Below are 52002 nucleotides of genomic sequence, written 5' to 3' on the forward strand. Positions count from 1 at the left end.
TGGTGATGGCTGCCAGGGCAAGCAGCGCGACGAGTGCCGTGGCTACCACGACGAACGGCAGGACAAACCCGGCGCGACGCGGGACGCGACGCGCGCGTTCAGCGCTTGCGTTGCGCACTTTCAGCTCTCAGCACGATATCAAAGGCGGCGGTATCACGTCGAACGGCAGCCTGTCCGTCGGGGGCGCGATCGGCTCGCAACTCGAAGCGGAGAGCGGCGGCATTCCATGACGCAAGCGTGACGGCGCCCGCTCCATCCAGAATACGAACCGTCATCCCGCGCTGTGCGGCCGACAGCAATGGGCCGGCAATGGGCTGCACGATATCCCACGCGCCGCCGGACCGGGTGCGTTTGCCCAAGTACCACAACGCGCCGCTGCGATACAGCGACAGTCGCGTGCGCCGTCGGACGGCGACCGCCGCACCAACCACGAGGGGCGAGGGACTCCCGTCGGCGAGCGTGAGTCGCACGGTGCGCCGATCCGCCCAGCCGGCCATCCATGGGGAGTCAGCGCAGGCGGATCCCCAGGAGATGTCGCGCACCGTGGTGGCCAGTGCGATCAGCGACCCGAGCGTATCGGGGTTCATGCGCCAGAGCGACAGCGCGTCGCCGACCTGCACGCTGCTCGCCCATGACACGCCGCGCGGATCGACGGGATCCGCCGCCACCATGTCCACGCGATTGCCAACGCCTTCGGCGGAGCCGGGAGTGGCGCAGACCACGCCGACACCAAGAAGCGCCTCGAATTCCACCGCCGTGTCGCTGACGATCTGGAGATCACGCGCGCGCAGCGGACGCAGCTCCGCCTCCAATGCGGCCTGTGCGTGCCGCAGTTCGCGGGTGCTGCGCTGCGACGACTCCGCCCGTCGCACGAGTCGCCAGCTACCGATCAAGGTGGCCGCTGCAGCGACGGCCAACAGCGCGGCGATCGGGAGTGCAATTATCAACTCCACGAGTGTTCCACCGCGGCGACGGAAGATGCGGTGGCTCATCGGCACCGTCCGGCAGTGCTCACCTGTAGCTCGCGCGCGGCGGCGTTCGCGAGCGCCGAGGCCGACCAGCGCACATCGACACGCGCGCGGTGCAGCGTACTCGCGGCCGTATGCGCTTCATCGACCCTGAGTCGCGACGTCGACCAACGTGTCGTAGCGACGCCGCGCGTGACCGTATCGCACGGCGCCAGCAGCGCGCGGCCGACCGCATTTCCCTGTTCTCGCTGCGCGCGAGCCACTTGGAGTGCGTCGTCGCCCAGCGTCGCCATAGAGACCGACGTGGACGCCAGCACCAGACTCGCGACGGCGACGAGAACGAGTGCCATGAGGCACTCGACGAGCAGCTGACCACGGCGCAGCCGCGAGCGCCAGCGCCAGCGCGGGCTCGCTGCGGCGACTGACGGTGAACGGAACGGTGAACGGGGAGGCATGATCGCACGGTACGGCGATGCATGCTCCCCCGTGTCACCAGAATCGTGCGCGCAGGATCATGACAACGCGGGCCGCTCGCCCGATGTCAGCGCCGGGAGACCACTCGATCCCGAATGGAGCGGCAAGAGGATCACGAATGCGGCGCCGCCCTCACGCGCGCGTTGCACCCAGATCGTCCCGCCCAGATTCTCAATCGTGCTCGCCACAATCGCGAGTCCGAGCCCAGTGCCCTTACCCGGTTGCTTCGTGGAAAAGAATGGTTCGAAAATGCGCTCGGCGTCTTCCGGTGCGACGCCGGTGCCTGAATCGGCCATCACGATCTGAAGGAATCGCGAAGGAGACTCCGGACGGGCTAACCACGCCAGCGCGCGCCTGCTGGGCCGATGCGTCCAGCGCTGCGGCGTCGGATCGGATCGGCGCCTATCGATCGCGTCCGTGATCGACTCGGCGTCGTTGATGCGGCTGCTGATTACGACCTCACCCTCACGATCCATGGCATCGACTGCGTTCAGCAAGAGGTTCACAAACACCTGCTCAAGGTCATGGCGCTCGGCGTATACGATACCAGCGGGCGCCTCGAGACCGCGCGTGACACGAAAACGGCGCACGATCCCCTGATCGTCGAGCAGCCGGACCACGTCTTCAATCACGTCGTCGACGACAATGGGCTTGGGCGTGAGTCGGCGCGGCCGCGCGTAATCGAGCAAGCCGCGCATAATACGATCGATGCGTGTGATTTCGCGCTCGAGGGCATCGAGCGGCTCCGTGGTGCTTGGCACGTCGCTCGTGCGCATACGCAGAAGGTGTGCATAGTTCGCGATCGCCGACAACGGATTGCCGATTTCGTGCGAAATGCCCGCCGCGATCCGTCCCATCGTCGCGAGCTTCTCGATACGCATCCGCGACTGCGTGGCGGCGAGCATCTGCTCCGTCATGCGATTGATGCTGGTCGCGAGTTGCGCGAACTCGTGCGTGTCCGCCACCGGCACCCGGCGGCTGTTGTCGCCGGCGGCGATCGCCTCCGCCGCTTCAACACACTGCGCCAGGGGGACCTCGACCAGCGCCATGACTTGTCGTCGCAGCACGCTCACCCATACGATCGACACCAACACCACCAGCAGCGCCACCAGCGGCCAGCGCAGGTAGGGGGGGAGGTATTCCGTGACCCACATGGTCAGGATAATCGCCGCCAGCGCACTGCCGCTGGCACGGACGAGCACCTGCTTGAGTCGTTGGTGGATGCGGGGAGTCGGGATGGCGAGCACCTGCGGAGGATGCGTGTCGCAGCCTCCTGAAGCAACAGGGCACGGCCACGTCAGGGTAGCCTCCCGAAATAGCGACGAGGGGCCAAGCGTTTGCTCAGCCCCTCGTGCGATGCCTGCGGTGACCAGCCGGCCATCGATGCTACAACGTCGGCGCGACCACGCGCACCTCCGACAACATCACGCCTGCCCTACTTGCAGGCTGCTCCGCCCGGCTGGCCTTCCGCGAGGCCGGCCGGCGTGTCCGTGCCCGTACCGATCAAGCAGCTGGCGCCAGCCGCATTCGCATGAGATGCCGTGCCCGACCACCCCGTCGACGAACCCACGAACGTCAGCGAGACACCCGATGAACCCACCGGTGCGGCGTAGCCAGCGTAGGTGTTGTTGTCCGAGAAGAATGCTTCGGCCGACGACACCATGTTCTTCAGGTCCGACTTCATGGCCGTCACGTACGCCTTGCGCTTGGTGTCGGCGAACTTCGGAATCGCGATCGCGGCGAGAATGCCGATAATCACGACAACGATCAGAAGTTCGATGAGGGTAAAACCCTTGCGAGTGCGCTGCATAGTCCGTCTCCGTTCGGGGGGTGCGACCGGGCCTCAATGCCCGTTTCGTTGCCAACGAACAAGGCAACGCGCGTACCACCCCGTACGACATTCGCAAGTCTATGCCTATGAACGCTTTGCGCATTTCGCACGAGGCCTGGCGACGCCAGCACGATGTCATTTCGCCATTTTGTGGCAATGTGCAATACGGTCCATTTGCCCTTCGTCACATTCGCCTGGCGACGAACGACAGAAGGGGTCGAGCACGACCTCGACCCCTTTGCCTCCTGGTTGGCCCTACGTGCGGTGGAGCAGTGCTCCGTCCGCGGGGGACCCTACTTGCAAGCCGCGCCGCCCGGCTGGCCTTCCGCGAGTGTCGCCGGAGTGCTCGTGCCAGTACCAATCAAGCAAGTGGCGCCGGCCGCATTCGCATGAGTTGCCGTGCCCGACCAACCGGTGGCCGCCCCAACGAACGTCAGCGAGACGCCAGACGAACCTGTCGGAGCCGCGTACCCAGCGTACGTGTTGTTGTCCGAGAAATACGCCTCGGCCGAGGACACCATGTTTTTCAAGTCCGACTTCATGGCCGTCACGTAGGCCTTGCGCTTCGTGTCCGCAAACTTGGGGATCGCGATCGCGGCAAGGATGCCAATGATGACGACCACGATCAGGAGTTCGATGAGGGTAAAACCCTTGCGAGTGCGCTGCATGAGGAGCTCCATAGAAGAAGGCGCGCGAACCTGATGCCCGCGTCGTCGACTACTCTGCAGGCACGGCGCGTACCACTCCGCGGAACTCTCGCAAATCGTTCACGGCACACGCGTTACGAACGCGTCCCCGACTTGGTCCAATCGCGATGCTCTCTCATAACGCCATTATTCTGCAGAATGCCCCGATCGGCAGAGCAGGAACGGCGAAAGGGCCGAGCACGTGCTCGACCCCTTCCCCCCTTACATCGCCCTACGCGTGATGAAACAGTGCTGCGCCCGCGTGTGACCTTACTTGCAAGCCGCGCCGCCAGGCTGGCCTTCGGCGAGCGTGGCCGGCGTGTCCGTGCCCGTTCCGATCAAACAGGTGGCGCCGGCCGCATTCGCGTGCGTCGCCGTGCCCGACCAACCCGTCGACGAACCCACGAACGTCAGCGAGACACCTGACGAACCGGTTGGCGCGGCGTAGCCGGCGTAGGTGTTGTTGTCCGAGAAGAACGCTTCGGCTGAGGACACCATGTTCTTCAGGTCCGATTTCATCGCTGTCACGTACGCCTTGCGCTTCGTATCGGCAAACTTCGGGATCGCGATCGCGGCGAGGATGCCGATGATCACGACGACGATCAGGAGTTCGATAAGGGTGAAGCCCTTGCGAGTGCGCTGCATGTGAATTCTCCAGTGGGGGTCTAGCGACGCTGGTCACCCGTGGTGGTGTCCGACGCGACACCATGCGTTATGGCAACTGCCTTGCCACGCTGATGACACCACGGTAACCCGCTGCACTTCAAACACTTGCATCATTTCAACGCGAGTCTGCTCGGCGCATCGCGCCTTGCCTTTCGCAAGGATCCTTGCAGCGTGCAAGAGCCCTCGAAACGCGCGTATTTCTCGCGCCTTCCGGCGGCGTGACGACCGTGCACGGGGCGTGATAATCGTGCCGTTCCATGGTACGCGCACGTCGAAAACAATAAAGTGGCACGGGCATTGGCCCGTGCCACTCTTTAGTACACGGCGCATCGACAGCAGGCAGCTACTGACAGACCGGCTCACCCGGCGCGTTCGCCGCCAGCGACGATCCAGCCGCCATTGTACACTCGACCCCGGGCACACCGACGTGCGTCGCGGTGGCGGACCACCCCGACGTCGTGCCGGTGAACCTCAGCGTGACCCCGTCCGAACCTTGTGGTGCCGACACGCCCGCATACGTACTTTCCGACGTGAAGTGGGATTCGGCCATGGTCGCCAAGCCGCGTAGATCCGACTTCATCGCGGTGAGATACGCCCGACGTTTCGATTCGCCGAATTTCGAGATCGCCACCGACGCCAGAATTCCGATGATGAGTACCACGATCAACAGTTCGATGATCGTGAAACCGGTGCGACGTCGCATCAGTGCGGACATGATCAGGCTTCTCCGTAGCGGGCGAGTTTGCGATACAGCGTAGATGGATCAATGCCGAGCATGTCGGCCGCACGACTCTTGTTGCCACCTTCGTTCTGCAGGACCCAGTGGATGTAGGCGCGCTCGATCGCTTCGAGCGTCGGCGACACCGGCGTGCGTTCACTCACCAGCGGCTCGGCTCGACGGGCCGTCACGCGCTCCGGCAGGGCATCGGGATCGATCACCGGGCCGGAAGACAGGATGACGGCGCGCTCGAGTGCATTCTCGAGCTCACGCACGTTACCCGGCCACGCATACGCCATCAGCGCGTCTAGGGCGTCGTCACGCAGCATCTTCACGCCCTCGTTCCGCAGCGTCGCGCTGCGCGCCAGGAACGACTCCGCCAACAGCGGGATATCCTCCTGACGGTGACGCAGCGGCGGCAGGTGCACCGCGATCACATTCAGTCGATAGAACAGATCGGCGCGGAAGCTGCCACGCTTGATTTCTTCTTCGAGGTCGCGATTTGTTGCCGCCAGCACACGCGTGTCCACCTTGAGCGCTTCGGTGGCGCCCACCGGAATCACTTCACGCTGCTGCAGTACGCGCAGGAGCTTCACCTGAATCGAAGCGGTCGTCTCACCGATTTCATCGAGAAAGAACGTGCCCTGGTTGGCCGCCGTAAACAGGCCCGACTTGTCCCTCACCGCACCAGTGAACGAACCCTTCACATGTCCGAAAAGCTCACTCTCGAGCAGTGACTCGGGAAGCGCACCGCAATTGATCGAGAGAAAGCTGTTGTCCGATCGGGTGCTCAGTTCGTGGATATAGCGCGCGATCACTTCCTTACCCGTTCCAGACTCTCCGGTGAGCAGCACCGTCGAATCGGTGGGCGCGACGGTCTCGGCGAGTCGCAGCACATCGAGCCAGGGCTTGCTGCGCCCAATTGGACGTCCAGTGGTCGTGCGCTCGCGCCGCTTGATCTCCTGCTTGAGCGTCGTGTTCTCGGCGCGCAGTTTCCGATGTTCGGCCGCGCGGCGGAGAATGGCCAACAGCTCGTCGTTGCGGAACGGCTTTTGGATGTAGTAGAACGCGCCTTCGTTCACCGCCTGCATCGCGGATTGCAACGTGGCCTGCGCCGTCATCAGGATCACTGGCACATCGGGATCGACTTGGCGTGCCATGCTCAGCACCTGCACGCCACTCACATCGGGCATCCGCACGTCCGTGAGCACAATATCCGGACGGAGTTCCGGAAGGCGCTCCACCCCGGCACGGCCACCCTGTGCCGTGAACGGAATGAAGCCTTCGTTTTTGAGCAGAATACGTAACGACTCGAGAATGCCCGGTTCGTCATCCACAATGAGCACGCGTGGAGCGTCACCGGCGAGCGCGGGAGGGGTCACGGTGCAACTCCAATCAGGCAAGGAAGCAAGGCGTTGGCCGACTCGTCGTGAGTTGGCTCGAAGGGGACAGCAGTATGCACCGGCGTTTGACCACGGCGTGACGAATCGTTCTCGCTGGCGATCGGGAGCAGCATCGTGAAGCGTGTGCCGCGCGCGAGCGAGTCGACCAGCACCACCCCGCGATGCGCTTCGACGGCGCGATGGACAACAGGCAGTCCGAGTCCGGTCCCGCCCGCCTTCCCGGTCACGAACGGCTCGAACAGCCGGTCCTTCAGCTCCAAGGGAATGCCCGGGCCGTCGTCCGTGACACTCACGGTCAGCAGCTCGCCAGTCAGCACCGCGGACGCGGCGCCGTGCTCACCGGTTGGGCGATACCGATCGACTTCGATGAATACGTGCCCGTCGGGCCCGACGACCTGAACGGCATTCAGGACGAGATTGAACACGGCGCGATGCAACAGATCTTCGTCGCCCTCTACCGGCGGCAGGTCCGGCGCCACGTGTACCTGCACCTGCACGCCGTCGCGGCGGTCGGGATGCGAGGCCGCGATCGTTGACGCGGCGTTCACGATCGAGCCGAGGTCGATGCGGCTCACACGTGTTACGCGCGCTCGAGCGAAGTCCAGGAAATCGGCTAACAGCCGGCTGAGCCGATCGGCCTCGCGCACCACGAGATCGTGCAGGATGCGCTCGTCGTCATCGTCCGCGGTCGGTTCCAGCGAGCGGGCGCGACGACGGGCCAGCTGCTCGGTCGCGCTGCGAATCGACGCCAGCGGATTTCTGATCTCGTGCGCGAGCGACGCACTTAGCTCGGCCACAGCCTGCAAACGCTCGGCACGAATGTGCAGCGCCTGAATGCGCTTGCTGTCCGAGATGTCCTGAAAGATCGCGGTTGCGGTCACGCCGCCGTCCGGGCGTGTTCCGTTGGCGATGGTGGTGGTCACACCGATCTCCAGTGTCTCGCCGGCGCGATGGATCACCCCTTCGGCGCGCGTGGTGCGCACGCCGTCGCGTGACGACTGTTCAAGGAGCGTCGCGAGTTGCGGCGACACGCCGAGCAGCGTGTGCAACACCGGCCGTCCGACCAGCGCGCGGAGATCGAGGCCGAGCAGATCGGACGCCGCGGGATTCGCGTACAGCAGCCGTCCTTGGGCGTCGACCGTCATGATGCCGGACCGGATCGTTCGCAAAATGTCGGCGGCCTCGAGCTGCACCTTCACCAGCTGCGCGGCAAGGGCCTCGCGTCCCATACCCGCCTGACGCAGTCGTGACGACACATAGCCGGAACCGATCGCTACCACGACAAACACGGCGATCTGTACAGTGATGCCGACATACGGCGTTCCCGGCCGAAGCAGCAGCACATCGGCGGCGTACAGCAGGCAGGCGCCACCGGCCACGGCAAGCCCGCCCCGGAAGGGTAACAACAGGGCCGCGCTGGCGATGACCAGGATATAGAGAGCGGCGAACTGGGAGCTCCAGCCGCCCGTGATGTGCACGACCGCAGTCACGAGCGCCAAGTCGATGGCACACTGTACTCCATAGAAGCCCAGACCGAGCGCGCGGCGCTCGAACTCGCCATACAGCGCTGAGCCGATCGTCGCCAGCGTGGCACAGGCGAACGCCAGCGTAGCGATCAGGGTATCGCTCGGGGCCGCCTCGCTCCAGACGAACACCGCGGCCACCAGGATCGCACAGGAAAGCACAACGCGGCCCAGCCAGACCCAGCGCAGCACGCGGCGCGGGTCGAGCATCTCCTGAATCGGGACCTGAGGGATCGCGGGGGTATAGCGCACGGAAGTCGTGAGTCTTGCAGAATGCCGCAGAAGCGGAATGCCCGGCACTCTTGCAGATTGCACTACCCTGACGAATCACCCGCTTGTCCGTTTCCTTTCAGTATGCTTGCTGACCCTTCTTTACCCGTCGTCCAAGAGATCACCTTCGGTTCGGCTTCGGGACGATTGCTGATGGTGCTGTTGCTGGTGTTGCTCAACGCGTTCTTCGTGGCCGCCGAGTTTGCGCTGGTGGCGGTGCGGAGGAGCCGCATTGACCAGATGGCGGCCGAGGGGGACAGCAGCGCGAAGGCGGTGCAGCGGGCCCTCAGCCAGCTGGACCGGTATATCTCGGGGACGCAGCTCGGCATTACCCTTGCCTCTCTCGCCCTCGGTTGGATCGGTGAGCCCGCCATCGCCGTGCTGGTGGATCGCGCGCTGCACGTGGTTGGGATCGAGCCGGCGGCGGACGCCGTTCACACCGGCGCCGGGATCGCGGTCGCGTTCCTTGTGATCACGTTCCTCCACATCGTGCTCGGCGAGTTGGCGCCGAAGTCGATCGCCCTTGCGCGCCCCGAAACCGTGAGTCGGTGGGTGGTCCGCCCGTTGATGCTTTTTTCGCGGGTCATGTCGCCCTTCATTGGCTTTCTCAATGGCACCGCCAACCGCCTGCTCAAGTTGCTCGGGGTCGAGCCCGTGTCCGAAGGGGGACACGTGCACAGCCCGGAAGAGCTGCGTCTGCTCGTGATGCAGGCTCGGGCACACGGCACGCTCGACGAATCCGACTCGGCGATGCTCGCCGGCGTGTTCGACTTCCACAACAAGAAGGCGCTGGACGTGATGCGCCCGCGCACCGACATGATCGCCATCGCTGAAGACGTTGAACTCGACGAACTGATTGTCACGTTGCGTCGCGAGCGGTACTCGCGCTATCCGGTGTACCGCGAAACCCCCGACGACATTGTCGGTGTGTTTCTCGCGAAGGACTTCTGGCTCCATGAGCATCCGGAGTCGTTCTCGCTTCGCGATCACTTGCGCGAGCCGATGTTCGTACCGGCCACGCGCGCGGCCGAACGCGTACTCGATGATCTGCGACGTACGCGGGCACATCTCGCCGTGGTGCTCGATGAATACGGCGGAACGGCCGGCATTGTGACGATGGAAGATCTCGTCGAGGAAGTCATCGGTGACATCGCCGATGAGTATGATCCGCTGTCGCGCGATGCCCTGCTCTTCGACGGCGTGCTGGAACTCGCCGGCTCCATGTCGCTCGTCGACGTGCGCTCGGATCACAAGCTTCCGATTCCCGAAGGCGACTGGTCGACGCTGGGCGGATACGCTTTCGCGATGTTGGGTAAACTGCCGAAGGTCGGCGATCGCGTGACGTATCCCGGGGGAGAACTTGAGATCGTCGCGATGGACGGCCGGCGGGTGGCCGCGCTGCGCGTGCACTTGCGGACCGACTTGACGAGCACCGTATGAGCCGGACATGGTGGTCGCTCCTTGTCGTCGCAGTGGCAGTCGCGTGCGGCGCGTCGGCCGACCGACGCGATGAAACGGCCGCTGGCATTGAGGGCGCAGGACAGGACACGATCGGTGCGGCGGCCCCTCCGGGCGCGCCGGCCACTGCCTTTCCGAACCCGATGCGCCCGGTGGCGGACATCGTCGCGCCACGATGGAGCGATGAAGATGACCGCGACGACGCAGGCGAGTTTGCGCGCGTCGTGCAGCTGGCGAAGATCGGCCAAGGCCATCAGGTCGCTGATCTCGGCGCCGGCGACGGCTACTATGTGACCCGTCTCTCGCCGCTCGTCGGTGCAACCGGACGGGTGTTTGGAGAGGACATCGTTCCCGACTACCTCACGCTGCTGCAGCGACGCGTACGACGTGAGGGGCTGCGCAATGTCCAAGTGGTGCGTGGTGACAGCCACGACCCGCGCTTGCCCACCGCAAGCGTCGACGTGGCCATCATGATTCACATGTATCACGAGATCGGGCAGCCGTACGCGTTGCTATGGAATCTTGCCACCGCCATGCGTCCTGGTGGACGTCTGGTGATTCTCGACCTGAAGCGTCCCACGTCCGGACACGGTACACCGCCGGCGTTGCTGCGCTGTGAGTTGGCCGCCGTGGGCTACCGGCAGCTGTCGTTCACGAACACCGCCCCCTCGGAGTACGTGGCGATTTTCTCAGCTCCCGACTCGGCGTCGCGCCCCTCACCCGCCACGATATCGAACGCGCTGCGCGGGTCGCCCTGTCGCACGCCGGGAGACCCGTGAGATGACAGCGTCATCGCAAGACGATGTCGAGGTCGTACCCGGGGTGCGCATTCCGGCGAACGAGCTCGATGTGACCGCGATCTCCGGCAGCGGGCCCGGCGGGCAGCATGTAAACCGGAGTGCCACGCGTATCGCGCTACAGTGGAACGTGCGCTACTCTCGCGCGCTCCGAGATGAACAGCGCGCGCTCGTTCTGGCGCGCCTCGCGTCGCGCTTGGATAGCGACGGTGCATTGCGCATCGTGGCCGGCGAGTTCCGCAGTCAGCAACAGAACCGCCGCGCGGCGATCGAGCGGCTGGTACAGCTCGTGTCGCGGGCGCTGGTCGTGCAGAAGCCCCGCCAAGCGACGCGGCCGACACGGGGCTCGGTGGAACGGCGACTGACCGAGAAGCGTCAGCGCGGCGAAACCAAGCGCCGACGACGTCCGGACGACGAATGAACATTGCCGCCCATCGGCTCAGAAGACGATCGCGTTGATGCCCAGGTAGTAGGTCACGAAGTCGGCGCGTCCGCGAATGGGTACCGGCGGTCGGTCGTTATTGTACGCTTCGCGAACGCGATCGGCGTTGAGATAGCGCACATCGTCGTGGCGCAGGAAGCGAGCGCCGAGATCGATGCGCACCGGGTTCTTGCCATTGCTTACACGGATGTAGCTACCCACCGCGCCGCCGTAGGCCCACCCCGCGTCGCTCGCGTTGGTCGTGGTCGCGAACGGATCCTGCTCGTTGCTCGATCCTTCGATCGAGCTCGACGTCCAAAACACCGAGAATCCGCCCAGCGCCGTGGCGTAGGGTGTGAACGTACCATTGGGGCCCAGCAGTTGCGGTCCGGTCACAAATGACACGATGTTGCTGGTGGTGCGCAGGTTGAGTTGAATCAGCCCACCGGTTCCACTCAACGAAATGCGCCGTGTGGCATTCCCGTACGTCAGAAACGACACGTCGCCGCGAAGGTTCGCGATCGAGTTGGGATCGAGCCGCGCGAGGACATAACCACCGAAGCCGAAGCCGTTGCCCGTATTCTGGCCGAATTCGCCCTTGGGCTCCGAGAGCTGTAGATGGAGGCCGATCGATCCGCGACCGGACGGCGCTCCGCCTTCGGCGATGCGCTGGGCGCCGACTGGACCGGTGGCGAGGACGGCGACGACGACCGCGACGAGCGCTGAAATGACCGCCGTCTCGGCAGTTGAACGACGAACGGAAACGCGTGACATATATTGGGCGCGCCGATCGCGCAGTTGAGGCGTTCCTGCGGACCGCCGAATGCGACCCGCCCGGAGGATCAGTACGCAGCCGCAGGCCGAAAGTGTCACGCTTCGATCTCGGCACCTGCGTATCGGCAGTCTTAGCGCGGCCGCCGCTTGAATCCCGACAAGAAATTTCGTATTTGTTCAGGTTATGATCGTCTCCACCCGTCCCTTCTGGCTGCTGCACGTCGTCTTGGTCTTCGCGGCCACGGTGGCGGTGTTGCGCGCCGATGCGTCGGTGGCCGCTGCGACGGAGCCATCGATTCGGGTGACGACTGTCATTCAGCGCTCCCCGTTGCGTTCAACGCCGGCGCTGGCGGCGCTGGCGGCGCTGGCGACCGACGACGCGCCGCTCGCCCGCGCATCATCGCGACTGGCCTCGTGGACACACGCGACGTGGCAGCGCGGCAGCCGCCGTCCCCATCGTACGGCGACCTCGCAGCTCACCGGCGCCGAACGTGCTCCGGGCACCGCGTTCGGCGCGACACCGGCGCGTCGGGTCGACGCACCGGTGTCGGCGCGACTCCACCATGATCGACGCGACGATCGACGGCGCGGCGCGCCGCCTCGGGCGCCACCGAACGACTGCTGATCTCTCGCGGTACCTGCTGGCCCACCAGCGGCGGTACCCGTTGCAATTCCAGCTACAGGAGTACGCGCACTCAGGCCCGTCTCCAATCGCGTTCGCCCGCGTCACGCCTGTCGATGCGGGAACGCTCTTGCTCATAGATCCCTCGATTGCGCCATGCCGGCTCAAGCAACCCGTGTCAATCAATTGGTCACCGCCGCGCTCGGACTCGACGTCGAGCAGGCACGCTGGCGCGCGCTGACGCGCCAGATCTCCCCCACGGATGCATTGCCGAACCGCCTCCGCTCCATCGGCGGCGCGGTGGACGTCGGCTATCTCGACCGTCAGCTCTCCCACGACACGCTGCGCCTCGCGATCGCCCAGCGCACCGTTCCCATCATTCTGATCGACCCGCGCAACGACGACGCGATCGTGCTGTGCCGGAACGACGACGATAGGGTGCAGGCGCTGGTCGTACCGCGCGATGGGAGCGAGGTCACGATCGAGGGACAGGGCGACGCACTCGCCGACGCCTTGATCGCGCGTCTCGGTGCGGGCACGCTGCTGACCGCGCTGGCGCCGATGGCACTGCGGCCGGCCAATAGCGCAACCTCCAGCGCCTCCCCGCACAGCCCCCTCGGCCACGCGATCCACGAGGAGGAGGAGTACGAGCCGCGAACTCCGATCGATCGCACGCTGGCGCTCTTTGCGCGGGAGCGGCGCGAGATCCTCACGGTGTTCTTCTATGCGACCCTGTCCGGTGGCTTGAGCCTGATCCTTCCGCTCGCCGTTGGCGGCATTGTGCAGATCGTGCAGGGGCGACTGTACCTGCAGCCCGTGATCGTGCTCATCTCCTTCGTCGTGCTCGGTACGATCGTGGCCGGGGTGTTGCAGATCGGCATTCTGAAGGTCGTGGAGCGTATCCAGCAGCGCGTCTTCGCGCGCATGGCGTTGGAGTTCGCCTTTCGCATTCCACGGCTGCGCTACGCGGCGTCGCTGGAGTCGAACCTCCCCGAGCAGATGAACCGTCTGTTCGAAGCGATCGCGATTCAAAAGGGCGTGCAGAAGCTGCTGCTCGATGTGCCGACCGCGCTGCTCACCATCGTGTTCAGCCTGATCCTGCTCACGGTGTACAGCCCCTGGTTCTCCGGCTTCGCGCTCGGTGTCACGGCGGCCCTCTGGCTCATCATCCGCTGGTCCGGCCCCGAAGGTCTCGAGACCTCCATCGTGGAGTCGAAGTACAAGTACAAGGCGGTGCACTGGCTCACGGAAATCGCTCGCGCCTTTCACGCGTTCAAGTACGCCGGCGATTCCACGCTGCCCGTGGAACGCATGGACGATGTCGTGACCGGGTATCTCAAGTATCGGCGCAAGCACTTCGCGGTGCTCGTGAAGCAGACCATCGCCCTGATCGGTTTCAAGACGTTTATCACAGCCGCCGTGCTGATCATCGGCGCCACGCTGGTGCAATCCAACCGGCTCCTGCTTGGCCAGTTCGTGGCGGCGGAAGTGGTGATCGTAACCGTCCTCGCCGGTGTCGAGAAGCTGATTACCAGCCTCGCCACGGTGTACGATGTGCTCACCAGCGTCGACAAGTCGGGCCATGTGGCGGATCTGCCACTCGAAGCCCGCGGTGGACTCGCGCCGTTGCACGTGCCTGGGGTCGGCGTGTCGATCGTCACGAAAGATCTCCGCTATCGCTACCCATCCGCACGGTCGGCCACCGTCGACGGTATCACGGTAGCGATCGAGCCGGGCGAACGCGTGGCGATCATGGGGTCCGACGGGTCCGGTCAGTCCACGCTGCTCAAGCTGCTCGGCGGCCTGATCGACGACTACGATGGCACCATACGGTTCGACGGCGTCACGTTGCGCGATCTCGACCGGCCCGCCCTGCGCGCGCGCATCGGGCAGATGCTCTCGTGGACCGATCTCTTCGACGGAACGGTCGAGGAGAACGTAAGCGTGGGCCGTACGCACATCACGCCGCGCGATGTGCGTGAAGCGCTCGACGACCTCGCGCTCACCGACGAGATCCAACAGCTGCCGCAGGGCATTCAGACGAAGCTGACGAACGGCGGACGGACATTGCCGGCACACCTCGCGAGAAAGCTGCTCGTGGCGCAAGGCATGGTGGGTCGCCCTCGACTGATCGTGCTCGACGACTACTTTCAGAATCTCGACGCCGCGTCGCGCACGCTCATCATCAAGCTACTCACTGATCGGAGCCGACCCTGGACAGTGATTGCCGTCTCGCACGATCCGCAGCTACTCGCGGCGTTCGACCGCGTGCTCCTCGTGGAGCGGGGCCAGATCGTGCGCGAAGGACCGTTCAGCGTTCTGCGTGAAGATGCAATGTGCCGCAATCTGCTGCACGAGACGCCAACGACCACGGGAGCCTGAACAGCATGGCCTTGTCCGATCTCGATATCGAACGCGAACTCAAGCATTTGCCGCTGGAGACCACGGCACTCTTGGGAGAAGCGAACATTAGCCGCATCGTGTCGCGATGGCTGCTGGGCATTCTCATCACGCTGTTCCTGGTGCTCTTCCTTCCCTGGCAGCAGAGCGTACGCGGCGAGGGCACCATCACGGCACTCGATCCATCCGATCGTCCGCAGGAGCTGCCCACGCGAATCGATGGCCGCATCGAACAGTGGTACGTACAGGAAGGTCAATATGTGAACAAGGGAGACAGCATCGTCCGCATCTCCGAAATCAAGGAGGAGTACCTCAATCCGAACATGCTGCCGCTCACGGCGCAGCAACAGTCGGCGAAGGAATCGGCGATCGGCGAAAAACAGAATAAGGCGGCCGCGCTCACCACGCAGATCTCGCAGCTCGGAGCGCAACGCGACTTCAAACTGCAGCAGGCGGCCAACAAGATCGCGCAGTATCGCGCGGAAGTCCGTCAGGCGGCGCTTGAAGACTCGGTGGCGCACGACCAACTGCGTCGTCGAGAGCGGCTATTTCGCGATACGTTGGGCTTGGTGTCAGTGAACGAGCTGCAGGCGTTTCAGCTTCGCGTGCAATCGGCATCGGCCAAGCTCGTGGAAAAACAGCAAGTGCTACTCAGCGCGCAAACGGATCTGTCGAGCATTCCCGCCGAATACGGCGAGAAGATCTCGAAGACGCGTTCCGATCGCGCATCGACACTGGCCGAAGTGAGCGAGGGCCGCTCGGAGGTCGCAAAGCTGAAGGACAAGGTTGGCTCCCTGACGATTCGCAACGGATTCTACCTCATCGAGGCGCCGCAGGATGGCTATATCGTGCGCGCCACGAAGGCCGGTCAGGGCGAAATCGTGAAGGCGGGCGAACCGATCGTCACCATTCAGCCGGCGCGGCCCAGCAAGGCGGTTGAACTGTTTGTGAAGCCGATGGACATCGCCCTGCTCAAGCCGGGACGGCATGTGCGCATCTTCTTCGATGGCTGGCCCGCGCTGCAGATCTCGGGATGGCCGCAGGTGGCGTCAGGCACCTTCGGCGCACAGGTGGCGGTGATCGACCAGTTCCCAAATCGCACGGGACTCTTTCGCGTGCTGCTCGTGCCCGACACCACACACGACGCACAGTGGCCGGCGCAGCTGCGTCTGGGCACGGGGGTGCAAGGCTGGGCCATGCTCGACAACGTCACCGTGGGCTGGGAAATCTGGCGCCAGCTCAACGGCTTTCCGCTCTCGATCAATCCGAACGAAGCGTTGCCGGCCGACGCGGTCGCCGGTGAGAAGAGCGCGGGCAGGAGCGTTTCCAAGGACGGAGGCAAGAAGTGATCGGGCACCTGCGTACCGCGCTTGCCCTCGCGCTCGGCATCTCCTGGACCATGTCGGCGTCGGCGTCGGCACGAGCGCAGGTGGCGCCGTCGCGGGTCGACACGCTCGGCACGCCGTTCGCATTTCCTGCCTTCGTGGACGGCATTCTCGCCAATCATCCGGTTGCCGCGCAGGCGCGCTTGGTGGCCGATCAGGCACGCTCTGACCTGCGCACCGCGTGGGGCGCCTTCGATCCAACCTTGACGGCCTCGTGGGATCAGAAGAAGTTCGGCGGCGAGCAGTACTACAACTACTTCGACGCCGAACTCAAGATTCCGCTGCCGATTGGCGCCGATGTCACAATCGCCTTCGATCGTTCGATGGGCCGGTACTTCAATCCGGACCGACGTACCGCCGCCAACGGCACGTTCGAAGCGGGCATCTCGATTCCCCTCGGACAACGCATTCTCACCGATGAACGGCGCAACGCCCTGCAACAGGCACGCGCCGCGCGGGACGCCGGAGAAGCCGACCGCACCGCCATCGTCAATAAGCTGTTGTTCTCGGCCGCCAAGGACTACGGCGCCTGGTACGAAAGCTGGCGTCGTCGGGTCATCGCGCAGGAAGGCGAGGCGCTAGCCGAGTTCCGGCTGCAGGCGGTCCGACGTCGCGTTGCGAGCGGCGAAAGTGCGCCGATCGACACCATCGAAGCGTTGCTGGAGCTGCAACGCCGTGAGGTCACCCGCTTCGAAGCCGAGGCGTCCTTCTACGTCTCGTCGCTCAATGTCACAGCCTATCTCTGGGATAGCGCCGGCCGGCCCGCGCCGCTCCCGGCCGACGCCAAGCCAGTGCTGCTGGGCATTGAACGGGCGGGCATCGACTCGACCCGTCTCGAGGCACTGCTCGATCTGGCCACGCGCCGAAACCCCGACCTGCTCAAAGTACAGGCGCGCGTCAAACAGGCGGAGGCGCAGCGATTGTTCAGCACCCAGGCGCTCATTCCGCTGGCCGAAGCAAAGCTGGCCGGCCTCGGCGCGAGCGACAGCGAGCAGGCGTTTTTCGATGGCAAGCGGCTCGACAACAACTACAAGGCCGGACTGAGCATCAAGTCGCCATTGCTCTTTCTCAAGGAAACCGGTCGGTTCGCGTCGTCGGGCCAGCGTCTCGAATTTCAGCGGCTCGAGCGGGATCGGTTGCGGCGCGAAGTCGAATTCGATGCGCGAGCGGCGATCTTCGATCTGTTTAATCTCGAGCGCCTCCGGCAGCGACAGGTGGCCAATGTGCGCAACGCCGGCCTGTTGCGCGACGCCGAGCAGGTACGCTACGAAAACGGCGAAGGAACACTGCTCATTCTCAACCTCCGAGAACGGCTGGTGCTCGACGAAGCCGTCAAACTTGCGGCTGTAGAGGCCAAGGTGGCCGGCGCCCGTGCCGCCCTCGCCGTGGCTACCGGTGACCGAACGCTGCTGTTCATGCAGAACTGAGTCGCCAGAGGTGGACAGGAACGGTCGCGGCGTTTGATTACGCGCATGCTTTCACCGTGCGAACATGCGTGACCGAGAAGAGTGGGACCTGCCGGATGACGCCGGCGATCCTGATGAGGCCGAAGACGCGCTCGACGACGAGGAGTTCCCCCTCGGCGACGGCGTGGCCGATCTCGTTGGGGAAGTACACTGTCCGTACTGCGGCGAACCGGTCGAGATCACCCTCGATCCGGGCTCGGGAACGCATCAGCAATACATCGAGGACTGTCAGGTCTGTTGTCGGCCGTGGCTCGTCTCGGTGAGCTATGACGATGACGGCACGGCCCACGTGCACGTCGACGCGAGCGACGACCACGATGTCAACGATGGTTGACGGGTCGATCCTGACCTCCACCGATCTGCGTCGGCTGCTGCCTGAGGCGCTTCGCCGACCGGCGCAGGAAGGCGCTCGTCTGGTGGCACTCCATTGGCTCGTGCAACTCTGCGAAGCACGCGCGCAGTGGCTGCTGCCCAGCGCACCGGATGCCGTAGGAACCGACACGGGATCGTCAGCGGAAACGCTGCATCGCGCTCGCGTGTCGTTGCGACGGCTCCGGGCGGTGCTCCGCGAGCACGAGCGTGCGCTGGATGGCGCGGTCGACCGGCGTACGCTGCGGTCCCTGCGGGCACTCGGACAGGCTACGAACGCGGTGCGCGATGCCGATGTGCAGCGCTCTTGGCTCGACGCCGAGATGGAACAGCTCCCTGCGGTCGCCCGTGACGAAGCGATGCGCCTGCGCGCCATCCTCGACCGCCGTGTGACCCGTTCTTCAGCGGCGGTAACCCGCGCCTTCGAAAAGCATTTCGATCCGATCGTGGATCGACTCTTCGCGCGCCTCTCCACGTTTCTGCTGCTGCACCGCGTTGGTATGCCCGTCACGCCCACTCCGTTCGCGCGACATCTCGCGACGCGTGTGGAGCGCGCGTCGGCGCGACTGCGTCGTGATCTCGAAAGTGTCACCAGTGTCGACTCGCGCGAAGCGATGCACCAGGTGCGCATTCGCCTGAAACGCCAGCGGGCAATGCTCGCGCCCTTTGCCAAGTCACGCCCCGCCCTCGGCGCGTGGTACGAACTGGCCACTCGCGGCCAGGATCTGCTCGGCGCCGTGCGCGACGCCGATCTGCTGGCCGAGCGCGCACACAAGGCAAACCTTCTGGCGCTGCATGGCGCGCTCAAGGCCGTGGCACTCGCGCACTACGAGGCGTTCACGCTCGACTGGTGCGCACGCATCGACGGCGTGATGAACTCGCTCGCGATGGCCGTCGTCGAACTGCGGCGCGATAGTGCACCGACCACTGAGGCCGGCGTGCCGCTCGAGATCGAGCGGAAGTATCTCCTCACCCGCGTGCCGCCAATTGCGGCGTCGGTTCCGCCCACGCTCATCGAACAGGGCTGGCTTCCGGGCACCGCGCTGCGTGAACGCTTGCGTCGGTCCACGAATCCCGACGGCACCATCTCGTGCTGGCGGAACGTGAAACTCGGCCCTGCGCAGGCACGGGTCGAGATCGACGAGGGCACGAGTCGGGAACTCTTCGAGGCGATTTGGCCTCTCACGGCCGCCGCGCGCGTGCGCAAGCAACGGCATGTCGTGCGTGATGCCGCGTATGCCTGGGAGATCGACGTCTTCCTCGATCGTGATCTCGTGCTTGCCGAAGTCGAACTCTCGGGGCTCGACGACCGTCCAGCGCTTCCCGAGTGGCTTGCCCCGTACGTCGAGCGCGACGTCACCGGTGAACCAGCCTTTTTCAATTCGGTGCTTGCGCGCGCTGCGCGCACGCCGGGCTAAGCCCGCGATGAGACGGCGCACATGCTGACCTCACTGCTGCCAATTCGCGATCGGCGTGATCGCGTGATCGGCTACGCGGTCTCGACCTGTCCCGCCGATCCGCGCCGTGGCGGCTCGGATCCAGACGGTGACGCGCGCAGTCTCGTCGACATGGTGGGGGCGCTCACGCGCCTTGCCGGCCGCAGTCTCGTGGTACCGATCACGCCCGCCATTGTACGTGAAGGCGCCATTACCCGCTTCGCGTCGGCAGATGCCGTGTGGCTGCTGGCCACGGAGTCGCTCGACGACGCGGCGACACGGCGCGCCGTCGATCGGCTGCTTGGCGCCGGCTTTCACTTCGCGTTGCAGGGCTTCCCCGACGGCGAGCCGCTGCCGCCGTCGTTGGTGGGTAGCACGATCGTGCTCGACGCGGCACGTACACCGCCCAGCGCTCTCGAATCGCGCGTGCGCGTGCTGCTCGACGCCGGACTCCGCCCACTCGTTCGCGGAGTGGACGACCGCCTCACGCGTCATCGCGTGTTGCAGGCCGGCGTGCCGCTGTACAGCGGGCGCCTACTGGCCCGCGGCGCCGGCGTACCGGTCGACCGCACCACCGAGGAGAGTGTGAGCCGAGCGATCACGATGCTCGCCGCGTTTGCGGATGGCCGACCCACCGATTCATCATTCGACACGTTTGTGCACGACGATCCGCATCTCGCGGCGTCGCTGTTGCGTGCAATGGGCTCGGCCTCGCTGGGCGTGCGCGGACCGCGATCGGTGACGCACGCCATCACGATGCTGGGACGCGATGCGATCATGGACCGGCTCGTGTCTGTGGCCGCGCGCCTGATCGGCGACGCCGCACAGGATGCCGAACTCGGTTTCGCCGCGCTTCGACGCGCGCGCGTTTGCGAACGTGTCGGCGCCGCGCTCGACAATGCGCCGCATCCGCGCCTGCGTCTCATCGCGGGACTGGTCTCCACGCTCGAGTTCGCGCTCGGCGCGTCGGCGCCGATCCTGTCGGAACGATTGGCGCTGCCGAATGCGTTACGCGATGTGATGATGGACCGCCAGCGGCCGCTCGGTCAGTTGCTCGATGTGATCGATGCGCTCGAACAAGGCTGGTGGGATGACTTCGTTTCACGCTGTGCGCGCATCGGCATTGCGCCGGCGGTCGTCGCCGACGCCTGGCTGGCGTCGTGGCGCGCCGCGCGTGACGAACTTGGCATCACCCGCAACGATCTCAGTTGAGCCAGAGCCGCCCCGATTCGTTCTCGTATTGCCCCGTGCCGATGAGGATCCATCGCTGATGACGACAACCGCCCGCGAATATCTCGTGAATCGCTTCCAGTCTGACGCCGTCGTGTTGCGAGAGCGCGTCGCGCTGATGGCGCGTGGCACGAAGGTGCCCGGTCCCGACTCGGCCACGTCGAGCCGCATGGCCGACGCCTGCGATGAAGTGGTCGCGATGTTGCTCGCCATCGCCAGCAATGGTGATGCCGACGCGGAGCTCGACGCCATCACGGCGTTGGTCCCGCTGCTCGACCATCGCGCCGCTGAGCAACAATCGAATCCGGCCGTTCGCTCCGTCTTTGCCGGCGCCGCCACGCGCATCCGCGAGGTCCGGTCGGCTGAAGCACAGTCGTCGCAGGCCGACGGCACCGCTCTCGACGCTCTCGACGCTCTCGACGATCTCGACGAGGCGAGTGCCGACGACTTGGCATTCGACGACGACGCCGATGACGATGATGTCGACGACGACGTCCTCGACATCGAGTCGAATGACGACAGCGCTGACGGTACGAGGTAGTCGATGCGCGACGACGACGAGCAGTCTCCCCCGGGCAAGGTCCGCCTCGACAAGTGGCTGTGGGCCGCCCGCTTTTTCAAGACGCGGGCGCTGGCAGCCGACGCCATCGACGGCGGCAAAGTCGACGTGAATGGGGATCGGGCGAAGCGCGCGAAGTTGGTCCAGGCGAGCGACGAGATTCGACTGCGCCACGGTCCTATCGAGTGGCAGCTTCTCGTGAAGGACGTTGTTGAGCGCCGAGGGTCGGCGGAGATCGCCCAGCGGCTCTACGAGGAGACCGCCGACGGAAAGCGGAAGCGCGAGGCCTCGCAGCAGCAGCTGCGCCAGATGCCGGTGACGTTCGCGTTCGGAGACAGCAAGCCCGGCAAACGAGACCGGCGAGCCATTCGCCGATTAAAAGGGGATGGGTGACCGGCCCACCGTTACATGGCGGGAACAACTTCATGAATTGCCTTTCATCATGCCAAAATTGTGACAAATGTGCATTAAAATCACGGAACAACGGTTAGATGGTCACTCGCAAACGATGGGCGTCGGCTCGCTTCGGGCTGAGTCAACCTCCGATGTCCGATCCCGCCACCGCTTCCCGCCGCATGGTTCCTACTCAATCCGACACGCGAATGCGGATTCTTGTCATCGAAGACGATCAACTCGTCGCAGATCTCATGCGTCAGGTACTCGTCGACGACGGGTACGACGTCGACATCGCGCCGGTTGCGGAAGACGGACGTCGTCTCGCGCTGGCCAACCCGTACGATGCGATTGTACTTGATCTCGAGCTACCCGACCGCAACGGACTCGCGGTCCTGCAGGATCTGCGTCGCGAGGGAAGCACGACGCCGATCGTGGTGGCCACGGCCCACGATACGACCGCCGATGTCGTTCGCGCGCTCGATGCGGGTGCCGACGATTACCTCCAGAAGCCGTTCCCGAACGAAGTGCTCGCCGCTCGTGTGCGAGCGGCGATTCGCCGTGGTGGCGCTCGTTCGATGGAGCGTGTAAGTGCTGGGGATCTCACGCTGAATCGCGTGACCCACGAGGTGCACTGTCACAACAAACTCGTGAACCTGACGGCGCGTCAGTATTCGCTCCTCGAGTTTCTCGCGATGCGCGCCGGCGAAACCGTTACCCGTCCGATGTTGCTCGAGCACGTGTGGCATCTGCAGTTCGATCCGGGCTCGAACGTCGTCGACGTCCACGTGGCGCAACTCCGGAAGCGTTTGCGCGAGTGCGCGAGTGTGGTCGACATCCGTACCGTGCGCGGCGAGGGCTATTCGCTCGACCTCGGCTGATTCACCGATGTGGCGGCAACAGCGAGCGCCCGTGCGACGATCTCCTCGATCGATTCGCCGGGCGCTCGCTGCACAACGGGCACTGCCGTCGTCGATCTCGCCGCGAGTTCGCGCGCGACTGCGAGATCCTGGCCATCATCGCCCGCAATGACCACCTCGATCGTGCCTTCCCCGATCGCCTTCGCGAGCTCCGCCTGTCGACTGGCCACTCGCACTCGCGCTCCCGCCTCGCGCAGCAACCCGTCGCACGCCGCGCGAAACGGTCGACTCGTGGCGTACACCACGACCCGTGGTGGCGTCATCTCACGGTCCTACAGCGCGGCGATCGCTGAGATCTCGACGAGAATGCCGCGCAGCGATGCGCCGACGACCGCGCGCGCCGGGTACGGCGCCGAGAACACGGTCCGATAGACACGATCGAACGTGCCCCAGTCGTTCTCATCGGCCAGGTACACGGTAATGCTGACGACATTGGCGAGCGTTGCGCCGCCGGCGATCAGAATGCGCTCCATGTTCGCCAGCGTGAGACGCGTCTGGGCTTCGATGTCCCCGTCAACGATGTCCCCGGTGGCCTGATCGCGCGGCGTCTGCCCCGAGACAAACATCAGGTTCCCGATATTTGCGGTGCGCACGCCCGGAGAGTAGGCTCCCGCAGGGGCCGGCAGGTTGGGCAGCACGACCGGAGTCCACGGACGATCGGACGGTGTTTCAGCGTGTGGCATTTTTACAGTCTCGAGGAGGGGGGGCGCGATGGCAACGTATCTCGAACAGCTTGAGACTCCGGTACCAATTGTAGACATGGACCGGCTCGCGTTCAATCTGGACCGGATGGCGGCGTACGCTACCCTGCACGGCCTTCAATTGCGCCCGCATGTAAAAACTCACAAGTCGCCGCGCATCGCCGCCGAGCAGTTGCGTCTCGGCGCCGTGGGGCTGACCTGCGCAACGCTGCGCGAAGCAGAAGTGATGGCCGAGGTGTGCGACGACCTACTGGTGGCGTATCCGCCAGTCGGCGCGGCTCGACTGGAACGACTGGCCCGGTTGCCGCAGGATGTCCGGGTGACCGTGGCGGCCGACGATGCGCAGGCACTCGACGCGCTCAACTTGGCCGCACGACTCGGACAGCGACAGTTCGATGTGCTGGTGGAAGCCGACCTCGGCATGCATCGCGTTGGCGTGTCGTCGCCTGAGCGGGCGGTGGCCATCGCCCAGCACGTTGATCGCGCGTCGGGGCTGAACTTTGCGGGCATGCTGTTCTATCCCGGGCACATTCGGGAAGCCGTGAGCGAACAGGGTGCGGCGCTGACCCAGCTTGGCGCGCACATCGCGACCTACGTGCAGGCGCTCAACGCCGCCGGATTGCCACCGCGCATCGTCAGCGGCGGTTCGACGCCAGCGGCGTGGCGTATGCACGAGGTGCCAGGGGTGAACGAAGTACGACCGGGCACGTACGTGTACAATGATCGCACGACCGCCATGATCGGGGCCTGCGACTGGGACGATTGCGCGCTCACCGTGCTCGCTACGGTGGTCAGCGTGGCCGTGAAAGGTCAGGCCGTGATCGATGCCGGCACGAAGGCGCTGGGACGGGAACCGTTACGTGCTGCAGGCGACGGTTTCGGCGCGCTACTCGATCACCCGGACGTCGTGGTGTCACGGATGTCGGAAGAACACGGTATCCTGGATCTCTCCAAGACCACGTGGTGTCCGCGTCTGGGCGATCAGGTGCGCGTCGTGCCAAACCACGTCTGCATCGTCGTCCATTTATTCGACGAGATCATCGGCGTGCGCGGCCACTCGGTCGAAACACGCTGGCCTGTGGAAGCGCGTGGCCGAGGCCCTGCCCTCGACGAACTCGCCGAAGGGCCGTCGCGCCCCCGCGCCGTGCAGTAGGCGACTACGCGCGTGCGATCGGGCCGGTGCGTCCGCGCGCGAGCTTCACCAAATCCATCGGCGCCAACGAGAGTTCGAGTCCGCGACGACCCGCGCTCACATGCACGCGCTCGAACGCGAGGGCACTCGCGTCGACCACCACCGGCAGTTGCTTCTTCTGGCCCAGCGGACTGATCCCACCCACCACGTAGCCGGTCGCGCGCTCCGCCGCCGCGGGGTCGGCCATACGCACGCGACGGGCGCCGACCGCGTTGGCCAGCGCCTTCAGGTCGAGCATCATCAGCACAGGCACCACAGCACAGACCAGCCCAACGCCTTCGGCGTCAGCCACCAGCGTCTTGAACACTGAGGCAGGGTCGAGCTGCAGTACGTCCGCGGCTTCACGCCCGTACGATTCGGCGGCCGGGTCGTGCTCATAGGACAGCACGTCGTGCGCGATCTTGGCCTTTCGCACTAACAGGATGGCGGGCGTCATTCTTCAAGATTGCTGCTAGCTTCCGTCAGGGCCACCGCTTTCCCGACACATGACCACACTTTCGCCACGTCGCATTCTGCTGGTGGACGCCGACGCGTTCTTCGTGGCCGTCGCGCGCCAAGAAGATCCGGACGGGGCCGGCAAGGCGGCGCTGCTGATTGTGGGCGGCCGGCCTGGCTCACGCGGCGTGGTCTGCAGTGCGTCGTACGAATGTCGTGCCTATGGCGTGCGGTCGGCGATGCCGATCTCACGGGCACTCAAGCTCTGCCCACGAGCCACCTGCGTGCCGGTGCCCCGTGGCGCCTGCAGCGCGCGCAGCAAGGAGATCCAACAGGTGCTCGTCACCTTTGCGCCGGTGGTGCAGGCGTCCAGCATCGACGAATGGTACTGCGACATGGGTGGCACGGAGGCGATGTACGGCCAGGAGTCGCTCGAAGCCACGGCGCACCGTATTCGTGACGCGGTCTTCGCGTCAACTGGCCTCTCGGTGTCGATCGGCGGTGGGACGTCGCGTCTGGTGGCCAAGATGGCGGTCGAACTTGCCAAGCCGAAGCCGGGCAGCCGCGCCACCGGCGTGCGCTGCGTCACCCCCGGCCACGAAATTGCGTTTCTCGCCCCGTTCCGCCTAGCCGACCTTCCCATGGTCGGCCCGCGGTTCTCGGCCACGCTCGAGCGAATGGGGCTCGAATCCATCGCCGACGCGCAGCGCTGGAGCGTGACCGATTTGCAGTCCCGCCTCGGGGAGCGCGCGGGAGCCTGGCTACACCAGCGGGTGCGCGGCATCGACGACAGCGTCGTGACGCCCCGCGAGGTCCAGAAGCAGGTGAGCCGCGAGGAGACCTTCGGGCGCGACCTGCACGACGACGACATCCTCGAGCGCGAACTCCTCCGGCTGGCGGTCCGAGTCAGCACCGACCTTCGGCGACAGGGGCTCCGGGCGAGGACGGTCACCGTGAAGCTCAAGGACGCCGACTTCACGACGCGGTCCGCCCAGCGGACACTGGCCGAGCCGATCGAGTCGGAGAAGTCCGTCATCAAGGCGGCGCGGGTGCTGTACCGCGCTCTCCGTGGCAAACGGCGTGTCGGGGTCCGCCTGCTCGGCATCGGCCTTTCGCACTTCGACGACGACGCCACGGCTTCCGGCTCCGCGGTTGCCACGCAGCTCGGATTCTTCGCGTCCACGCCCACTCCTGCCGCATCGGATGAGCCGGTGGAGAACGCAACTGATCGGGCCCTCACCCGGGCACTCGACCGCATCCGGGACCGTTATGGCAGTACCGCCATCATTCCGGCCCGTTTGATCGAAGGCGCGAGAGAGAGCGAACGTGATACCGGGCCAAGGGTGGAAGAATGATGCGGCCTTGTATAGCTTCCCTCCGGTTCCGCCCCGGCCCAGGGGCCCTCATCCGCGCTGGCGTTCGTATACTTCGCCGTTTGCGCTTTTCTGTCGGGGTGTTTTCATGAGTGTCGCGTACGATCCGAACAAGCAGGGTTGGACCGCTGCCGCCGTGACCACGGTGGCCACGTTGGGGCTGCTGTTCACCGCTTATACGATCCACAAAAATACGTATCGGCATCCGCGCGACCCGATGAACTTCCAGGTCTATCACGCCGAAGACAACGCAAAGCACAGCGCTTCGGCGCCTGCGGCGGAAGCCAAGCACTAAACACCGTCGCGGGACGTCGCGACTCAAGAGCGCCGCATCCCCTCGGGATTGCGGCGTTTTTTGCGCCGTTCTATTGACGCATGCGCGATGGGCTACAGCGGCACGGTAAACCAGAACTCGCTGCCCTTGCCCATCTCACTGTCCACCCCAATCTCGCCGCCGTGGGCTTCGATGATACCCTTGGCAATGAAGAGGCCGAGTCCTGAGCCAGCGCGCAGCAATCGCGGCGCCTGCCAATGCCGTTCAAACAGCCGCGGCACGTCTTCGGCAGACACACCGGGGCCGGAATCGCGCACGCTGATCCGCACCCGGTCATGGTGACGCTCGGCGGTAAGGACGATCTCACCACCGTGCGGCGTAAAGCGTATTGCGTTTCCGAGCAGATTGGAGAGCACCTGTTGCAGGCGATGATGGTCGGCTTGCACAGGAGGAATCTGTTCGTCGATTTGACGCACGAAGCGCAACACAGAATCCTCCATGACAGGCTCGAACATGTCGGCCGACGCTTTCACCAATTCGGAGAGCAGCACCGGCCGACGCTCCACTCGGAGTCGCGAGTTCGCAATGCGCGAGACGTCCTGCAGATCCTGAATCAGTCCATCAGCCTGACGGGCCGCGCCACGAATCGCTTCGACATCGTCGCGCTCCATCAGTGGACGGTCATCGCCCGGCTCACGACTGAGCACCGCGCCCGTGAGCATCACGATGGCGTTCACCGGATTTCGCAGGTCGTGTGACACGATCGCGAGCATATCGTCACGCTCTCGTACGGCGCGGCGCGACTCCTGATACAGGCGCGCGTTCTCGAGCGCCAGTGCAGCGAGTCCCGCGAACTGATCGGCGACTTGGACCTCGTCCAGGTTGTGCGAGGCACCCGGACGTGTGCGCACCAAATGCAGCGCACCGATTGCTCGTCCGCCCGCACGGAGCGGTACGATCAAGACAGCACTCGCGCCGAGGGATTCCGCCCGCTCTCGTGTATTTTTCTCGTGGAAATTCGCCGAGAGCCACGAGGCGACATCGGTGGTGCGCTGCGCTTCTGTTTCGTGAGCGACGCGTCCGGCGCTTGCCAGCGGCAAGTCGGGATCCAATGTTTCCGACACCCGCGACACCAGCCCGGATGATTCATCGTGCCGTCGCGGATCCATGTGCGAGGCCGCCGCGCGCCGGATGTGCCCTTCGGGTGTGAGCAGTTCGAGGAGACTCCACTCGCCCAGCAACGGCACCGGCAACTCGGCGATCGTCGCCATCGTGGATTCCACGTCGAGCGATGCGGCCAGCACCCACCCGGCGGTCGCCAACAGCTTCTGACGATCCTCGTTCTTTCGTCGTTCACTGACGTCACGAAGCGTTACCATGAACGTGCGATCACCCTCGATCGTCACGCGCGCGATCGATGCTTCGGCGGGAAATTGATCGCCGTTTCGACGCAGGCCCGCGATTTCTCGTCGCTCGGCCATCCGGCGCGATTCCGTGCTGCCCTCGGCGAACGTCCGCACGTGTCCACGGTGTACGGCGCGTGCCGCCATCGGAAGCAGTCGATCGAGTGGCTGCCCCAGCATCTCTGGTTCCGTCCAGCCGAAAATCTGCTCGGCGCCTTTGTTGAAGCGCACGATGCGGAAATTGTCATCCAGAGCGATAATGGCGTCAGCGGCGATATCGACGATTGCCGCGAGCGCTGCATGCGAATGCGTGTCAGCCATACCACGAGAATAGCGTGTAGAGCCGGTATCTTTCCAGCCGTTGTCCGATTCTTTCCCTTGAGGCCTCCCGGCAGCCGCACGCCAAATCAACTTTTCGCAATTCCCTGCTGATGCGTTGGAGCTCCATTCCCCGGATACCGGCTGCCGCGCTCGCTTTCCTGATTGCTGGTACTGTTTCGCCGCTGATGGTGAGCGCCGATCCCTGGCGGAACCGGGTCTGGTTCTTGGGCCTGATCCTCACGGGAATTCCCGTGGCGTGGCGCACCTTCGCCGGCGTACTTCGTGGCGAGTTCGCGGCCGACGTGGTGGCGATGCTGGCGATCGCCGGCTCGATTCTGCTGGGGCAACCGCTGGCCGGTCTGGTCGTCGTGCTCATGCAAACCGGCGGCGAGGCACTCGATGCCTACGCCGTGGCCCGCGCCTCAAGTGCCGTCGCATCGCTCGAGGCCGACGCACCGCGAACCGCTCACCGCGTGGTAAAGGGTCAGGTGCACGACATCGCGGCGATCGAAATTTCGCCGGGCGACGAGCTCCTGATCAGACCAGGCGAACTGGTGCCCTGCGACGGCGCGGTTGTGAGCGGATCGTCGCACGTGGACACGTCACGGCTCACCGGCGAGCCGATCCCGGTGCGCGCGGCCACCGGCACGGCGTTGCTCTCGGGAAGTGTGAATCAGGAGGGTGCCCTCACGCTGCGCGCCATGCGCACGTCGCAGGACAGCCAGTACGCCCGCATCGTCGACTTGGTGCGCTCCGCGCAAGCCTCCAAAAGTCCACTGCAGCGCACCGCCGATAAATGGGCGGTGTGGTTCACGCCACTCACACTGGGTGCCTGCGCAGTGGCTTGGCTGGTGTCGCACGATTGGACCCGCGTGTTGGCCGTGCTTGTGGTGGCCACGCCCTGTCCCCTCATTCTGGCCGCACCGGTCGCGATCATTGGCGGAATCAACCGCGCCGCACGCCGTTCCATCATCGTACGAAACGGCGGTGCACTGGAAGCGCTGGCGTCGGTGAACACGGCGGTGTTCGACAAAACGGGCACACTCACGGTGGGCAAACCGCGCGTACATCAGGTAGTGACTGATAACGAGGTGGCCGCTGACGCGATGCTCGAAATTGCGGCGGCCGTGGAGCAGGGATCGGGACATCTGCTGGCCCGCGTGATTGTGGCCGAGGCCGAGTCGCGCGGCGCGACGATGGTGATAGCGGCGGAAGTAGTGGAGACGGCCGGACGGGGTGTGACCGGGATGGTGAACGGCCGCTACGTGGCGGTGGGATCGCCCGACTTCGTGCGAGAGCGTGTGCCGTCGATGGTGGCGCGGCTCTCGGCGCTCGAGGTGGGGGCGTCGGGGCTGCGGGCCTACGTGGCCACGGATAGCAGTCATGGCGGCGTGCAGAACGGCCAAGTGCCGTCGGTGGCGCGCATCGACTTTGCCGACGAGCTGCGCGAAGAACTGGCGCCGATGTTTGCCGAGCTGGCGGCGCTGGGGATCACCGACGCGTATCTGCTGTCGGGCGATACAACGGCGAACGTGGCGAAGATCGCGCGCGAGGTAGGGATCACGCAGTTCGAAGGGGATCTCACGGCGGAAGCGAAGGTGGGTCGGGTGGCGGCATTGGAAAAGCGCGGACGACGTGTAGTGATGGTGGGCGACGGGACCAACGACGCGCCGGCGTTGACCACGGCGACCGTCGGCATTGCCTTGGCGGGACATGGCGGGGGAGTGGTGACGGAAGCGGCCGACGTGGTGCTGCTGGTGGACGATCCGAGGAGGGTTCCGGAAGCGGTGCGAATTGGGCGGCGGTCGCTGATGATTGCGAGGCAGTCGATTTTTGTGGGACTGGGGCTGAGCCTGGTCGGGATGGGGTTTGCGGCGGCGGGGATGCTGACGCCGATCGCGGGGGCGTTGATACAGGAAGGGATCGATGTCGCGGTCATCCTTAATGCGTTGAGGGCGATGACGACGGGGTCGGCGGGAACGGCGAACGGCGCTAGGAGTTAGGGGCGCTAGGAGTTAGGGGCGCTAGGAATTAGGGGCGCTAGGAGTTAGGGGCGCTAGGAGTTAGGGGCGGGGAGGGCGCCGTGGAGCGTTCGGGACGGCGGAGCCGCCAACGACACGATTCGTGATTCCCCCAGTCGGCGGCGGATATCCCGAGACTGCTCTCTCGAAGCGGCAAACGCTTCGGTATGAACGTGGGCGAACAGCTTCTGTGTTGCCGACTCCTGCACTGTTGGGCGCTCCTATCCGCGTTCGGAGCTCTCCACATAGGGGGTAGCGGGTCGACTTTGTCTGGTTGGGCCCATCAACGAGCCACTTCATTCAAGGGCCAGCCTGGCGTGCCAGGCACCCGACCATCGCGCATTTTTCGCGAACGGGGCACGTCAATGCGCCGCGATTCGCTCAGGTGCGGTATCGGCGTGCAGCGGTTACACGACGGTCATTGAGGATGGATTACGCTGTCTGCTTGCCACAACACTGCGTAGCGTGCTCGCAACACCTAGAATAAGAACGAGCTCCTTGGGAATTCTCAATATCGTTGTACAGTAAAGACTTACGACGACTTTCGGCCTCCTCTTTTAGCCATTGCATTTTGGCACGGTAATTGAACCACAAGCGTTTAGAACGGTGTATGTCAAATTCATTACGATCGGAGTCTACCATGATGATCAAGCGGTTTTTAGGTCTGTCGGCGCTGATGGTGGCCGTCTCGGTGCCGGCCACCGTGCGAGCGCAGCTGACTTCTACTTCGCCGGCTTGTAACGCAGCGGGCGTATTTGCCGCTTTCAACCCGCAGCCCATCGCGTGCTTGGGCGCGTATTCATCCCCCTCTAACAACGTTGGCAGCGCTTTGGTTACCAACGCGATGGGAACGGCTTGGGGAGGAATTTGGTCCGAGGTCGGCACGACCAATGCTGGCTCTTCGGTCGGCCCATTCAACAACGTGCTTGGCGCAACGACTGGAACCTTGAACTTTGACATTCCGATCAGCGGCGTGTTCGCTATCGTACTGAAGTCGCAGACGTTTAGCGTCTACCTGTTCAACGTCGCGGGCGCTCCAATTAGTTCACTGCAGTTTACGATGGCTGGAACGTCTCTTAACAATAAGGGCGAGCTTCAGGAACTATCGCATGCGACCCTTTATAGCGGTGTAGGTGGCTCCAATAGCAACTGCATCACGGGTGGGGGCAACAGCTGCTTGTCGAACGTTGTCCCTGAACCTTCCACCTATGCGCTCATGACAGCTGGCCTGATCGGCATCTTTGGTGCGGCGCGTCGTCGTCGCGTAGCGAAGATCTAATCCGAATCGCCACGCTCAACGCAAAACCGCTCCAGCCTCGGCCGGGGCGGTTTTACATTGCACCACCAAACGCGGGCCTGGTCAATCGACCGGGCCCGCGTTGCATTACCTCCCCGCCCCGCCGGCCCAATCAGGCCGTGCGAAGCAAGAGGCCGTCCGCCACACATACTCGGTCACGACCATTTTGTTTGGCTCTGTACAGGGCCTTGTCGGAACGCGCAATCCATTCAGCCACCTCTTCGTGCGCCTCCAGCTGAGCCACGCCCACCGAGGCACCAATCGAGAACTCCATGGCCGGATGCGGCGCCGGCATCGTCGCCACCTGCTCCTGCAGTCGGCGCGCCAACGTCTGTGCCATCTTCCAGTCGGTGTTGTGTAGAATCACCGCGAATTCGTCACCGCCGTACCGACAGAGCACATCGCTCTGACGCAAGAACACCTTCGCCAGCGCACCGCCGAGGTTGGCGATCGCCTGGTCGCCCGCTTGATGCCCATACATGTCGTTTACGAGCTTTAGCTTGTCGAGGTCGATCATCAACAACACCACGGGTTGGCGCCCCAGCGCGAACATTTGCACGGCGCGTGGCGCCATCATGTCGAACAGCTTGCGATTGCCGATACCAGTGAGCGGATCGGTCGTGCTGTCCTTTTGTGCGTCCTCGAGCTGTTTACCCATGCGGTCCAGCTTCGTGGCCAGCGACACGTACTGCTCCTGCTGCTGATCGCGACGCGTCTGCAACGCGCCTTCGATCGCCAGTACGGCACCGAGCACCTCCTGCTTGATCGATCCCGTTTGCATCCGCTTGAGGGCGTCCTTCGCGCGCTCCGTTTGCGCATCGGTCGACGAGTCGGCCGTCCGATCGATTTTCACCGCGTTGTGCACCGTTTCCACGCAGGCCCACAGCGCCTCGCGGAGTTCGGTGATCGACGACTCCACGTACTTGTGCTCATCGCGTCGCTGCTCGGTGACCGCACGAACGACGCCGCCCCAGTCGCGATCGTTCACACCCACGGAACGCGACCCGCTGCCCTCATCGAGGGCGTAGCCGAGGGTGGCGTGTCGCTGCCATCGTCCGATTTCTTCCGCGCTCTGTTCTCCCGGTCGATCGGGGAGATCGATCGGGTAGCGTGAGAGCGCGGTCAAGACTCCACCGAGCGCATCGAGCACGAGGCCGAGACCCACATCGCTGCTGTGCGACGTGGATGCAGCGGAGTGCTCGGTGGCCTGACCAGCGCCGCCGGAGAACGTTTGCAGTGCGGGAGAGCCAGACGCGCCGTTCGAACTGCTTCGTTCGATCGAGGGGCGGGGCTCGGACACGAGCTTCTTGAAGAACATGAAGTGGGTGTGAGGTTGCTTTGAGCATCGACACGTCCCACCCGGGAGTTGAGTACCCGCGCACCAACCGTTACACAGCCGGCACGCGCGTCACCCCAAACGCCTAGAACTCGTCGTCGGCAAAGGCCATGATGGGCGCGGACCCGGCCTGAATGGCCGCCAACAGTGTCGCCGCCTCGGGCAACAAGCGCCCAAAGTAGAAGCGGGCCGTCTTTAGCTTGGCCTGCAGGAACCGCTTGTCGCCCGTGCCCGCCGCCAACTGCTGCTGCGCCACCGTCGCCATGCGAAGCCACTGCCAGCCGACCGCCACATAACCCATCAGGTGCAGATATTCCGTGGCCGCGGCACCCACTTCATCGGGATTCGCAAAACCCTTCTCGGCCAGCAGCATCGTGGCCTTCTGCAACTGATACAGTGAGGCACCGAGCGCTTTCGCGAACTCCTCGAGTCCTTCCGCTTGCGAGGCCACCTCGACGTCACCCTTCACGAGCTCGAAAAAGCGACGCACGAGGCGCCCGCCCTCCATCGGGAGCTTGCGACCGACCAGATCGAGCGCCTGCACCGCGTTCGTGCCTTCGTAGATCTGCGCAATGCGCGCATCACGCACGTACTGCTCGATGCCGTACTCTTTGATGTACCCGTGCCCGCCGAGCGTCTGCAACGCGATGTTCGTGTTGTCGAAACCCTTGTCAGTGAGGAACGCCTTGATCACGGGCGTCATCAGCGCCACGAGATCTTCAGCCGCTTCCCGGACCGTAGGATCGGCATGACGGTGCTCGAGGTCGATACGAATGCCGACCCAATACGCCAGCGAACGCATGCCTTCGTTGAAGGCTTTGATGCGGAGCAACCCTTTGCGCACATCGGGATGCACGAGAATGGAATCGGCCGGTCCCGATGGGTTCTTGGGCCCGGTGAGCGAACGTCCCTGCAACCGGTCCTTCGCGTACGACAGCGCGTTCTGATACGCGACTTCCGCCAATCCCAAACCCTGCAGACCGACGGCGAGTCGCGCGCCGTTCATCATCACGAACATGGCCCGCATACCCTTGTGCGGCTCACCCACCATCCAGCCGGTGGCGTCCTCGAAGTTCAGCACGCAGGTGGCCGACGCCTTGATGCCCATCTTGTGTTCAATGGACCCCACCGTCACGCCGTTGCGCGTGCCGGGCGTACCGTCTTCCTTCGGCAAATACTTGGGCACGAGGAACAACGAAATGCCCTTCGTGCCGCCGGGCGCATCGGGCAGCTTGGCGAGCACGAGGTGCACGATGTTCTCGGTGAGGTCATGATCGCCGGCCGAGATGAAGATCTTCGTGCCAGTGATCGAGTACGCACCATCGCCAGCCGCAATGGCCTTGGTGTTGATGATGCCGAGGTCGGTGCCGGCATGTGCCTCCGTGAGGCACATGGTGCCGCCCCATGTGCCATCAATGAGCTTGGGAAGGAATCGATCCTTGAGCTCGTCCGATCCGTGGCTCAGCAGCGCACTCACGGCGCCGTGGGTGAGCCCCGGATACATGCTGAACGAGAGGTTGGAGGAGCAGAGCATCTCCTCCATCACAAAGCGGACCGCCTCGGGCAGTCCTTGTCCACCGTACTTCGCATCGGCCGACACGCCGGTCCACCCACCCGCTGCGTATTGCACGTAGGCGTCCTTGAAGCCGCTCGGCGTACGCACCTCGCCATTCTCGTACTTCACCCCTTCCGTGTCACCGCTCTGGTTGATCGGGAAGAGCACGTCCTCGCAGATCTTGGCGCCTTCAGCAAGCACGGCGTCGATCATGTCGGGCGTGGCCTCCTCGAAACCGGGGAGTGCGGACAACTGCGCGACGTCGTGCACGTCATGCAGCAGAAAACGGATATCGTCGAGTGGAGCCTTGTAGGCGGGCATGGACGGGCGTCCTCCGGGCGGGAAAACAGCGAGGGTGACCTGCTCCGGTGGAAGCTGTGGTTGAAGCGGGAAGCGGGCAAGCCCCAATTGCGACGCCACCGTCATGTTTTGAGGCCGGTCGTCTCCGCGTGTACCCTTCTGGAGCTTTTTTCACGCGGCGAACGTAGGAGTTACAGGCCCCGCTTGCCGATTTCTCTCGAGTCCGGACAATGATGAAGCAGTTTCTGACCGCTATCGCCGCCAACCTGCTCACGATCGCGATCTGCGTCGTGGGCGGCATCCTGCTGATCGTCGGCATCGCCGCGTCGGCCGGCTCCAAAGAGCCGGTGAAGGTTGCCGACGGTTCGGTGCTGGTCATCGATCTGGATCGCGCCTTCTCCGATCGCCCAGCCGAAACGAAGCCCGGCTCGTTCCTCGACGATGCGCTCTCCGCCGGACGCGGTGACGTCATCCCGCTTCGCGCGGCGACGATTGCGCTCAAGGCGGCGGCTGACGACGATCGCATCAGTGGCATTCTCCTCCGCGGCTCCATCTCCGCCGACGGCTACGCGTCGGGATTCGCCGCGCTGCGTGAACTGCGCGCGGCCATTGCCAGCTTCCGACAGTCGAAGAAGCCGGTGCACGCGTACCTCGTGAATCCGGATACGCGCGATTATTACCTCGCCTCGGCCGCCAGCATGATTACCATCGATCCGTTCGGGTCGCTGCTCATGCCCGGCCTGGCCTCGGAGCAGGTGTTCTTCACCGGCATGTTCGAGAAGTACGGCATCGGCATGCAGGTCAGTCGCGTGGGTCGTTTCAAGGCAGCCGTCGAACCATTCACGCGTCGCGACATGAGCCCGGAGAATCGCCTCCAAACCGAATCGTATCTGGGCGATTTATGGACCGAAGTAAAGCGTGGCGTGGCGCAGAGTCGGGGGATCGATACGATCGCGCTTCAGACCATTGTGGACGCGCAGGGCATCATTCTCCCGGCCGACGCCAAGGCGGCCAAGCTGGTTGATCGCGTGGCGTACTTCGACGAAGTGCTCGACGACCTGCAGAAACTCGCATCGGCTGCCCGCTTGGCCGACAACGACAAGCCGAGTCGGAAGGACAGCGTCCGCGCCGCAGACATGGCGACGCTGCTCGATCGCCCCACGTTGCCGCAGATCACGCTCGGCGAGTATGCACCGATCGCCGTCGCCAAAGACCGCAGCTTCAGCGCGAGCCAAACGATTGCCATCGTGTATGCCGAAGGTGACATCGTAGATGGCGAGGGCGGCGACGGCTTGATTGGCGGTGCGTCCCTGTCGCGCGAGCTCCGACGCGTTCGCAACGACGGCAAGGTGAAGGCCGTCGTGTTACGCGTGAACAGCCCCGGCGGCAGTGCGATCGCGTCGGAGCAGATCCAGCGCGAACTGTCGCTGATTCGCAAGCAAAAGCCGATCGTGGTGTCGATGGGGACGGTGGCGGCCAGTGGCGGCTACTGGATCAGCACAGCGGGCACTCGCGTGTTCGCGCAGCCGAACACGATCACGGGATCGATCGGTGTGTTCTCACTGGTGCCGAACATCAAGGCCCTCGCCAATCGCAATGGCGTGACGTTCGACACGGTGAAGACTGGTCGCTACGCCGATCTGTTGTCGATCGCCCGTCCGAAGTCCGACGCCGAGCTGGCAGTACTGCAGCGCGGGACCGACGCCGTGTACGAGGCCTTCATCATGCGGGTGTCGACCGCCCGCAAGCTGACGCCGGACTCGGTCCGGGCGATTGCCGAAGGGCGCGTGTGGTCGGGCGAGGATGCGATGCGCATCGGGCTGGTGGACTCGATCGGCGGCCTCGAGGCGGCGCTCAAAAGCGCGGCGACGCTGGCCAAGATCACCGGCGACTACGACGTGCGCGAATACCCACGCGTGAAGAGCGCCACCGAGAAGTTTACTGACCTTTTGGAGCACAAGCCGACGCCGGTGGCCGCGGCCATCAGCGCCGCCACCACCCCTGGGACGACTTCGCTTCTCTCGGGGCGCGGCCAGGCCAGTTCACTCGCCCGTGACCTCACGCACGAGCTGGACGTGCTGTTGCGCTACAACGACCCGCGCGGCGTGTACGCGCGCATGCCCTTCATGCTTCGCGTGCGCTAGCGACGCCGGCACTCGACGACCCGAGCACGCGCACGAGTCGTTCGCGCACGTTCTCGGGGAGTGTGGAAATCCGCTCGACCAGCGGCCCCGTAACCTCCTGACCGCGCCCGATGAACACGATTCCATTCGGCGCGACAATATCTTCGGCGAAGCTCATTCCCACGGGAATTGATTCGAGCCGCATCAGCGTGCCGGGCGTGGTCGCCGCCGATGGTGGTGACGCGGCCTGTTCGATGAGATCGCGGAGCAGTGCGAGCAGCTGAGGGTCATACCGCCCGCCGAGCGTAGCGCACGGAAGCGCGCGCCGATCGGCACGGCGCGCGACGCAAGCATGTCGTAGTCGTTGGCGAGATGCAGAATGCGTGCGCCAATCGGGATTGGTGTTCCGGCGATTCCTCGCTGCGGGCTATGTGACCCGTCGTATTACGTGCGCTGATAGCGCAGGATGTCACGCACGGGCTCCAAGCGCGGTATCGCGGCCACGAGGTTGGCCGCCACGACGGGCAATCGATCCACTTGTCTCCGCTCGCCGAGGGTGAGCATTGCCCCGGAGTGCTCGAGCCGCTGCATCAGATCGGCTTGGCGTGTTGCGGCCCCGTCGGCGAGGTGCTCGGCAAGAAGTGTCGGCTGCGCGACAACAAATCTTCAATTCGCGTGCGCCCAAACGCCGCACAGCAGTGGGCGCGGCGTTTTATCCCCGATTCGGTCCCAACCCTACTCGGGCTTGAACGACTCGATTACCCGCAGTCGCTCGGCCCACAGCGCGCGTTCAGCGCGCGCGGTGGCGAGTGTGGACTCGGCCTTCGTGATGCAGGCGGGGAGATTCTTCGCCACGACGTCGCCGAGTGCCCACTCGGCGACCGTTTCGCGCGCGGCCGCTTCCCGTAAGCGCTGGTCATAGCGCTCAGCGTGCGGACGACTCCACACCGCGACCGGGCGGTCGTCGTCGATCCCGTACAGACTCCACACCCCGTCGTGTACCGGGATGGAGTCGAGAAGAAAGCCGTCGAAATCCTCGGGAACGGTTGTCGTGTCGTTCATAAAAGCGGGTCGGATTGAGGAGACTGGCGTGCGCGAGTCGTGCGTTGGAACACTGACTGAAGCGGCCAGACCACGAGACTGGTTCCCGAGTCATCTAGATTATGGCCCATGACTTCTCGAGTTTCGCCGCGCGCCCTCGCGGCTTCGATCCTCTTCGGCCTGGCGATGACGCGGTTCGCCCCGCCGGCGGCGGCGCAGCGCGCCACGAAGCCCTCCACCACGCCTGCCAGCTCGCCGTCGACCAAGGCCGCGCCGCGCACTCCGCAGAGCGACTCCGGCCCTCAGTACGCGTATCCGGCCACTGGCACCTCGGCGGCGGCCCGCGCCCTCGCCGGCAAGCCAGTGCCCGTGTGGCCTGTGCCGGGGCCCGCGCCATTGGCCGGCAGCGTGCTCCCGGCCAAGCGAATCATCGCGTACTACGGCAACCCGTTCTCGAAGCGCATGGGTGTGTTGGGCGAATATCCGAAGCCCGAAATGCTGGCGATGCTCGATCGCGAGGTCGCGGCGTGGGCCAAGGCCGATCCGTCAACGCCGGTGCAGCCAGCACTGCATCTCATCACGACGGTGGCGCAGGCTGATGCGGGCAAGGATGGCAAGTACCGCATGCGGCACGGCGATGCCCTCACCGAGAAAGTGTATGGCTGGGCCAAGGAGCGGAACGCCTTGCTCTTTCTGGATGTGCAGGTCGGCCTCAGCACGATTCAGGAGGAGCTGCCGCGTCTCGAGCCATGGCTGTCGCGGCCCGACGTACACTTCGGCATGGATCCAGAATTCGCAATGAAGGACGGCACCAAACCCGGCCGGAAAATCGGCAGCTACGACGCGGCCGACGTAAACTGGGTTATCGACTACCTCGCGAAACTGGTCACCGACAAGAAGCTTCCGCCGAAGATTCTGGTCGTGCATCGCTTCACCAAGCCGATGCTCACCAATGCTACGAAGATCAAGCGTGACCCTCGGGTGCAAGTGGTGATGCACATGGATGGCTGGGGTCCGCCAAGCCTCAAGCGTGATTCGTACGCGGCGTACGTGTACGCCGAGCCCGTCCAGTTTGCCGGATTTAAACTGTTCTACAAAAACGACCGGCGTTCTGGGAGCAGGATGATGACGCCACGCGATCTGCTCGCGCTTACCCCGAAGCCGCTGTACGTACAGTACCAGTAGCGTGAGCGACGTAACATACCCAGAACTCAGAGCTCAGCCGCCAGCAACAGGGATCAGACTTTTTAGAGTGTTCGGAATTCAGCAACGATAGTGCACCGTGTCGGGTGGTTTGATGGTGTGCATCCTCGCGGCTGGCGGTGAGCGCCAAATGGCTCGGCACTGTGCACCATGGTTGCTGGCATCTGAACACTATAATCTGTCTGATGTCCGTGACTGACGACTAGCGTCTGCGATCTGACCTCTGAATCCGTATCGGTCCTCACTCGGCCTGGATTCTCATCACGAACGTCAGTCGACGCGGTAGTCCCGGTTCGAAATAGCGTGAGCGCGTGGCGTTGATCACGACCGACCCCGCGTAGCGACGATCGAACATGTTTTCGATCCCGACCGTCGGCTCCAGTCGTACGTGCCCCACGCGCGGGGCCGTGTAGCCGGCGCGCACGTTCCAGGCCGCGTAGCCCGCAGCAAACACCGTGCTCGCGTCATTGGCGCTGACGCGCGAGGACGCCGCGCCATCGATCGTGGCGAACCATCCGGCATGACGGGCCGTGATGTACGCCTGCAGCAAGTGCGCGGGGATGCCCGGGATCACCTTCCCGTCGTAATTCGCGGTGCCCACGCGGTACGTGGTGAACGCGAAACGCGACCACGTGTGTGCGACACCGATGTCGAATACCGATGTCGTCGTATTGAGGTTGGTCTCGATGCCCTGCCGCGCGGTACGTCCGGCGTTACGGAACGCGCGGCGCCCCGGCTGGTTGGGCACATCGAATGGTACGAGTTCATCACGCACAGAGGCGCGAAACAGCGCGACGTCGGCGCGCAGTCGTGACCAGAGCATGCCTTGCACGCCGACCTCCGCGGTGCGGGTGCGCTGCGGATCGAGCAGCGCGTTGAGGCCGGCGGCACCGTTGTCCTGATTCGTGAGTTCGGTGATCGTCGGCGTCTCGAAGGCAGTACCAAGATTCGCGTACACCGACAGGAGCGGACGCGCGCGCCATGATACGCCCAGCATTGGGCTCACGGCGCTGAGCACGCGCTCGCCCGAGTCATTGAGATTGGAGGAGGTGACAAAGCGGTCGCGCACGGCGAAGTTCACCCGATCGTACCGCAGCGCGGCGCTGGCGAAAAGCCGATGCGGCGCCTCGACTTCGGCGCGCACGTATCCGCCGAGACCGCCCACGCGCTCCTGTTGATTCAGGCGAATCGCGCCTCGCTCGTTGCCCGGCGCGGGGCAGAGCGCCGTTGCGGGCGCCGTCGCGGCCAGTGTCGCGCAGTTCTCGAAGTTGAGTCGATCGTCGACCTGGCGTTGCGCGTCGACGCCGCCGCCAAGTCGAACCGGCCACGGCAGTCGGGTGGTGCGGAAGGCTCCATGCAGTGATCCACCGGCCACCCGCCGATCAATGGCGACGATTGCGAACGGAAGCGGATTGTCGAGTGTGCGCGTGCCTACGAACAGCGACGCGTTGAGTGTGTTGGCCCCGTCGCCGCGGGCGGCAAGGAGTGACAATTGGGACTGTTCCACTGCTTTGCGAGAGCGTCGTGTGATGTTCAACGAGTCGGGCAGTCGCGGATCACGCGCCAACTCGGCCGCCGTAAGCGCTCCCGTATTCTCGGCACGCGGCGTGTCATAGCGGGTGCCCTGCACTTCAAAGCGAGTTCCCCCCACGGTGGCCAGTGCGCGGGCGAACGCGCTGGAAGCGTCGAAACGCGACCACTGCCGCGGACCGTCGCCGGCGGTGCGTGTCAACGATCCGAGCCACCCGCCCCCCTGCACGAGCCCCGTGGTGTCCCGGCGGCTGCCGGAGGCGAGCACCGAGCCGCGCTGCAGCCCACCGCCATCCCACAAGCGTGCATCGACCGCAAACGGGCGCTCCGATGGTGCGCGCGAACGAAAGTCGATCACCCCGCCGGCGGCATTGCCGTACAGGGCAGCCGCCGTGCCGCGAATCACATCCACGCGACCGACCGACTCCAGGTCGAGCCAGTCGAGTGGCGTCTGCCCATCGGGAAGGGTGAGCGGCACCCCATCGCGCAGCACGCGCACGCCACGCACGCCGAAGGCCGAGCGCGCACCGAAGCCGCGAATGGCAATGCGCGGGTCTTGCGATGGATTCGCGCGATCTTGTACCTGCACCCCAGGCACGCCGAGCAGCAGATCACCGACGCCGCTGCGTCGCAGCGCCGGCCGGTCATCGATCGTGGCCCGCGACCAGGCGAAAGGCAATTCGAGTGGCGAGCGGGCCGCGTCACGGGTCAGGGTTACACGAACTCCCTGCAGCTGCTGTGCGCGGCGCTGTCGTACGCTGTCGGCGGCGGCGCTATCCGCGCGCGTCCGCTCCGGCGTGCGCGCTTGCGCAACGGCCGGAGCAGCCAACAGCGTGAGCGTGAACGTGCAGGCGAGCCCTTGGAGGGCGACCAGTTGGGCACGCCGGACGATCCGGCGCACGCTCGGAGAAGCATGTTCGGTAAGCACGCTTCGATCTACCGTCGGCGACGGTGAATCGGAACCCACGACCGCGATTCCTGTGCGTTACCGGGTCTGATTCCGGCACACGGCCCGGTGATCATCGGGGCCGTCGTCGAACAATTCGCCGGTCTTGTCGCAGATCACGCCCGTGGCGCTGTCACGCACGGACACGAACCAATGGGACGCGGTAGCATTGGACTTCACGACCGCCTGATTGGCGGGGAGGCGCATTCCGCGGACTTCGAGCTCGCGCCAAGTGGCGAAGCGCTGGTTGAGCAGGCGAAACGTGGACTGTCGCTCATGGACGGCCTTGAGCGTGCCGGTCACGACCTCTCTGCTCTTGGTGATGCGCATGGTGCCCTGCACGCGCACGGACGCGACCACGATCACCACCAGCACGAACGCGACGATCAGACTGGTGACGATCTGACTGTCCTGCGCCGACTTCCTGGCGCCCTTCACGACCATGCTTCCTCGAATTCGACTCGCCTCGAGTTCGCCGCCCGCCCCCCGCATAGCCGCGGCCAGCGGCGCAGCAGCACTCGAAGCTCGCGCTCCGGAGTACGCCGTCGCAGCAGGCGCAGGCGGCCGCGCTGACCACGTCATCGGGGCCTCGGCGGGTCGTGCCGACGCACGCGGGTCAGGCGCCCAGCCGATCGCTCGCGTCGCTGCGGAGAACTTGTCCGCGGCAAGCGTCGACGGGCGGCGCGGGGGATTCAAGGACATGGGAACATGCTATGCGACTGACGAGCCAGCGGGCATAGCGACCTCGGCACCGTCGTTACAGGGCGGGAATTGTCTCAAACTTTTTGTGACAAGCCGATGAGCCCAAGACGCGATATATTCCCACTCATGTTCTTCCGCGAACTGTATGATCAGGCGCTCGCTCAGGCGAGTTATGTGATCGGATGCCAGGCCACCGGCGAAGCGATCGTGATCGATCCACTACGAGATCCCGCTCCGTATCTCGACGTCGCGCGCGCGGAAGGGCTGCGCATCACGCACGTCACCGAGACCCATATTCACGCCGACTTTGTCTCCGGCGCCCGTGAACTCTGCGCCGCTACTGGTGCGCGCCTGTATCTCTCGGCCGAGGGCGGCCCCGATTGGCAGTACGCCTTCGCCGCTCAGGACGAGGCCGTACTGTTACACGACGGCGACCGGATCATGGTCGGCAACATCCGCTTCGATGTGCTGCACACCCCGGGGCACACCCCGGAGCACCTCTCGTTCGTGGTGACCGATTCGCCACGTGGAGCCGGTCCGATGGGCATTCTCACCGGCGACTTCGTGTTCGTGGGAGACGTTGGTCGACCCGATCTGCTGGAACGGGCGGCGGGTATCGCCGACACGATGGAAGCGGGAGCGCGAACCCTCTTCCATTCACTGCAGCGGTTCCGACAGCTCCCGGACCATTTGCAAGTGTGGCCCGGACATGGCGCGGGCTCGGCGTGCGGGAAGGCGCTGGGTGCCGTGCCCTCGTCCACGGTCGGGTACGAAAAACTCTCGAACTGGGGCGTGGCCGAGCGCGACGAAGCGGCGTTCGTGACGTCCGTACTCGACGGTCAGCCCGAGCCACCGCGCTACTTCGCTTCGATGAAGCGGATCAACCGCGACGGTCCGCCGGTGTTGGGACGGCCACCGGTGGCCCCAGTCATGTCCGCTGCCGATGTGCTCGGCGGCCTCGACAAGAGCAATCGATGGACTCTCGACCTGCGACCTGCCACCCAATTCGCTGACGGTCACATCGACGGCAGCCTGTCGGTGCCCTACTCAAAGCGTTTCAGCACGTGGGTGGGATCGATCGTTCCGATCACCGACGAGATCGTGCTAATGTCAGACCACGATCCCGATGTCACGCCTGACACGGTGCGTTGGGCCGTGCGTGATTTGTCCCGTATCGGTTTCGACCGGATTATCGGCTCTGCGGTCGCGCACGAGGCGCTCACCGCTTGGGGCGCGGCGGGCCATCACCTGCAGGCTATTCCGCAGTCGACGGTCAATGACGCGCGGTCGGCGGTGGCTGACGGCGCGGCGGTGATCGTGGATGTCCGAGGACGGACGGAGTGGAACGCCGGTCATGTGCGTGGCGCACTCCACCTGCCCTTGGGCGACCTGCGTCAGCGTCTCGACGAACTGCCCGCCACCCCTCTCTACGTGCACTGCGAGTCGGGCACTCGATCAGCCATCGCCACCAGCGTGCTCCACCGACTGGGTCGTGTGGATGCCGTCAACGTGCGCGGCGGATTCGCGGCCTGGCAGGCCGCCGGGCTGCCGGTTATGGGACCAGCCGAATGACGCAGCGCTGACGCAGCTCAACTATCGTAGGGGAGCAAGTGGGGGTGACTTGCTCCGTGACGGCAAAAAACCGACACCGGAATTCCGCACGCTGTGTTGGTCTAGTCAGTCGACTGTGTGAATTGGTTCATTGCATTGAGCGGCCCTGATTCCCGAGCGGCTCAGTGCGAATCCAGAACAGACGCCAGCCCCGCAGCGCGGGTCGGCGTTTGCACCTCAGACCGAAAAGAGTCGCTGCTGGAGGACGTCAGCGGCCACTTGTCGCTGAGCGGCATTCCCGACGCGTAGCACGTCGACGCAGGCCAGGAGGTGATGGAGTCGGGCATCGCGCGCGGCGACCTTCGTGACGCCACTGAACAGCGGCACCAGCGCCTCGCCGCGAACGACCCCCCCTTCCATGGGCCACACGAGCGACTTCATGGCCGTACCGTGGCCGAACAGGGCGGAGAGTTCGGGATGCGAACCGGCGGTGGGGATGCCGAGCCGCTCTGGACCGTGCACCGGTGGAAAGGCATAGCGTACGCCGTGCACCAAGAACTCCCGGCAGGCACTCTGATTGACCGTACGGCTTGCCGGCTCACAGAGCCCCGCGTGTTGCAGTCGCGCGACCGCCCGATGCGCCGCGCTGGTGCTGGTTGCCAGTGCGTTCGCCAGCGGCTCGTAGCGGTCCTCCGGCACCAGCAAGAGGCGGAGGGCCACCGCGACGTCAAACGGGCGGAGTGAAGGCTGAGTGGGCATGTGTGACGATAATCGCATTCCTGATTCTGCACCCACGTCGACCCAATAATGCCGTCCCTAAATTATCACGTTACAGCCCTTGTATAGACGAACTGGTCCCGCCTTTTGTACGATTTAGCACATGGAAGTTAAAGCGATCTTAATGTGCACGCTCGATTTCATCACGGCGTTAAGTGCTTCGACCCCCAGCCGTTGTTCTTTCGATCGACGTCAAGCAGGCGCAGTTCCGGATCCAGCTCGATCTGCACGAGCTGCTTGTTTACGAACGCGTAGTCGCGCGCGTACTGTCGCGAGTTGGTGCTCCAGACCTCGGCGGGGTAGACGTACTCCTGCGTGGTGCCATCACTGAAAGTGAAACGCGCACGCACGGGTAGCACGCCTCGCTCGCGATTGCCGTACAACACACTGACGAAGGTGGTGTCGCCCTTCCTGCGCGTCACGACGCTGTCGACACTCTGATCGAAGCGTGCGTTCTCCACGAACCACTGACGCCAGAACCAATCGAGACGACGACCGCCCACGTCTTCCATCGTTCGAAAAAAGTCAGCTGGCGTCGGATGTTTGTACGCCCACCGGGCAATGTAGGTGCGGAACGCATCGTCGAAGGCCTGCGGCCCGAGGATCTCCTCTCGCAACAGCTGCAGACCCACACTGGGCTTCACGTACGCTGCTTCACCAAGCAGTGCCGGACTGATACGATCGGGATTGATGTCCACCGGCTCGTCGACGCCCCGAATCATGTACTGCTCCACCATGCGCCGTTCTTCCGCCGCGCGAGCGAGCTGGTCGCCACGCTCAGGATAGCGCCGCCCTTCAGAGAAGGTGTTGATGAAGGTGTTGAAGCCTTCGTCCTGCCACATGTATGACCGCTCGTTGCTGCCGACGATCATCGGAAACCACATGTGTCCGATTTCGTGCGTTACGACGTTGTATAGGTCGTAGATATCGTTGCTGATGTTTTCCATCGCGATCATTGGATACTCCATGCCGCTGATCGGTCCTTCCACTGCCGAAATGTGCGGCCACGGATACTGGAACCATCGCTCCGAATACTCGATGATCGACAGGCGCGACTGATCGGCCGCGTCGTGCCAATTCACCGCCGCTGAGGGGCGATAGTAGGCGTAGGCCATGATCCCCTTCCAGCTCGATGCATCCCACTGAAATTCGGGTGACGCCGCCCAGACGGCGTCTCGCACGTTCTTCGCGTTGAAGCGCCACGTCATCATGCCGCTGGTGCGCGCACGGGCGGTCCCCTTCGCGAGTTCGTCAGCGGTGATCAGGCGGACCACGGTGTCCGACGTGGCGGCAATGGCGTGACGCGCGATCTGCGTGGGCGTGAGCACATCGCGCGGATTCTGCAGCGCGCCGGTGGCAGCGACGATGTACCCAGCCGGTACGGTGATCGCCAGCGCGTAGTCGCCGTAGTCGAGATAGAACTCGCCTTGCCCGAGGTACGGCTCGATATTCCATCCGCGGACATCGTCGTACACAGCCGCGCGAGGGAACCACTGCGCAATTTCGTACAGCGCGCCGTCCCGACCCATGCGATCGGCGCCATGCTCCGGCACGGGGAACGTCCACGCCATGTCGAGCACGGCGGTGCGTCCCGGCGCCAGCGGTTCCGCGAAATCGACTTTCATCATCGTTTCGTTCAGCCGACGGGTGAGTGGCCGCCGCTTGGGCGCCACGCCCTTCGCCGACGCGACCAGCTGGTCGAGCCGCGAAAACGTGTAGCCACCTTCAAAGCCGCGCGCGCCGAAGCGTGACTCCTCGGGGAAAATGTACGAATTGAGCGACTGGCTACGGAAGGCGTTCTGCTCGACCTGCAGCCACATGAAGCGGAGCGTATCGGGCGAGCGATTCGTGTACCGAAGGGTGAGCTCGCCTTTGACGGTCTTGCCGGCGGTGTCGAGCGTGGCGGCCAGCGTATAGTCGGCGCGATTCTGCCAGTACTTCGGGCCGGGTGCGCCGCCGCCGCCGCGATATTCGTTGGGCGTCGGCAGTACGAGCGGTGCGAACACCGACGTATCGGACACGGCGCGCGGACGTGCGGCTGACGCGGCCTGCGCAGCGGCCACATACGGCACGAGCGCGAGAACGAGGGCGAAGAAAGGAACCGGGTGAGTGGACATGCGGACGCGGAGCGAAGGGAAAGGGCGGGTCCCGAGGTGCCAGCTTCGTCGTACCCGCGAATGATAGTAGCTTTCGGCATGTCTTCCGCTCCCTCTTTTCATGCGACGCCGGTGTTTCCGCGCGGCTTTCGCTGCGCCAGCCGGAATGTCGGTCTCAAGCCGTCGGCTCGCGATCTGACGTTGTTCGTCAGCGAGGTCGACGCCGCGGCGGCGGCCGTGTTCACCCGCAATCACTTCCCCGGCGCACCGATTGTTCTCGGTCGCGAGACGATCAAGGGGGGCGTGTTGCGCGCCATCATCGCCAACAGCAAGGTGAGCAATGTCGCGACGGGACCACGTGGGGTAGAGCACGCGCGACGGATGGCCATGGCGGCGGCGGCGGAATTGGGTACCTCGCCGGATCGAGTCCTGGTGAGTTCAACCGGCGTGATCGGGGTGCCGCTGCCGATCGAGAAGATCGAGTCGGGCGTGGTCGGGATGACGGCCGACCTGCAGGACGATCCGCTGGTCGGTGCCGAAGGCATCATGACCACCGACACGCATCCGAAGGCGCTATCGGTGTCGGTCGGCCGCGCGACGATCACCTGGGTGGCGAAGGGGTCGGGCATGATCGAGCCGCACATGGCCACGATGCTCTCGTACATCTTCACCGACGCCGCGTTCGACCCGTCGGCGCTGGATCGCATGCTGCGGGCGGCGGTAGCGCCGACGTTCAACATGCTCTCGGTGGATACCGACACAAGCACGTCGGATACCTGCGCGATTCTGGCCAACGGGTTGGCCGGCGCCGTTGACGAAGCGGCTTTTCTGTTAGTGCTCACGGCGGGCTGCCGACGGATGACGGAGACACTCGCGCGTGATGGCGAGGGCGCCGAGCATCTGGTGCGCGTGACGGTGCGCGGGGCATTGAACGGAGCGGAAGCGCACGTCGTCGCGAAGTCGATCGTGAATTCGCCACTTGTGAAGACGATGGTCCACGGTGCAGATCCAAATGTTGGTCGACTGCTGATGGCGGTCGGCAAGTGCTTCGACTGCACGATCCGCCCCGAGACCACCGATGCCTGGATCAACGGCTTTCAGGTGGTGGGACATGGTGAGCGACTGGCCTTCGACGACGCCGTGGTACGCGAGACGCTGTCGCGCGAGGTGGTCGACCTGTCGGTGTCGCTCGGTGTCGGCCATGGTGAAGCGGTGGCCTACGGCTGCGATCTGACCAAGGGCTACGTCGACGAGAATGCGTCGTACTACAGCAGCTGAAAGAAGAATCGAAACAACAACAGCAACGGCAACAGCTGGAACACGGAGGAGACGGATTACACGGCAAAGCACTGATTAAGATGAACAGCGCGGCCGTTTCGCGTATCCGTGTGGTTTCGGTGAATTCCGTAGCCTTGGTGTTCCAACTGTTGCCGTTTTTTGATTTGGCAGAACGGCTTGCTGATCGAAACGTGGTGGCCGAGCGCTGCCATCTCACCAAGGACGATGCCGACGACAACGCGTCGTGCTACAACGGCAACCGCAACGGCAACGGCAACGGCAACGGCAACGGCAACGGCAACGGCAACGGCAACCGCAACGGCAACGGCAACGGCAACGGCAACGGCCGGAACATGGAGGCCACGGATTTCACGGAGCGTGCACGGATACGGTGAAACAGCGCGGTGGTTTCGCTTATCCGTGTGGTTTCGGTGAATTCCGTGGCCTTGGTGTTCTAGCTGTTTGCTTTTGGTTGTTGCTCAGCGGGATGGCAGCACGGGCGCGCGGCGGTGCTTGGTGGTCTGCTCGTAGTCGTACACGAGCTGAATGAGCCGTCCTTCGCTCCACGGGCGCCCAAGGAAACTCACGCCGGCCGGGAGTCGATTGTCGCGCGTGTAGCCCATCGGCACGGTGATCGCCGGGAACCCGGTGCTCGGCGAGAAGAGCTGGCTGTTGTCGCCGTGCGGCGTGTTCAGGTCGCCGATCAGGCGCGGCGGGTTGCTCCACGTGGGATAGATCGCGGCGTCGATCTTGAGCGAGTCCATCATCTGCGTCACAGCCTCGCGCAGCGCAGACCGCACCCGCTCGCGGCTCTGACAGCCGGCGCTGGACTCCGGCATTTCGGCAACCTGCGAGGCGTCGCGCAGGCGCTGCTCGACCGTGGGATGGTACTTCCGGCTGCGGAGGATTTCGTCGATTGTCTTGATCGGCGCGTTCGATGCACGCGCGGCGAAATAGCGTTCGAGATCGGCTTTGAATCGATTGCAGCCGCCCTGTTGCCGGCGCTGAATGGCGTCTAACGAGTCGACGCGCGCCTCGACGATAATGGCGCCTTGGGCCCGCATATCGGCCACCGCGCGTTCGAAGACGCGCTGCACCTCGGCATCGAGCGTGGGACGCTCATAGGCTTGTCGCAAGATGCCGATGCGCGTGCCTTTGAGCGCGCCACGTACGAGGAAACTGGCGTACGACGCGCTGCGCTTGGCGTCGGCTGGGGCGGTCACGGCATCGTCGGGGTCGCTCCCCACGACGACATCGAAAACCGCGACGGCGTCGGCCACCGTGCGTGCCATTGGACCGGCGACATCGGCCGACGCGTTGAGCGGGATCACGCCGGCTCGCGACGTGAGCCCCATCGTGGAGCGAATGCCGACCAGCGCCTGGTGCGCCGACGGGCCTCGAATGGAGTTGCCAGTATCGGTCCCCAGTCCGACGACGCCGAAGCTGACCGCCACGGCAGCGGCAGTACCACCGCTGGAGCCGGCGGTCACGCGATCGAGCGCATACGGATTGTGCGTATAGCCGGGCAGGATCGAACTCACGGTTTCGTACGGCGTGAACGCCCACTCGGCGAGATTCGATTTCGCCAGCACGATGGCTCCGGCGTGCTTGATCTGCCGCACCATCGTGGCATCCTGCAACGGCTGCCATCCCTCGAGCGCTAGCGATCCAGCGGTCGTTTGCATTCCGATCGTCTCGAAATTGTCCTTCACGATCATCGGAATGCAGTGCAGCGGCCCAGTCTGGCCACCGGTCGCGTATCGCCGGTCGAGCGAGTCGGCCAGATGCAGGGCCTGTGGATTTACAAGGATGATCGCGTTGATCGCCGGCCCCCGCTTGTCGAGCGCGTCAATGCGATCGAGATACGCCTTGGTGAGGGCGCGACAGGTGAGCGTTTTCGCTTTGAACGCCGCGTGAATCTGGACGATAGTCGCTTCTTCGATACGAAACGGGCGACGAGCCGTTTGTGCGGCGGCGGTCATGGCCGTGGTGATCGAGACGACGGCGGCGAGCAGTGAGGCGACGAGCGAATAGGGTCTGGTCATGCCTCCAAAGTACTCTTTTCGAGGCGAGGCGACAGGTGGGAGGGATTACCGTCGAATTCGACAGGAACAACCAACAACCTACAGCAACTGCAACAGCTGGAACACGAAGTCCACGGATCGCACAGCACTTGCACGGATAAGAAGAAAAGCGCCGTTTTGCTTATCCGTGTTGCTTCCGTGTAATCCGTGGCCTCCGTGTTCCGGCTGTTGCTGTTGCTGTTGCTGTTCTTGCTGCTCCAGATCTACGCTGCGAGCACGCTTCGCGGACGCACCAGCGGAATCACTTGCTCGGCGAAGCGCTCCATCTCTTCCAGCTGCGGGCTGCACTGCAGCAGCAACAACCCCACACCCGCCGTCTCGAATGCACGGACTCGATCGGCGACCTGCTCCGGTGTGCCAACGAGGCCCGCGCGGAGTCCGCGGTTGGACACCGAGTAATCCTGCAGCGACAGATGCTGATCGAGCTGCGTATTGGCAATCCAGTCTTGATAGTTGCTGAAGCCCGGCGAGCCAGGCTGCACGTTGGTAATGCGCTCCAGCTCCCGCTTCGCTTCGGCCTCAGTGTCGCGTACGATCGCGTACGCGGCCATGCCGTACTGCATCGGCGACAGTCCGGCCGCTTCACGTCGGCGCTGCATGTCCTGCACCTTGGGCGCCACGCGATCGGGCGGATCGCCGTGCATGACGTACGCGTCGCAGGCGCGCGTGATCAGCGACTTCGCCGCGTCGGACTCGCCGCCGGCGTACAGCACTGGATGAGGACGCCCGCGACTACCGAGAGGTTTCGGCTGCACGATGAGCTCATCGACCTGGTAGTACTTGCCGTGGTAGCTCAATGACGACTGCGACCAGGCGCCGTGCAGCACGTCGAGCCACTCGGCCGTGCGGGCGTAGCGGTCGTCATGCTGGTCGAACTGACTGCCATAGCGTCGCGCTTCGTCCTTCCACCAGCTCGACACCACGTTCAGCGAAAGACGGCCATTGCTGATGCGATCGATGTTCGCCGCCTGTTTCGCGAGTGTGGCCGGATGATGATACGTGGGACGCACGGCCACCATAAGCTCGAGGCGCGTGGTGACGGCCGCCAGCGCGGCGGCCGTGGACCACGCATCGAGCGCGGGCGCGTCGATGCCCTTGATGTCGTTGAGAAATAGCTCTGCGATGAGCGTGAGATCGTAGCCGATCTCCTCACTACGCCGCGCGAGTCGCTGCACGTACGGCCAGCTCGCTTCCATGCCCTCGTCGGGCACGTTGCGCAGCCAGCCACCGAATACCGGAAGCCAGTAGCCGAAACGCATCAGACCTCCACCGTGGCCAGCACGCCGGCGCGCTCCGCCAGATAGTCGACGAGCCGCTCGAATGGATCGAAGCCAACCACGTTGATGGCATCCGCAACGAAGTTGGATAGCGCGTTCACGTCGTAGAAGTAGTGCTGCCCGTCGCGGTCGTCCACGAGATACTCGATACCGCCCACATCGATCTTCGCCGCCTGCGCGATGCGCTCGACCTCGGCGATGATATGCGCCGGCGGATCGGCGCGCTCCACCCGCATCCCCGACTTCGGCGCATCAATCGCGCAGGCGCCGCGCACGAGCTCCACGCCGTTCGTGGTCTGACAGGCATCGGCCGGGCACAGATCGAACGAGCCGACGGCGGGATACACATTGATGGCGTAGAGATACTTGCCGCCGAGTGTTTCGACGCGCGTGATATGGCCATCGCGCAGCGGTGCC

General features: G+C 64.5%; 49 protein-coding genes. 23 read left to right on the forward strand and 26 right to left on the reverse strand.

Annotated elements, in window-relative coordinates; all coding sequences use genetic code 11:
- Positions 1-98: 98 nt before the first annotated feature.
- From ACLL97_RS00540 to ACLL97_RS00580, 9 genes are all read right to left on the reverse strand, one after another.
- Entirely contained in the window at positions 99-992 is an 894-nt protein-coding gene (locus tag ACLL97_RS00540) for a hypothetical protein (protein ID WP_411278519.1), read from the reverse strand.
- On the reverse strand, positions 989-1318 hold the full coding sequence (locus ACLL97_RS00545) for a hypothetical protein (protein ID WP_411278520.1): 330 nt from the start codon (positions 1316-1318) through the stop codon (positions 989-991). The genes ACLL97_RS00540 and ACLL97_RS00545 overlap by 4 nt, the downstream gene beginning before the upstream one ends.
- Before the next feature lie 162 nt (positions 1319-1480).
- Positions 1481-2689 carry a sensor histidine kinase gene (locus ACLL97_RS00550; RefSeq protein ID WP_411278521.1) on the reverse strand — a complete coding sequence of 403 codons (1209 nt, stop codon included), beginning with the start codon at positions 2687-2689 and terminating at the stop codon, positions 1481-1483.
- Positions 2690-2877: 188 nt separating this feature from the next.
- Positions 2878-3252 (reverse strand): type IV pilin protein, encoded by a 375-nt coding sequence (locus ACLL97_RS00555; protein WP_411278522.1) that lies wholly within the window; start codon positions 3250-3252, stop codon positions 2878-2880.
- Between the two features lie 314 nt (positions 3253-3566).
- Positions 3567-3941: a type IV pilin protein gene (locus ACLL97_RS00560; RefSeq protein ID WP_411278523.1), complete on the reverse strand. Its 375-nt coding sequence runs from the start codon at positions 3939-3941 to the stop codon at positions 3567-3569.
- A 288-nt stretch (positions 3942-4229) separates the two neighbouring features.
- Complete coding sequence (locus ACLL97_RS00565; protein WP_411278524.1) at positions 4230-4604, reverse strand: type IV pilin protein; 375 nt, start codon at positions 4602-4604, stop codon at positions 4230-4232.
- A gap of 364 nt (positions 4605-4968) precedes the next feature.
- The gene (locus ACLL97_RS00570; RefSeq protein ID WP_411278525.1) at positions 4969-5340 is read right to left on the reverse strand and encodes a type IV pilin protein; all 372 of its coding nucleotides are present in this window, start codon (positions 5338-5340) and stop codon (positions 4969-4971) included.
- Between the two features lie 2 nt (positions 5341-5342).
- The gene (locus ACLL97_RS00575) at positions 5343-6725 is read right to left on the reverse strand and encodes a sigma-54-dependent transcriptional regulator (RefSeq protein ID WP_411278526.1); all 1383 of its coding nucleotides are present in this window, start codon (positions 6723-6725) and stop codon (positions 5343-5345) included.
- Complete coding sequence (locus tag ACLL97_RS00580; RefSeq protein ID WP_411278527.1) at positions 6722-8521, reverse strand: two-component system sensor histidine kinase NtrB; 1800 nt, start codon at positions 8519-8521, stop codon at positions 6722-6724. Before ACLL97_RS00580 ends, ACLL97_RS00575 begins: the two co-directional genes overlap by 4 nt.
- 102 nt (positions 8522-8623) lie before the next feature.
- Between ACLL97_RS00580 and ACLL97_RS00585 the strand changes: the two genes are divergently transcribed.
- Genes ACLL97_RS00585 through arfB form a run of 3 tightly spaced genes read left to right on the forward strand, consistent with a single transcriptional unit; the run spans position 8624 to position 11215 of the window.
- Positions 8624-9979, forward strand: coding sequence for a hemolysin family protein (locus tag ACLL97_RS00585; RefSeq protein ID WP_411278528.1), 1356 nt, complete (start codon positions 8624-8626; stop codon positions 9977-9979).
- Complete coding sequence (locus ACLL97_RS00590; protein ID WP_411278529.1) at positions 9976-10776, forward strand: class I SAM-dependent methyltransferase; 801 nt, start codon at positions 9976-9978, stop codon at positions 10774-10776. Before ACLL97_RS00585 ends, ACLL97_RS00590 begins: the two co-directional genes overlap by 4 nt.
- Before the next feature lies 1 nt (position 10777).
- Positions 10778-11215, forward strand: coding sequence for an alternative ribosome rescue aminoacyl-tRNA hydrolase ArfB (arfB, locus tag ACLL97_RS00595; protein WP_411278530.1), 438 nt, complete (start codon positions 10778-10780; stop codon positions 11213-11215).
- A gap of 18 nt (positions 11216-11233) precedes the next feature.
- Here arfB and ACLL97_RS00600 read toward each other — a convergent pair whose 3' ends face one another.
- Complete coding sequence (locus ACLL97_RS00600) at positions 11234-11989, reverse strand: hypothetical protein (RefSeq protein ID WP_411278531.1); 756 nt, start codon at positions 11987-11989, stop codon at positions 11234-11236.
- 184 nt (positions 11990-12173) lie between these two features.
- On the opposite strand from ACLL97_RS00600, the gene ACLL97_RS00605 reads away from it, so the two are divergent.
- The 10 genes from ACLL97_RS00605 (at position 12174) to ACLL97_RS00650 (ending at position 22730) form a co-directional block, all read left to right on the forward strand.
- A complete protein-coding gene (locus ACLL97_RS00605; protein ID WP_411278532.1) occupies positions 12174-12614 on the forward strand; it encodes a hypothetical protein in 441 nt (146 codons plus the stop codon).
- Positions 12615-12767: 153 nt separating this feature from the next.
- Positions 12768-14993, forward strand: coding sequence for a peptidase domain-containing ABC transporter (locus ACLL97_RS00610; protein WP_411278533.1), 2226 nt, complete (start codon positions 12768-12770; stop codon positions 14991-14993).
- Between the two features lie 5 nt (positions 14994-14998).
- Entirely contained in the window at positions 14999-16360 is a 1362-nt protein-coding gene (locus ACLL97_RS00615; RefSeq protein ID WP_411278534.1) for an HlyD family secretion protein, read from the forward strand.
- The gene (locus tag ACLL97_RS00620; RefSeq protein WP_411278535.1) at positions 16357-17823 is read left to right on the forward strand and encodes a TolC family protein; all 1467 of its coding nucleotides are present in this window, start codon (positions 16357-16359) and stop codon (positions 17821-17823) included. The genes ACLL97_RS00615 and ACLL97_RS00620 overlap by 4 nt, the downstream gene beginning before the upstream one ends.
- Before the next feature lie 64 nt (positions 17824-17887).
- A complete protein-coding gene (locus tag ACLL97_RS00625; protein WP_411278536.1) occupies positions 17888-18196 on the forward strand; it encodes a CPXCG motif-containing cysteine-rich protein in 309 nt (102 codons plus the stop codon).
- Positions 18180-19649: a CHAD domain-containing protein gene (locus ACLL97_RS00630; protein WP_411278537.1), complete on the forward strand. Its 1470-nt coding sequence runs from the start codon at positions 18180-18182 to the stop codon at positions 19647-19649. Before ACLL97_RS00625 ends, ACLL97_RS00630 begins: the two co-directional genes overlap by 17 nt.
- Before the next feature lie 21 nt (positions 19650-19670).
- Positions 19671-20879 carry an HDOD domain-containing protein gene (locus ACLL97_RS00635; RefSeq protein WP_411278538.1) on the forward strand — a complete coding sequence of 403 codons (1209 nt, stop codon included), beginning with the start codon at positions 19671-19673 and terminating at the stop codon, positions 20877-20879.
- A 58-nt stretch (positions 20880-20937) separates the two neighbouring features.
- A complete protein-coding gene (locus tag ACLL97_RS00640) occupies positions 20938-21438 on the forward strand; it encodes a hypothetical protein (protein WP_411278539.1) in 501 nt (166 codons plus the stop codon).
- Between the two features lie 3 nt (positions 21439-21441).
- Positions 21442-21849: an RNA-binding S4 domain-containing protein gene (locus tag ACLL97_RS00645; RefSeq protein ID WP_411278540.1), complete on the forward strand. Its 408-nt coding sequence runs from the start codon at positions 21442-21444 to the stop codon at positions 21847-21849.
- A 209-nt stretch (positions 21850-22058) separates the two neighbouring features.
- Positions 22059-22730 carry a response regulator transcription factor gene (locus ACLL97_RS00650; RefSeq protein WP_411278541.1) on the forward strand — a complete coding sequence of 224 codons (672 nt, stop codon included), beginning with the start codon at positions 22059-22061 and terminating at the stop codon, positions 22728-22730.
- On the opposite strand, the gene ACLL97_RS00655 is transcribed toward ACLL97_RS00650, so the two are convergent.
- Positions 22709-23032: a hypothetical protein gene (locus tag ACLL97_RS00655; RefSeq protein WP_411278542.1), complete on the reverse strand. Its 324-nt coding sequence runs from the start codon at positions 23030-23032 to the stop codon at positions 22709-22711. The genes ACLL97_RS00650 and ACLL97_RS00655 overlap by 22 nt on opposite strands.
- 9 nt (positions 23033-23041) lie before the next feature.
- Complete coding sequence (locus tag ACLL97_RS00660) at positions 23042-23452, reverse strand: RidA family protein (RefSeq protein WP_411278543.1); 411 nt, start codon at positions 23450-23452, stop codon at positions 23042-23044.
- Between the two features lie 28 nt (positions 23453-23480).
- Here ACLL97_RS00660 and ACLL97_RS00665 point away from each other — a divergent pair, with 28 nt between their 5' ends.
- On the forward strand, positions 23481-24623 hold the full coding sequence (locus tag ACLL97_RS00665) for an alanine racemase (protein WP_411278544.1): 1143 nt from the start codon (positions 23481-23483) through the stop codon (positions 24621-24623).
- A 4-nt stretch (positions 24624-24627) separates the two neighbouring features.
- Here the strand turns inward: ACLL97_RS00665 and ybaK are convergent, their stop codons facing one another.
- Complete coding sequence (gene ybaK, locus ACLL97_RS00670) at positions 24628-25098, reverse strand: Cys-tRNA(Pro) deacylase (protein ID WP_411278545.1); 471 nt, start codon at positions 25096-25098, stop codon at positions 24628-24630.
- Between the two features lie 49 nt (positions 25099-25147).
- On the opposite strand from ybaK, the gene ACLL97_RS00675 reads away from it, so the two are divergent.
- Entirely contained in the window at positions 25148-26452 is a 1305-nt protein-coding gene (locus ACLL97_RS00675) for a DNA polymerase thumb domain-containing protein (RefSeq protein ID WP_411278546.1), read from the forward strand.
- A 106-nt stretch (positions 26453-26558) separates the two neighbouring features.
- A complete protein-coding gene (locus ACLL97_RS00680; RefSeq protein WP_411278547.1) occupies positions 26559-26765 on the forward strand; it encodes a hypothetical protein in 207 nt (68 codons plus the stop codon).
- Between the two features lie 92 nt (positions 26766-26857).
- Here the strand turns inward: ACLL97_RS00680 and ACLL97_RS00685 are convergent, their stop codons facing one another.
- Positions 26858-28468: an ATP-binding protein gene (locus ACLL97_RS00685; RefSeq protein WP_411278548.1), complete on the reverse strand. Its 1611-nt coding sequence runs from the start codon at positions 28466-28468 to the stop codon at positions 26858-26860.
- 110 nt (positions 28469-28578) lie between these two features.
- On the opposite strand from ACLL97_RS00685, the gene ACLL97_RS00690 reads away from it, so the two are divergent.
- Together ACLL97_RS00690 and ACLL97_RS00695 are read left to right on the forward strand one after the other, a co-directional pair.
- A complete protein-coding gene (locus ACLL97_RS00690; protein WP_411278549.1) occupies positions 28579-30471 on the forward strand; it encodes a heavy metal translocating P-type ATPase in 1893 nt (630 codons plus the stop codon).
- Positions 30472-31129: 658 nt separating this feature from the next.
- Entirely contained in the window at positions 31130-31768 is a 639-nt protein-coding gene (locus tag ACLL97_RS00695) for a PEP-CTERM sorting domain-containing protein (protein WP_411278550.1), read from the forward strand.
- A gap of 130 nt (positions 31769-31898) precedes the next feature.
- On the opposite strand, the gene ACLL97_RS00700 is transcribed toward ACLL97_RS00695, so the two are convergent.
- Entirely contained in the window at positions 31899-33104 is a 1206-nt protein-coding gene (locus ACLL97_RS00700) for a GGDEF domain-containing protein (RefSeq protein ID WP_411278551.1), read from the reverse strand.
- A 103-nt stretch (positions 33105-33207) separates the two neighbouring features.
- The gene (locus ACLL97_RS00705; RefSeq protein ID WP_411278552.1) at positions 33208-34998 is read right to left on the reverse strand and encodes an acyl-CoA dehydrogenase C-terminal domain-containing protein; all 1791 of its coding nucleotides are present in this window, start codon (positions 34996-34998) and stop codon (positions 33208-33210) included.
- 209 nt (positions 34999-35207) lie between these two features.
- Between ACLL97_RS00705 and sppA the strand changes: the two genes are divergently transcribed.
- Complete coding sequence (sppA, locus tag ACLL97_RS00710; protein ID WP_411278553.1) at positions 35208-37121, forward strand: signal peptide peptidase SppA; 1914 nt, start codon at positions 35208-35210, stop codon at positions 37119-37121.
- On the opposite strand, the gene ACLL97_RS00715 is transcribed toward sppA, so the two are convergent.
- The 3 genes from ACLL97_RS00715 to ACLL97_RS00725 form a co-directional block, all read right to left on the reverse strand.
- On the reverse strand, positions 37102-37305 hold the full coding sequence (locus tag ACLL97_RS00715; RefSeq protein WP_411278554.1) for a hypothetical protein: 204 nt from the start codon (positions 37303-37305) through the stop codon (positions 37102-37104). The two genes, sppA and ACLL97_RS00715, sit on opposite strands and share 20 nt — an antisense overlap.
- Before the next feature lie 239 nt (positions 37306-37544).
- Positions 37545-37691, reverse strand: a complete 147-nt coding sequence (locus ACLL97_RS00720) for a hypothetical protein (protein WP_411278555.1) — start codon at positions 37689-37691, stop codon at positions 37545-37547.
- Positions 37692-37835: 144 nt separating this feature from the next.
- Positions 37836-38162: a hypothetical protein gene (locus ACLL97_RS00725; RefSeq protein WP_411278556.1), complete on the reverse strand. Its 327-nt coding sequence runs from the start codon at positions 38160-38162 to the stop codon at positions 37836-37838.
- Positions 38163-38270: 108 nt separating this feature from the next.
- On the opposite strand from ACLL97_RS00725, the gene ACLL97_RS00730 reads away from it, so the two are divergent.
- The gene (locus tag ACLL97_RS00730) at positions 38271-39326 is read left to right on the forward strand and encodes a hypothetical protein (protein ID WP_411278557.1); all 1056 of its coding nucleotides are present in this window, start codon (positions 38271-38273) and stop codon (positions 39324-39326) included.
- Between the two features lie 259 nt (positions 39327-39585).
- Here the strand turns inward: ACLL97_RS00730 and ACLL97_RS00735 are convergent, their stop codons facing one another.
- Both ACLL97_RS00735 and ACLL97_RS00740 read right to left on the reverse strand, forming a co-directional pair.
- Positions 39586-41775 (reverse strand): TonB-dependent receptor family protein, encoded by a 2190-nt coding sequence (locus tag ACLL97_RS00735; RefSeq protein ID WP_411278558.1) that lies wholly within the window; start codon positions 41773-41775, stop codon positions 39586-39588.
- 84 nt (positions 41776-41859) lie between these two features.
- Positions 41860-42522 (reverse strand): hypothetical protein, encoded by a 663-nt coding sequence (locus ACLL97_RS00740; RefSeq protein WP_411278559.1) that lies wholly within the window; start codon positions 42520-42522, stop codon positions 41860-41862.
- Between the two features lie 126 nt (positions 42523-42648).
- Between ACLL97_RS00740 and ACLL97_RS00745 the strand changes: the two genes are divergently transcribed.
- Complete coding sequence (locus ACLL97_RS00745; RefSeq protein ID WP_411278560.1) at positions 42649-44094, forward strand: MBL fold metallo-hydrolase; 1446 nt, start codon at positions 42649-42651, stop codon at positions 44092-44094.
- 216 nt (positions 44095-44310) lie between these two features.
- Here the strand turns inward: ACLL97_RS00745 and ACLL97_RS00750 are convergent, their stop codons facing one another.
- Together ACLL97_RS00750 and ACLL97_RS00755 are read right to left on the reverse strand one after the other, a co-directional pair.
- Positions 44311-44832, reverse strand: a complete 522-nt coding sequence (locus ACLL97_RS00750; RefSeq protein ID WP_411278561.1) for a hypothetical protein — start codon at positions 44830-44832, stop codon at positions 44311-44313.
- Positions 44833-44993: 161 nt separating this feature from the next.
- Positions 44994-46967 (reverse strand): M1 family metallopeptidase, encoded by a 1974-nt coding sequence (locus ACLL97_RS00755; protein ID WP_411278562.1) that lies wholly within the window; start codon positions 46965-46967, stop codon positions 44994-44996.
- 78 nt (positions 46968-47045) lie between these two features.
- Between ACLL97_RS00755 and argJ the strand changes: the two genes are divergently transcribed.
- On the forward strand, positions 47046-48224 hold the full coding sequence (gene argJ, locus ACLL97_RS00760; protein WP_411278563.1) for a bifunctional glutamate N-acetyltransferase/amino-acid acetyltransferase ArgJ: 1179 nt from the start codon (positions 47046-47048) through the stop codon (positions 48222-48224).
- Positions 48225-48343: 119 nt separating this feature from the next.
- The gene (locus ACLL97_RS00765; RefSeq protein WP_411278564.1) at positions 48344-48619 is read left to right on the forward strand and encodes a hypothetical protein; all 276 of its coding nucleotides are present in this window, start codon (positions 48344-48346) and stop codon (positions 48617-48619) included.
- 84 nt (positions 48620-48703) lie between these two features.
- Here ACLL97_RS00765 and ACLL97_RS00770 read toward each other — a convergent pair whose 3' ends face one another.
- From ACLL97_RS00770 to ACLL97_RS00780, 3 genes are all read right to left on the reverse strand, one after another.
- The gene (locus ACLL97_RS00770) at positions 48704-50269 is read right to left on the reverse strand and encodes an amidase family protein (RefSeq protein ID WP_411278565.1); all 1566 of its coding nucleotides are present in this window, start codon (positions 50267-50269) and stop codon (positions 48704-48706) included.
- Positions 50270-50511: 242 nt separating this feature from the next.
- A complete protein-coding gene (locus tag ACLL97_RS00775) occupies positions 50512-51567 on the reverse strand; it encodes an LLM class flavin-dependent oxidoreductase (protein ID WP_411278566.1) in 1056 nt (351 codons plus the stop codon).
- Positions 51567-52002, reverse strand: a 436-nt coding sequence (locus ACLL97_RS00780) for a RimK family alpha-L-glutamate ligase (protein ID WP_411278567.1), incomplete at its 5' end; no start/stop codon positions are given. The genes ACLL97_RS00780 and ACLL97_RS00775, both read right to left, overlap by 1 nt.

This window comes from Gemmatimonas sp., from assembly GCF_046594945.1.
Lineage (GTDB): Bacteria > Gemmatimonadota > Gemmatimonadetes > Gemmatimonadales > Gemmatimonadaceae > Gemmatimonas.

Excerpts from the sequence above, each read along its gene's own strand:
- ACLL97_RS00540 (WP_411278519.1), bottom strand. The coding sequence starts at position 992 with ATGAGCCACCGCATCTTCCGTCGCCGCGGTGGAACACTCGTGGAGTTG.
- ACLL97_RS00545 (WP_411278520.1), bottom strand. The coding sequence starts at position 1,318 with ATGGCACTCGTTCTCGTCGCCGTCGCGAGTCTGGTGCTGGCGTCCACG.
- ACLL97_RS00555 (WP_411278522.1), bottom strand. The coding sequence starts at position 3,252 with ATGCAGCGCACTCGCAAGGGTTTTACCCTCATCGAACTTCTGATCGTT.
- ACLL97_RS00560 (WP_411278523.1), bottom strand. The coding sequence starts at position 3,941 with ATGCAGCGCACTCGCAAGGGTTTTACCCTCATCGAACTCCTGATCGTG.
- ACLL97_RS00565 (WP_411278524.1), bottom strand. The coding sequence starts at position 4,604 with ATGCAGCGCACTCGCAAGGGCTTCACCCTTATCGAACTCCTGATCGTC.
- ACLL97_RS00570 (WP_411278525.1), bottom strand. The coding sequence starts at position 5,340 with ATGTCCGCACTGATGCGACGTCGCACCGGTTTCACGATCATCGAACTG.
- ACLL97_RS00585 (WP_411278528.1), top strand. The coding sequence starts at position 8,624 with ATGCTTGCTGACCCTTCTTTACCCGTCGTCCAAGAGATCACCTTCGGT.
- ACLL97_RS00590 (WP_411278529.1), top strand. The coding sequence starts at position 9,976 with ATGAGCCGGACATGGTGGTCGCTCCTTGTCGTCGCAGTGGCAGTCGCG.
- arfB (WP_411278530.1), top strand. The coding sequence starts at position 10,778 with ATGACAGCGTCATCGCAAGACGATGTCGAGGTCGTACCCGGGGTGCGC.
- ACLL97_RS00600 (WP_411278531.1), bottom strand. The coding sequence starts at position 11,989 with ATGTCACGCGTTTCCGTTCGTCGTTCAACTGCCGAGACGGCGGTCATT.
- ACLL97_RS00605 (WP_411278532.1), top strand. The coding sequence starts at position 12,174 with ATGATCGTCTCCACCCGTCCCTTCTGGCTGCTGCACGTCGTCTTGGTC.
- ACLL97_RS00610 (WP_411278533.1), top strand. The coding sequence starts at position 12,768 with ATGCCGGCTCAAGCAACCCGTGTCAATCAATTGGTCACCGCCGCGCTC.
- ACLL97_RS00615 (WP_411278534.1), top strand. The coding sequence starts at position 14,999 with ATGGCCTTGTCCGATCTCGATATCGAACGCGAACTCAAGCATTTGCCG.
- ACLL97_RS00625 (WP_411278536.1), top strand. The coding sequence starts at position 17,888 with ATGCGTGACCGAGAAGAGTGGGACCTGCCGGATGACGCCGGCGATCCT.
- ACLL97_RS00630 (WP_411278537.1), top strand. The coding sequence starts at position 18,180 with ATGTCAACGATGGTTGACGGGTCGATCCTGACCTCCACCGATCTGCGT.
- ACLL97_RS00635 (WP_411278538.1), top strand. The coding sequence starts at position 19,671 with ATGCTGACCTCACTGCTGCCAATTCGCGATCGGCGTGATCGCGTGATC.
- ACLL97_RS00640 (WP_411278539.1), top strand. The coding sequence starts at position 20,938 with ATGACGACAACCGCCCGCGAATATCTCGTGAATCGCTTCCAGTCTGAC.
- ACLL97_RS00645 (WP_411278540.1), top strand. The coding sequence starts at position 21,442 with ATGCGCGACGACGACGAGCAGTCTCCCCCGGGCAAGGTCCGCCTCGAC.
- ACLL97_RS00650 (WP_411278541.1), top strand. The coding sequence starts at position 22,059 with ATGCGGATTCTTGTCATCGAAGACGATCAACTCGTCGCAGATCTCATG.
- ACLL97_RS00655 (WP_411278542.1), bottom strand. The coding sequence starts at position 23,032 with ATGACGCCACCACGGGTCGTGGTGTACGCCACGAGTCGACCGTTTCGC.
- ACLL97_RS00660 (WP_411278543.1), bottom strand. The coding sequence starts at position 23,452 with ATGCCACACGCTGAAACACCGTCCGATCGTCCGTGGACTCCGGTCGTG.
- ACLL97_RS00665 (WP_411278544.1), top strand. The coding sequence starts at position 23,481 with ATGGCAACGTATCTCGAACAGCTTGAGACTCCGGTACCAATTGTAGAC.
- ybaK (WP_411278545.1), bottom strand. The coding sequence starts at position 25,098 with ATGACGCCCGCCATCCTGTTAGTGCGAAAGGCCAAGATCGCGCACGAC.
- ACLL97_RS00675 (WP_411278546.1), top strand. The coding sequence starts at position 25,148 with ATGACCACACTTTCGCCACGTCGCATTCTGCTGGTGGACGCCGACGCG.
- ACLL97_RS00680 (WP_411278547.1), top strand. The coding sequence starts at position 26,559 with ATGAGTGTCGCGTACGATCCGAACAAGCAGGGTTGGACCGCTGCCGCC.
- ACLL97_RS00685 (WP_411278548.1), bottom strand. The coding sequence starts at position 28,468 with ATGGCTGACACGCATTCGCATGCAGCGCTCGCGGCAATCGTCGATATC.
- ACLL97_RS00690 (WP_411278549.1), top strand. The coding sequence starts at position 28,579 with ATGCGTTGGAGCTCCATTCCCCGGATACCGGCTGCCGCGCTCGCTTTC.
- ACLL97_RS00695 (WP_411278550.1), top strand. The coding sequence starts at position 31,130 with ATGATGATCAAGCGGTTTTTAGGTCTGTCGGCGCTGATGGTGGCCGTC.
- ACLL97_RS00700 (WP_411278551.1), bottom strand. The coding sequence starts at position 33,104 with ATGTTCTTCAAGAAGCTCGTGTCCGAGCCCCGCCCCTCGATCGAACGA.
- ACLL97_RS00705 (WP_411278552.1), bottom strand. The coding sequence starts at position 34,998 with ATGCCCGCCTACAAGGCTCCACTCGACGATATCCGTTTTCTGCTGCAT.
- sppA (WP_411278553.1), top strand. The coding sequence starts at position 35,208 with ATGATGAAGCAGTTTCTGACCGCTATCGCCGCCAACCTGCTCACGATC.
- ACLL97_RS00715 (WP_411278554.1), bottom strand. The coding sequence starts at position 37,305 with ATGCGGCTCGAATCAATTCCCGTGGGAATGAGCTTCGCCGAAGATATT.
- ACLL97_RS00720 (WP_411278555.1), bottom strand. The coding sequence starts at position 37,691 with ATGCAGCGGCTCGAGCACTCCGGGGCAATGCTCACCCTCGGCGAGCGG.
- ACLL97_RS00725 (WP_411278556.1), bottom strand. The coding sequence starts at position 38,162 with ATGAACGACACGACAACCGTTCCCGAGGATTTCGACGGCTTTCTTCTC.
- ACLL97_RS00730 (WP_411278557.1), top strand. The coding sequence starts at position 38,271 with ATGACTTCTCGAGTTTCGCCGCGCGCCCTCGCGGCTTCGATCCTCTTC.
- ACLL97_RS00740 (WP_411278559.1), bottom strand. The coding sequence starts at position 42,522 with ATGTCCTTGAATCCCCCGCGCCGCCCGTCGACGCTTGCCGCGGACAAG.
- ACLL97_RS00745 (WP_411278560.1), top strand. The coding sequence starts at position 42,649 with ATGTTCTTCCGCGAACTGTATGATCAGGCGCTCGCTCAGGCGAGTTAT.
- ACLL97_RS00750 (WP_411278561.1), bottom strand. The coding sequence starts at position 44,832 with ATGCCCACTCAGCCTTCACTCCGCCCGTTTGACGTCGCGGTGGCCCTC.
- ACLL97_RS00755 (WP_411278562.1), bottom strand. The coding sequence starts at position 46,967 with ATGTCCACTCACCCGGTTCCTTTCTTCGCCCTCGTTCTCGCGCTCGTG.
- argJ (WP_411278563.1), top strand. The coding sequence starts at position 47,046 with ATGTCTTCCGCTCCCTCTTTTCATGCGACGCCGGTGTTTCCGCGCGGC.
- ACLL97_RS00770 (WP_411278565.1), bottom strand. The coding sequence starts at position 50,269 with ATGACCAGACCCTATTCGCTCGTCGCCTCACTGCTCGCCGCCGTCGTC.
- ACLL97_RS00775 (WP_411278566.1), bottom strand. The coding sequence starts at position 51,567 with ATGCGTTTCGGCTACTGGCTTCCGGTATTCGGTGGCTGGCTGCGCAAC.